Source organism: Streptomyces sp. NPDC029674 (assembly GCF_044903205.1).
Classification (GTDB): Bacteria; Actinomycetota; Actinomycetes; order Streptomycetales; family Streptomycetaceae; genus Streptomyces.
Genome location: NZ_JBJDPY010000010.1, coordinates 55,835 through 112,806 on the forward strand (window position 1 = coordinate 55,835; position 56,972 = coordinate 112,806).

Below are 56,972 nucleotides of genomic sequence, written 5' to 3' on the forward strand. Positions count from 1 at the left end.
GCGATGCGGTCGGCCGCGTCGGGGTCGCCGCCGTAGCGCGCGATGCGCAGGCCGTCGGCGGAGAGCACCACGATCTGGCGGGTCTGCGGTACGCCGTCGGCGAGTTCCTTCAGCATCCAGTCGAAGTTGGCGCGTTGCTGGATCACTGCCAGTCCCTCTCGTCGGCGCTGCCGTGGTTGTTCTGCGGGGGCACCGGACCGGATCCGTCCGATGGGTCGTCTCCCTTGACGCCCTTCATGAACGCCTCGATCCACAGGCCCGGTTCGGGCTCGTCCCGCTTGGGCGCGGGCGGCGGCGGCGCGGTGGCGGCGGCGTGGGCCTCGGCGATCCGCTGGGCCTCGGCCTCCTGGGCGTACCGCTCCTTGAGGGAGATCTTGACGCGGCTGCGGCGCTGCGGCAGGCCGCCCGACGTCCACTCGGTGACCTCGGGGACGTCGTCCTCCACGGTCGCGGTCGCGGTGAGCGGGGAGCGCAGCGGCGGGCCCGCGGTGACGACGCGCGGCTTCTTGCGGCGGATGTTGCGGGCGGGCTCCTCGATGGTGCGTCCCGCGTTGTCGACGCGCGGCACGGCGGAGGCGCCGATGCCGTGGGCGAGGCCGGGGGCGGGCCCGGTGGTCATCATCTCGCGGGGCACGATGAGCACCGCGCGGACGCCTCCGTAGGCGGACTGCCGGAGCGAGACCTGGAGGTTGTACATCTGGGAGAGGCGGCCGACGACGGCCATGCCGAGGCGCGGGGTCTCGCCGAGGTCGTTGAGGTCGATGCCGGCCTGTGCCTGGGCCAGCATGCGCTCGGCGCGGGCCCGGGCCTCCTCGCTGAGGCTGACGCCGCCGTCCTCGATCTCGACGGCGATGCCGGTCTGCACCTCGACGGCGGTGACGTGCACCTTGGTCTGCGGCGGCGAGTAGCGGGTGGCGTTGTCGAGGAGCTCGGCGCAGGCGTGGATGAGCGGCTCGACGGAGGTGCCGTGGATGGCGACGTCGGCGATGGAGTGCAGTTCGACGCGCGGGTAGTCGAGGATCCGGGACATCGCGCCGCGCAGCACGCTGAAGAGCGGGACGGGCTTGGGCCACTGGCGGCCGGGGCGGGCGCCGCCGAGCACCGCGATGGAGTCGGCGAGCCGGCCGATCAGGGCGGTGCCGTGGTCGATGCGCAGCAGGTCGTCGAAGACCTCGGGGTTGCGGCCGTGGAACTCCTCCATCTCGCGGAGTTCGGCGGCTTGCTGGTGGACGATCGACTGGACGCGCCGGGCGATGTTGACGAAGGCGCGCTGCGCGGACTCGCGCATCGCTTCCTCGTGGTCCAGGGTGTCGAGGACGGAGCGGAGCAAGTCGCGCTGCGAGTCGGGGAGTTCGCAGAAGTTCTCGTCCTTGTCGACGACGTTGCGGATCACATCCGCGGGCGCTTCGCCCTGCCGCAGCCGCCAGAGCGCCTCGGGCAGGATCTCCCGCCCCAGGCGAATGGTCTCGTCGTCGTGGGATGCGACGCGCCGTTCGAGGAAGGCGAGCCGCTCTGCGTACTGCGTGCGCTGCCCCCGGATGGTGCGGCCGCGGCGGACCGCCTCGGCGCCGACCGCGACGACCATGAGGGTCGCGACGGCGCCGCACCAGCCGACGGCGGTCCTGGCCGGCGCCGCCACCGAGGCGACGGCGGCTCCGGTCGCGGCCGCCATGAGCATGGCGGGCAGCAACAGCACGCGCGCGTAAGGGACTTCTCGGCCACCGGGAGGCGATTGAACACTCACCATGTATGCCCTCTGAACACTCGTCTTGGGGGATATGACGTCTTTGGGGGGATGACGGAACATGTTTTCGGGAACGACGAAACGAACGATCGGGAGTTTTGGGAACAAGCGCGCGAATCCGTCGCAACTCGTTCCAACTCGCCGCGCTCCGGGCGAGCTTAGTCCGCCGAAATCACCGCCGAGTCATATTCGGCAAGCCTCTGCAAAGGGCTCGCCGAGGGGCATAGACTCTCCCCTTTTTGCACGCCGGGCGATCAATCGAACACATGGAGTGATGCCGTACGGGCATACGGAACGGGCGCGTCCGACGACCGTTCGGTCGAGGAACGCGCCCGTGTGAGGCAATGATGCGGTGTCAGCCCACCGAGCTGTACGCCACGACGCCCCGCAGCAGCTGGTCGACGGCCTTGCGGGCGTTCTTCGCGACCGTGCTGCCCTCGCGCGGCGCCGCCGCGGAGATCTGCCCGAGGACGTCGATGACCTGCTTGCACCAGCGCACGAAGTCACCGGCCGGCATCTCCGCCTCGCGCAGCACCTCGTCCAGGCCCTTGTCATTGGCCCACATGTACGCCGCCCAGGCGAAGCCCAGGTCCGGCTCGCGCTGGCCGACGCCCTCCGTCTGACTGATCCTGAACTCTTCCTCCAGACCGTCAAGACGTCCCCAGATGCGCACCATCTCGCCCAGCGCCGCCTTCGCCGCACCGGACGGCAGCTTGGGCGCCAGCGCGTCGTCACCGACCCGCGACTCGTACACCAACGCCGATACGCACGCGGCCAGTTCGGCCGGGCTCAGCCCCTCCCACACACCGGCACGCAGGCACTCGCTGGCCAGCAGGTCCAGCTCCCCGTACAACCGGGCGAGCCGCCTGCCGTGCTCGGTGGCCTCGTCGCCGCGCAGATAGTCGAGCTCGGTGAGGAGCGCGACGATGCGGTCGAAGGTGCGGGCGATCGTGTTCGTACGCCCCTCGATGCGGCGCTCCAGCTGGGCGGTGTCGCGCTTGAGGCGGTAGTACCGCTCGGCCCAGCGGGCGTGGTCCTCGCGCTCGTCGCAGCCGTGGCACGGGTGCGCGCGCAGCTCCGTGCGCAGCCGTGCGATCTCCTGGTCGTCGGCGGCCGCCGCACGCCCCTTGCGGTGCCGGTCGGGGACGATGTGCCCGGCCTTGGTGCGCAGCGCGGACGCCAGATCGCGGCGGGACTGCGGCGAGCGGGCGTTGAACGACTTCGGGATGCGCATCCGCTCCAGGGCCTCGACGGGCACCGGGAAGTCCATCGACGCGAGCCGCTTGACCTGCCGCTCGGCGGTGAGCACCAGCGGCCGCGGCCCGTCCACGTGGTCGAAGCCGCGGTGGCCGTTGGCCCGCCCGGCCGGCAGCCCGGGATCGAGCACGAGGGCCAGACCCGCGTACTTCCCCGTCGGGACGTGGATGACGTCACCCGGCTTGAGCTTCTCCAGGGCGGCAGCGGCGGCGGCCCTGCGCTGGGAGGCACCCTGCTTGGCCAGCTCGGTCTCGCGGTCCTTGAGCTCGCGGCGCAGCCGCGCGTACTCCTCGAAATCGCCCAGGTGACAGGTCATGGAGGCCTTGTAGCCCTCCAGGCCCTCCTCGTTCTTCTGCACCTGCCGGGAGATCCCGACGACCGACTTGTCGGCCTGGAACTGCGCGAACGACGTCTCCAGAAGCTCACGCGAGCGGTGCCGCCCGAACTGCTCGACCAGATTGACCGCCATGTTGTACGACGGCTTGAAGCTGGAGCGCAGCGGATACGTACGCGTGCCCGCGAGGCCCGCCAGGTGCTCGGGGCTCATGGCGCGCTGCCACAGCACCACCGCATGGCCCTCGACGTCGATGCCGCGGCGCCCGGCCCGGCCGGTCAGCTGCGTGTACTCACCCGGGGTGATGTCGGCGTGCTGCTCGCCGTTCCACTTGACGAGCTTCTCCAACACCACACTCCGCGCGGGCATGTTGATGCCGAGCGCGAGGGTCTCGGTGGCGAAGACGGCCTTGACGAGGCCGCGCACGAACAGCTCCTCGACGACCTCCTTGAAGGTGGGCAGCATGCCCGCGTGGTGCGCCGCGATGCCGCGCTCAAGACCCTCCAGCCATTCGTAGTAGCCGAGGACATGCAGGTCCTCGTTCGGGATGGAGCCCGTGCGCTCCTCGACGATCTCGCGGACCGTCATCCGCGCCTCGTCGTCGTTCAGCCGAAGGCCCGCGTACAGACACTGCTGCACCGCGGACTCGCAGCCCGCGCGGCTGAAGATGAACGTGATGGCGGGCAGCAGGCCCTCGGCGTCGAGCCGCTCGATGACCTCGGGGCGCCCCGGCGTCCAGATCCGCGACCGCTGGCGGCGCTCCCGCTCGCGGTCCGCCTCCCGGATCATCTTGCCCTTGCGGCGGTCGCGCGGGTTGTACGAACGGCTGGCCTCCATGCGCGCCATGCGCGTGAGGTCCGGGTTGACCGCCTTCTTGCGGCCCTCACCCTCCTCGAAGAGGTCGTACATCCGGCGCCCGGCGAGCACGTGCTGGAAGAGCGGCACGGGCCGGTGCTCGGAGACGATCACCTCGGTGTCACCGCGGACGGTGTCGAGCCAGGCACCGAACTCCTCGGCGTTCGACACCGTGGCCGACAGGGAGACCAGCGTGACCGACTCCTGGAGGTGGATGATCACTTCCTCCCAGACGGCGCCGCGGAAGCGGTCGGAGAGGTAGTGCACCTCGTCCATGACCACATAGCCGAGGTTCAGCAACGACTGCGAGCCGGAATACAGCATGTTCCGCAGGACTTCGGTGGTCATCACGACCACCGGGGCGTCGCTGTTGACGCTGTTGTCGCCGGTGAGGAGACCGACCTTGTCCGCGCCGTACCTTCTGGAGAGGTCGGCGTACTTCTGGTTGGAGAGCGCCTTGATGGGCGTGGTGTAGAAGCACTTCTTGCCCTGGAGAAGCGCGAGGTGCACGGCGAACTCGCCGACGATCGTCTTGCCCGAGCCCGTGGGGGCGGCCACGAGCACGCCCTTGCCCGCTTCCAGGGCCCGGCAGGCCTCGATCTGGAAGGGGTCGAGGCCGAATTCGTACATCTCGCGGAAGGACGCGAGTGCGGTGGCCTGCTCGACAGCGCGCTTGCGCGCCGCCGCGTACCGCTCGGCCGGTGAGAGGTCCTCTGTCATCGTGCTTTCGAGACTACCGGCCACCACTGACAACGGACGATCATTATCTCGCGATGATCATGACCGCGGCCCGGTGCCGGCGGGACACGACGGGTCACGGCAGGTCACGGGCCACGGCGGATCACGCCGTCAGCACCCGCACCGCCCCCGGCACGCACTCCGCGGTCAGCGGCAGCGCGCCCAGCGGCTCCCCGTCCGCGTACCCGGTGACACCGGGCGCGGCGAGCTCGACCCTGGCCGTCCGGTGCACGGTGACCTTCGGATGGTCGAGGTGCGTGCCCTTGTAGACCCGCGGGAAGACCTTGAGCAGCGTCGTCCGGCTGCACTCCCCCACCACGGTGACGTCGAAAAGACCGTCGCTCATGTCGGCCCCCGCGCAGATCCGCATGCCTCCGCCGTACGAGGTGCCGTTGCCGACCGCGACCAGCGTGGCCTCGACCTCGTGGACGTCACCGCCGTCCAGCGTGAGCCGGTACGGGATCGGCTTGAACGCGGCCAGCTCCGCGACCATCGCCAGGTCGTACTTGAAGCGTCCCGTGGGCCACCGCATCCGGTTGCCCCGGTCGTTCACGCGCGAGTCGAAGCCGGAGGCGAGCACGGTCCCGAACCAGGTGCCGCCGGCCTTCCCGAGGTCGACGTCACGGGTGCGTGCCCCCTTGAGCGCCTCGGCCACGATCTCCCCCGCGGCGGCCGGCTCGCGCACCGGGAGGCCGAGCGCCCGCGCGAAGTCGTTGCCGGTGCCCACCGCGATCACCCCGAGCGGGGTGCGCGTCCCGGCGGCGGCCTGCAACGCGAGGCTCGCCATGCCGTCACCGCCGACGGCTATCAGCGCCCCCGTGCCGCCGTCGACGGCCTCGCGGGCCCGCCGCAGCGCGTCGGGGGCGTCCTCCCCGATGACGGTGCGGACGGAGAAGCCACGGGCCCGCAACGCCGAAGCGGCCGGCTGCGCCGCGTGGGCGCCCCGGCCGCGGCCCGCGGTGGGATTGACGAAGAGGGTGATCTCGCTGGTCACGGCCGGACCCTACAAGGTCAGGTCACATCGTCGAAACCGTTCACACGATGATCGGCCCGCCCGGTGCCCGCCTGCTCCGGCAGCGCCTGCGGCGACCGCACCGACTCGACCTCGCCGACGGCCTCGGGCGTCAGATCCAGGTCGGACGCCTCGTCGTCGTCGAGCTCGGCGTCGGGATCGTTGCGACGGCGGCGCGCGTCGTTCAGGAAGGAGATGCCGACGGCCATGAAGTACAGGACGACGATCGGTCCCGCGAGGGCGATCATGCCGACCGGGTCGGTGGTCGGGGTCGCCACGGCGCCGAAGATGAAGACTCCCATGACCACGCCGCGCCACCACGTGAGCATGCGGCGTCCGGTCACCATCCCCGTCATGTTGAGCATGACCAGGAGCAGCGGCAACTCGAAGGAGATGCCGAAGACGAGGACCATCCTGACGGTGAAGTCGAGGATCTTGTCCATCGGCAGCAGGTTCTCGGCACCGTCGGGCGTGATGCCGAGCAGGACGCGCATGCTGACCGGGAGGATCGTGTAGGCCAGCCAGGCGCCTCCGAAGAAGAGGGGCACCGCGGCGGAGACGAACCAGTAGGTGTACTTCCGCTCGTGCTTGTGCAGGCCGGGCGCGACGAACGCCCACAGCTGGTACAGCCAGACCGGGCTGGACACGATGATGCCGACCATGAGGCTGACCTTCACCGTGGTGGTGAACGGCGACAGCAGGTCGTTGAACGTGACCTTCGCGCAGTGACCGCCGGTCTCCTTCATGCCGGGCTCGCAGCGCGGCACCGGATCAGCCAGGAACTCCATCAGCTCCTGGCTGTAGAAAGCCGCCACGATCGATACGACCGTGATGGCGAGGAGACCCTTCGCGAGCCGGTTGCGGAGCTCGCGCAGGTGCTCCGCGAGGGACATCCGCCCCTCGGGGTCCTTCTCCTTCTTGCGGGCAGACTTGAGCAACCCACGTCCTCATCTCGTGCGGCAGGCCGGCCGTCGCCGGCCTTGGATCAGCGCTGCGTCGTACGGTCGGTCGGCTCGGTGACCGGGCGCGAGCTGGTCACGTCGCCGGGAGCAGCCTGGATCGTGCGCTTCTGGAGGGCCGGGTCGCTCGGCGGGTCGGCCGGGGCGGCGGCGTCGTCCTTGCCCTCGGACTTCATGGCCTTGGCCTCGCTCTTGAGGATGCGGGCCGACTTGCCCAGGGAGCGGGCCATGTCGGGGAGCTTCTTGGCACCGAACAGCAGGACGATGATGACGAGGATGAGAATGATCTCGGTGGGGCCGAGCCTACCCATAGCTGTATACCTTCTTCACCGAGGCGACAGGAGTCTGGTTGCCCGGCAGACCGGACATACATCCGATCTCCCGCGCTGACAGCGATCGTAACCCCCCGGGGTAAACGCTCGGCAATCCCCGCGCATACTCCGAGTGCGGCCCCCGCCTCGATCCCGGGCCGTGTCCGCAGCGTACCCGCCCCCCTCGGGGAGTTGACAGGTCGCGGACGCCACCGACGCTAAAGAGCCCCGCGTCCCGCACGGGCCACACCGGCCGCCGCCTTTTCCAGATCCTCCGCCGCCCGATTGATCTGCCGTGTGGTCTCGGTCACTTGACGCGCGAGACGCTGCGCCTCCACGAAGACCTTGACCGCCAGTACGCCGAGGACGGCGAGGCCCAAGAAGCCCGCCGCGATCGCGAGCATCGCCCAGAACATGCGCCGAGCCTAGACGGTCGAGTGCAGACGCAGCGTCCGCACCCCGCCGCCGGTGAGGAGTTCGACGATGCGCTCCCCCGCGGGCTTGCGCACCGCGGCCCCGCACTCGGGACAGGTGAAGGAGTAGAAGGTGGTGCGGGGCCCGGCGCCGATCGCGAGCCGCAGGGCCCCGGCGGACAGCTCGAAGCGGGCGCGGCAGTCGGGGCAGGCGGCCGTGAAGAAGACGGGGGCCGCCCGCCGCTGCGCCGGCACCCCGGGCAGTCCGGACATCGTCGGTGTGCTCAACGTCCTTGCTCCTGACTGTCGTGATCCCTCTCGTACGTCTCGACGTCCTTCTCGTACGTCTCGACGCCCCTGTCGTACGCCTCGAGAGCCTCCCGCGCCGCCTGCCGCGCACTGTCCGCGAGCTGCGCCGGGGAGACGATCCGGCCGTCCCTGCCGAGCCGCAGCGCGAGCCGGCGCAGCGAGGCGGGCTCGGGGGTGCGCAGCGTGATCCGCAGGCCGCCGTCGGGCAGCTCCTCGGCGCTGTCGTGCGGGTAGTACTCGGCGACCCAGCGGCCGCCCGGCCCGACCTCGACGACGACCTCGGGGTCCTCGGCGGCGGGCTGCACGAGACCTTCGGAGAGGTCGCGCAGCTCCACCTCGGGCGGCGCGGACGGCTCGTCGAGGATCTTGATCTCGGCGACCCGGTCGAGGCGGAAGGTGCGGCGCGCCTCGGAGCGGCGGCACCACGCCTCCACATAGGTGTGGCCGACGCTCACCAGGCGGATCGGGTCGATCTCGCGCTCGGTGACCTCGTCGCGGGCGGGTGAGTAGTAGCGGATCCAGAGCCTGCGGCGCTCGGAGATGGCCCGGTCGACGTCGGCGAAGACGCCGCCCTCGGACTCGAAGGTCACCGAGAGGCGTGAGCTGGCGCCCGCCGCCTCGCCCGCCGCGGTCTCCAGCTTCGCGGTGGCGCGCAGCAGCGCCAGGCGGTCGCTCTCGCGCAGGCCGGGCAGGGTGGCCACGGCGCGGGCGGCGACGAGCAGGGCGGTCGCCTCGTCGGCGGCGAGCCGCAGCGGGGCCGCGACGTCGTCGGGGTTGTGCCACCAGATGCGGTCGCCGTCGGTGTCGATGTCGAGGAGGTCGCCGCCGCGGAAGCTGGTCCCGCACATCGGCAGCACGTCGAGGTCGGAGATCAGCTCGTCCGTGGTGATGCCGAAGGCGCGGGCGACATCGCCGACGTGGGCGCCGGGGCGCTCCCGCAGATAGGTGACCAGCGACAGCATCCGCCGCGTCTGATCGATGGCGTTCGAGGCCATTGGTCTTCCGTTCCCCCTCAGCCCTTGGCCACGGCGCGCAGCCGGTCCACGACGTCTGCCCGCAGCTCGGCGGGCTCAAGGACCACCACGTCGGGCCCGAACTCCACCAGCCAGGCATCGAGCCCGTGACCGTACGGAATCTCCAACTCCGTCCATCCGTCGTTCAGTTCCCGCACCGCGACGGCCTTGGCCCGCAGCGGGTAGCCGGCGTCCGTGCGCAGCCGGATCAGGGCGGTGCGGTCGGCGGTCTCCCCCGCCCAGCCCGCGACGGTCTCACGGACCGTGACGACGTCCGGGACGTCGGCCGTGTACTTCCCCGCGCGGGCGCGCACCTTGCCGGTGATCCGGGAGAGCCGGAAGACACGCTCGGCGCCCCGGTCGCGGTCCCAGCCCGCGAGGTACCAGTGGCCGCGCCAGCACTCCAGCGCCCACGGCTCCACGTGGCGCTGCTCGGGGCGGGCCGCGGTGGCCTTGCGGTAGTCGAAGACGACGGGGCGGCGGTCGCGGCAGGCCAGCATCAGCGGCTCGAAGGACGCCTCGTGCGCCGGGATGCGGGGCTCCAGAGCGCTGTGCGCCCCGTACGGATCCACGCCCTCGGGCAGGCCGGCGGCGCGCAGCTTCTGCAGGGCGCCGCTGGCGGCCCCGGCGAGGCGGGCCTGCTGCCAGACCTTGGCGGCCAGGCCTAGGGCCGCGGCCTCCTCGGCGTCGAGGGTGATGGGCGGCAGCCGGTTGCTGTCGCGGCGGGCGAGGTAGCCCACCTCACCGTCGAGGTTCTCCACGGTCTCGATGACCAGGCCGAGCTCGCGCAGATCGTCCTTGTCGCGCTCGAACATCCGGTTGAAGGAGTCGTCGGACCCGGCCGACCGGCCCCCCGCGCCGAAGGCCTCGACGTAAGCCTCGATGGAGTCCCGAAGCTCGCGCTTGCTCAGCGGCCGCCGGGTCCCGAGCAGGCACAGCGCAAGATTCATCAGCCGCTCGGCCTTGGCAATGGCCATCGACGCCCTTTCTCGGCTGTTCAGATTGTGCTTCCGACCGATGACCGTACCGCCCCGGGGTGTCCGGGGAAAAGCCGAGGGCTAGGGGTGCATCCCGAAGGGAATTCCGTTGAGGGTGGTGGTGGGAGACGGGAGGGCCCATGCCGGACAGGCATGGACCCTCGGCGAAAGGATCAGGTCACAGGCGTCCTCAGACGGAGACCAGGTCGCAGACGAAGATCAGGGTCTCGCCCGGGGCGATGCGGCCGGCACCGGCGCCGCGGTCGCCGTACGCCAGGTGGGCCGGGATGGTCAGCTCGCGCCGGCCACCGACCTTCATGCCCTGCACGCCCTGGTCCCAGCCGGAGATGACCTGACCGGCGCCCAGCTGGAACTCCAGCGGGGTGCCGCGGTTCCAGCTCGCGTCGAACTCCTCGCCCGTGCTGAAGGCCACACCCACGTAGTGGACCTTGACGCGGTCGCCCGCCTTGGCGACCGCCCCGTCACCTTCCCAGATGTCCTTGATCTGCAGCTCGGTCGGCGCCTCGCCGACGGGGAAGTCGACCTCGGGCTTGTCAATGCTCACGAAAATGCTCCTGCTTGATACGAAAGGTCAGCCCGGACAGTCTTGCATCCCGAGCGGTCACATCTTCGCGAGGATGTCCACACAGAAGACCAGCGTGGAGTCCTTCTTGATCGAGCTGCCCTGCGGCGGCTGGTCGCCGTACCCCAGCTCCGGCGGGATGACGATGAGGACGCGGCTGCCGACCTTCTTGCCGGTCAGACCCTGCGCCCAGCCCTTGACGACCTGCGCCAGCTGGAACGAGGCCAGCTGCTTGCTCTTGTACGACGAGTCGAACTCCTTGCCGTCCGCCCAGAGCACACCCTTGTACTGGCACAGGAGACCGTCGGTCTCCTTGACCTCGTCGCCGTCGCCCTCCAGGACGTACGACGCGACGAGCTTCTTGGGCGCGTCGGTCTTCGGGACGTCGATCGAGGGGGCCTTGCCGTCGGTGTTCGTGCCGACCTTGGGCAGGTCCTTGTTCGACTGCGCGACCTCCTTGCCCTTCGCCGAGCTCTTGCTGTTGAAGGTGTTCACGAGGTCGACGACGAACACGAGCGTGTCCGAGCCCTTGATGCCCGCCTGCTTGTTGCCCTCCTCGCCGTACCCCATCTTCGGCGGGATGGCGAGCTCCACGCGGCTGTCGAGCTTCTTGCCGACCAGGGCCTGGTCCCAGCCCGGGATGACCTGGCCGACACCGATCGGGAAGACCGTGGGGTTCCCCCGGTCGTACGAGTTGTCGAAGACCTTGGCCGTCGCCCAGATCTGGCCCAGATAACTGGCCTGCAGATAGTCGCCCTTGACGACCTCCTTGCCCTTGCCCTCGATCAGGGTCTTGACCGCGAGGTCGGAGGACGGCTTGCCCTTGCCCTTGGCGACGGTCGGCTTCTCACCGAACTTGTCGCCCTTCGTGATCTCGGGCAGCGGCCCGTCCACGATCTTCGCGGTCGGCGGGGCCGACGTGGCGTTCGTCGGACTGTCGCTGGGCTTCGTCTTGGCCTTGTCGGCCTTGTCGTCACCACAGCCTGCCAGCGTGAGCAGGCCGGCCGGGACAGCAAGGAGAAGTGAGCGTCGGCGCACGGTGGGGGCCTCGTATCGGTCGATCTTGTGGGTTGGCGTGCGCGCAACTCTACGGCGTGAGAAGGGCGCCGTACGAGGAACGTACGGCGCCCGTGTTGCGTTCCCGCAACCTCACTCGATTCCCCCGGGCCCCTCGGGACCCACGGTTCACATCCCGGCGATGAGCTTCTCCACCCGGTCGTCCACGGACCGGAACGGGTCCTTGCACAACACCGTGCGCTGTGCCTGGTCGTTGAGCTTGAGGTGCACCCAGTCGACCGTGAAGTCACGCCGCTGCTCCTGGGCCCGCCGGATGAAGTCGCCCCGCAGCCGCGCGCGGGTGGTCTGCGGCGGCACCGACTTGCCTTCGAAAATCTTCAAGTCGTTGCAGATACGGGCGGCTTGCCCCTTCTTCTCCAGGAGGTAGTAGAGCCCTCGGCGACGGTGGATGTCGTGGTACGCGAGGTCTATCTGCGCGACCCGCGGGTGCGACATGGTCATGTTGTTCTTCGCGCGGTACCGCTCGATGAGCTTGTACTTCATCACCCAGTCGATCTCGGTGCCGATGCGGTCGAGGTCCTCGCTCTCGATCGCGTCCAGGGCGCGGCCCCACAGCTCCAGAACCTGCTCGACGGTGCCGGTGCGGATGCCGCGGCGGTCGACGAAGTCCACCGCCTTCTCGTAGTACTCGCGCTGCACCTCGAGGGCCGAGGCCTCCCGGCCACTGGCCAGACGCACCTTGCGGCGGCCCGTGATGTCATGGCTGACCTCACGGATGGCCCGGATCGGGTTCTCCAGGGTGAGGTCACGCATCACGGTGCCCGCCTCGATCATGCGCAGCACGAGATCGGTGGCACCGACCTTGAGGAGCATGGTCGTCTCGGACATGTTCGAGTCACCGACGATGACGTGGAGCCTGCGGTAGCGCTCGGCGTCCGCGTGCGGTTCGTCGCGGGTGTTGATGATCGGCCGGGACCGGGTGGTCGCGGAGGACACCCCTTCCCAGATGTGCTCGGCACGCTGGCTGACGCAGTACACGGCGCCGCGCGGAGTCTGCAGCACCTTGCCCGCACCGCACAGCAGCTGCCGCGTGACGAGGAACGGAATGAGGATGTCCGCGAGCCGGGAGAACTCCCCGTGACGGGCCACCAGATAGTTCTCGTGGCAGCCGTAGGAGTTTCCCGCCGAATCGGTGTTGTTCTTGAAAAGGTAGACGTCGCCCGCGATTCCCTCCTCGTGCAGGCGGCGCTCGGCGTCGACGAGCAGGCCTTCCAGAATGCGCTCGCCCGCTTTGTCGTGGGTGACCAGCTCGGTCACGTTGTCACATTCGGGTGTCGCGTATTCCGGATGTGAGCCCACGTCGAGATACAGGCGGGCGCCGTTCCGCAGAAAGACGTTGCTGCTGCGGCCCCATGACACAACACGGCGGAAGAGGTAGCGCGCCACCTCGTCAGGTGACAGACGGCGCTGTCCCCTGAACGTGCATGTGACGCCGTACTCGTTCTCCAGCCCGAAAATGCGGCGGTCCATGACTGAACATTACGCCTGATGCCCGGCACTGAAACCGGGTTCGGCAGCACCGTTTCGATCATTTTCCGATGAACCCGCAACGACCCCCGATTCCACGACCGGTACGAGCACCCGCGCCGTGGCCAGCAGAACCGCAAACGCGGCCACACCCGCCAGCCCCGGCACCGCGAAGCCCCACGCCGTACCACCCCACTCCACGACCGGCCCCGCCACCGCGGTCCCCAGCGACGCCCCCACCGTGAACGTCGTCACGAGCCACGAGAACGCCTCGGTCACCGTGCCCCGCGGAGCATGCCGGTCCACGATGATGAACGCACACGCGAGCGCCGGCGCGAGAAACACACCCGCGAGCGCCGCCAGCGCCGTCATGGCCACCGCCCCCGGCGTGAGCACCAACGGCCAATAGCAGACCGCCAGCAACGCCACCAGGACACTCAGCCTCCGCTCCGGCGCACCGCTCCACGGCCGCGCCCCGTACACGGACCCGCCCACGAGCGCGCCCAGCCCGACCGCCGCCATCATCCAGCCGTACACCGCGTCACCGCCGTGCGTGTCCGCGTACGAGACACCCGCGACCGTGATCGAGCCCAGCGCCATACCGATGAAGAGGAACGCACCGAGGAGCACGAGCAGCCCCGGCGAGCGCAGGGCGCCGAGCCAGTGCGCCTCCCGCGGCGCCGAACGCCACGCGCGCGAAGGCCGGGACACCACTACGGAGAGGGCACCGAGCACACCCACCACGTTGACGACGAGCAGCGCCGCCTGCTCCGACCACAGGGCCACGCAGCCCGTGATGAGCAACGGCCCTACGGTGAACATGACTTCCTGAGCGATGGCATCCATGGCATACGCCGTGTGGACCTGCTCCTCCTTGCCGAGGACGCTCGGCCACAGAGCACGCAGACCGCCCTCCAGGGGCGGCGTGAACAGACCCGCGGCCCCGACCGCCACATAGGCGAGCGCCAGCTGGTCCGGCCCCGTGAACGCGAACACCGCCATGCCGAGGCCCGAGAGCAGCGCGGCGGGCAGCTGGACCCGCGGCTGGCCGTACAGGTCGACGAGACGCCCGAGCAGCGGCTGCCCCACCGCGTTCGCCACGCCGTACACCGCGGCGAGTGCCCCGGCCAGGCTGTAGGTGCCGCCCTCGGCCCGGATGAACAGCACGATCGCGATCGCCGCCGTGGCGTTCGGCAGCCTGCCCACCAGCGTCCCGGCGAGCAGCCGTGTCGCGTAGCGCGTCCTGAGGATCTCCGCGTATCCCGCAGCCATGCTCTCCCGCCCTCCCCCCGCGCCGCACAGCCGGGGTTTTACGTATAACGTCCGGCGTCATACGTACCATGAGCGCTGTCCGCGGGTCCACCGCGAACCCGCGACACGGCACACCCCGCGCGCGGGCACGAACCGGGAGGTGCCAATTGGCCGGGCCACTGCAGGAAGCCGGGGGCCCCCGCCCCACGAGCCGCGACGTCGCACGCGCGGCCGGAGTCTCCCAAGCCACCGTCTCCCTCGTCCTCGGCGACAAATGGCGCGGCCGCGTCGCCGAACCCACCGCCGAACGCGTACGGACCGCCGCCCGCGAACTCGGCTACCGCCCCAACCTCGCCGCCCGCAACCTCCGCCTCGGCAGAACCAGAACAGCACTCCTCGTCGTCCCCGAACTCACCAACGAATTCTTCGCACACGTCTACACCGGCGTCGCCCGCATCGCCGCCCGCCACGGCTTCGGCGTGGTCCTCTACCCCTCCCCCGACGGCATCGGCCCCGCCCGCGACCCCTTCGCCTCCGCCCGCGCCTCCCTCGACGGCGTACTCGCCTCCTCCATGGCCTCCGACGTCCTCGCCACCATCCGCGGCGACGACCTCCCCCTCGTCATGCTCGACAGCGACCCAGCGGGCAGCCTCGGCGCCGCCACCGTCAACCTCGACCTCGCCGACGGCATGCGCCAAGTGACGGAACACCTCCTCACCCTCGGCCACCGCGACTTCCTGCACCTCGCCGCCGACGTCGACTCCTGGACCTTCGACGTACGCGCCGAAGCCCTCGCACGGACCTTGCGCGGCACGGACACCGCCGTACGCCGCGTCGCCGCCCCCCTCAACGTCGCGGCCGCCCGCCTCGTCGCCGAAGCCGCCCTCTCCACCCCAGGACCCCGCCCCACCGCCGTCATCTGCGACGACGACTTCCTCGCCGCCGGCGTCTGCAAAGCCGCCCGACGGCTCGGCCTGCGCGTCCCCGAGGACGTCTCCGTCACCGGCTTCGACGACCTCACCCTGGCCACCGCCGTCGAACCGGAGCTCACGACGGTCCGGCTGCCCGCCGAGCGGTTCGGCGAACGCGGCATGGAATCCCTCGTCGCCGTCCTGGAGGGCCGCACCCCCGACGCCACCCCACTCCCCGTCGAACTGACCGTCCGCGGCTCCACCGGCCCCGCCACCCACTGACGCACGCACACACAGAAGCGCCCCGCCTCCCGACCACAGGGCCGGAACACGGGGCGCACCCGGAAAAACAGAAAACGGAAACGGACTACTCGACGTCGCCGCCGGACCGCGGCGCGGGCCCGGCATCCTCATCCGTATCGGTCGCCGCGTCCGTCGCACCACCCTCATCGAGCAACCGCGACAACTGACGCCCCACGATCCGCTTGAACTTCCGCTGCTGCGGCCGCGTCCGGTCGAGGATCGCCACCTCCAGCCGCTCCGCGGGAATCTCCCGCTCACTGCCGTTGGTGTCGCGGGACAGCGCCTGCACCGCGAGCTTGAGCGCCTCGGCCAGCGTCATCCCGTCCTGGTGACGCTGGTCGAGATACGTACTGATCTGCTCGGCATTGCCACCGACCGCGACCGAACCGTGCTCATCCACGATCGAACCGTCGTGCGGCAGACGGTAGATCTGATCACCGTCCGGCGTCACGCCGACCTCGGCGACGACCAGCTCCACCTCGTACGGCTTCTCCGCGTTGCTGGAGAAGATCGTGCCGAGCGTCTGCGCATAGACGTTGGCGAGCCCACGGGCCGTCACGTCATCACGGTCGTACGTATATCCACGAAGGTCGGCGTACCGAACACCGCCGATCCGCAGATTCTCGTACTCGTTGTACTTGCCGGCGGCCGCGAAGCCGATCCGGTCATAGATCTCGCTGAACTTGTGCAGCGCACGGGACGGGTTCTCGCCGACGAAGACGATGCCGTCGGCATACTGCATCACGACAAGGCTGCGGCCACGGGCGATGCCCTTCCGGGCGTATTCCGCCCGGTCGGCCATGGCCTGCTGGGGTGAGACATAGAACGGCGTCGACACCGGATCCGTCCCTTTCTGTCAAAAAACTTCAGTCAGTGGCGAATTCGGAGCGATCAGAGCAGTGCGGCGCGCGGGCCGTCCGGCTGCTCGAGCCGCTTCTCCAGGATCGCGCGCGCGATCGCGGACGACTCGTCGTCCGTCAGCCTCCGGAACCCCTCGTCGGAGATCACGGTGACGATCGGATAGATCCGGCGGGCCACATCCGGACCACCGGTCGCCGAATCGTCGTCAGCCGCGTCGTACAGCGCCTGGACGACCAGCGTCGTCGCCTGCTCCTCGGTCAGACCGTCGTGATAGAGCTTCTTCATCGCACCGCGCGCGAAGACCGAACCCGAACCGGTCGCCGCGAAGCCGTGCTCCTCCGAACGCCCACCCGTCACGTCGTACGAGAAGATGCGGCCCTTCTCGCGGTCCACGTCGTACCCCGCGAACAGCGGCACCACGGCGAGACCCTGCATGGCCATGCCCAGGTTGCTGCGGATCATCGTGGAGAGCCGGTTCGCCTTGCCCTCGAGCGAGAGCGTGGCGCCCTCCACCTTCTCGAAGTGCTCCAGCTCCAGTTGGAAGAGCTTCACCATCTCCACGGCGAGACCCGCCGTACCGGCGATGCCCACCGCCGAGTACTCGTCGGCCGGGAACACCTTCTCGATGTCCCGCTGCGCGATCACATTGCCCATGGTCGCCCGCCGGTCACCGGCGAGAACCACACCGCCCGGGAACGTCACGGCCACGATGGTCGTGCCGTGCGGCGCCTCGATGACGCCCTGGGTGGGCGGCAGTTGACGGTTGCCGGGGAGGATTTCCGGCTGGTGCTCGGACAGGAAATCCATGAACGACGACGAACCAGGCGTCAGGAAGGCAGCTGGTAGACGCCCGGTGCTACGAGGATTGGCTTCCACGAGTTTCCTTCCAGGTAAGCGGTGGCTCGGCGGGTCTTGTCGGGGTCGTCCCCCAACTTGCCGATGCCTGAGTTGCAGTTGAAGCACAGTACGCCACGGACTTTACCCGTCTCGTGACAGTGATCCACATGCACGGCAGGTGCCTCGAGACAGATCACGCAGAGGCCCTTCTGGGACCCGATGAGTTCGTCACGCTCGGCCTCGGTCATGCCGTACTGACGCTTGAGATGGGAGGCGCGGCCTTCGATGGCCCGACACGCCTTGCACCGAGTGGACAGGCCGTCGGATGCCGCCTTGTTGCGATCCCATTCCGCATGAGGCTTGGTCTCCCCACACCTGCGGCAGTACTTGTGCCCGGCCGGAGCTGCGACCTTGGGCCGAACGTTCTTCCCCTTGGCCTTCTGCCGCTCCTGGTGATACTCCGCGGCGCACGGCCTGCAGTAGCACTGCAGGCCGTCACGCAGAGCCCGATTCGATGCAAACGCCTCGCGCGGCTTGAACTCTCGACATCGCGCGCACCGCTTGAGCGGCTCCGACAAGACCCCTCCCTACATCCCCAACCTTCGATTCAAAGGCAAAGTCACTCTCCGCCCTTCTGAACGAAGGACCGCACGAAGTCCTCGGCGTTCTCCTCGAGCACATCATCGATTTCGTCCAGAACCGAGTCGACGTCGTCGCTCAGCTTCTCCTGGCGTTCCTTGAGGTCCTCCGAAGCCTGCGCGTCCTGCGTCTGCTCCTCGGTCTCCTCGGTGGGACGCGTCGCCTTCTGCTGTCCGCCGCCGGTGTCCTTGGTCGCCATCTACCTCACCCCGCTCGCTCGGTTAGACGTTCTTGATCAGACCCTACGCTTCGGGCCCGACATCGGCCCCGCAGTTGCTGGAACGTGCGGGACCCACCTCTGTGATTCCCCCGCCGATGACCTTTCAGCCGCCCGAGAGGACCCGAACCAGCTCCTCTGCCGTGCGGCAGCGGTCCAGGAGTTCCTTGACGTGGTTCCTCGTGCCGCGCAGGGGCTCCAGCGTGGGCACCCGTTGCAGAGAGTCACGGCCGGGGAGGTCGAAGATGACCGAGTCCCAGGACGCCGCGGCCACGTCGTCCGCGTACTGCTCGAGGCAGCGGCCGCGGAAGTACGCGCGGGTGTCCTCGGGCGGCTTGGTGGTGGCGCGCTCGACGTCCGCCTCGTCGAGGAGCCGCTTCATCTTGCCGCGGGCGACCAGCCGGTTGTAGAGGCCCTTCTCGGGGCGTACGTCGGCGTACTGGAGGTCGACGAGGTGGAGCCGGGCGGCGTCCCAGTCGAGGTTGTCGCGGCGGCGGTAGCCCTCCATGAGCTCGCGCTTGGCGACCCAGTCGAGTTCTCCGGAGAGGCTCATGGGGTCGCTCTCCAGGCGGCCGAGGACGTCTTCCCAGCGGGTCAGTACGTCCTTGGTCTGCTCGTCGGCGTCGGCGCCGTACCGCTCCTCGACGTACTTGCGGGCGAGCTCGAAGTACTCCATCTGGAGTTGTACGGCGGTGAGTGAGCGGCCGCTGCGGAGGGTGACGAGGTGCTTGAGTGACGCGTCGTGGGAGACCTGGTGCAGTGTGCGCACGGGCTGGTCGACCGCGAGGTCGACGTTGATGAAGCCGTCCTCGATCATCGCGAGGACGAGGGAGGTCGTGCCGAGCTTGAGGTAGGTCGAGATCTCGGAGAGGTTGGCGTCGCCGATGATGACGTGGAGCCTGCGGTACTTCTCGGCGTCGGAGTGCGGCTCGTCGCGGGTGTTGATGATGGGCCGCTTCAGTGTGGTCTCCAGGCCGACCTCGACCTCGAAGTAGTCGGCGCGCTGGCTGAGCTGGAAGCCGTGTTCGTGGCCGTCCTGGCCGATGCCGACGCGTCCTGCGCCGGTGACGACCTGGCGGGAGACGAAGAAGGGGGTTAGGTGGCGCACGATGTCGGAGAAGGGGGTGTCCCGCTTCATCAGGTAGTTCTCGTGCGTGCCGTAGGAGGCGCCCTTGTTGTCGGTGTTGTTCTTGTAGAGGTGGATCGGCTGGGCGCCGGGGAGCTGGGCCGCGCGTTCGGCGGCTTCGGCCATGATGCGTTCGCCGGCCTTGTCCCAGAGGACCGCGTCCAGGGGGTTGGTGATCTCCGGTGAGCTGTATTCGGGGTGCGCGTGGTCCACGTAGAGGCGCGCTCCGTTGGTCAGGATGACGTTGGCGAGGCCGATGTCCTCGTCGGTCAGCTGGCTGGAGTCGGCGGCCTCGCGGGCGAGGTCGAAACCCCGCGCGTCCCGCAGCGGGTTCTCCTCCTCGAAGTCCCAGCGGGCGCGCCGCGCCCGGTGCATCGCCGCGGCATAGGCGTTGACGATCTGGGACGAGGTGAGCATTGCGTTGGCGTTGGGGTGGCCGGGGACGGAGATGCCGTACTCCGTCTCGATGCCCATTACTCGCCGTACGGTCATGCGGCCCTCCTTGCCCGGCGGCGCTCCCGTTCGGGAACGGCGCTCAAGTACCGCTGTTGCTCCGGTGCGTGTGCGGTGCCCGTCCCCGCACTGCGCGACTCGGCGGTACCGAAGAGCCTAGAACGCCTTTGCGCTGGTGGGGAGATCATTGCCTTCATTGAAAAGCAGACGGCTGCGGGTACCCGTGAAGGACACCCGCAGCCGTCCTGTGTTCTACAGGTATTGACCGGTGTTGGCCACCGTGTCGATGGAGCGTCCGGTGTCTGCGCCCTGCTTTCCGGTGACGAGGGTTCGGATGTACACGATCCGCTCGCCCTTCTTTCCGGAGATCCTGGCCCAGTCGTCGGGGTTGGTGGTGTTGGGCAGGTCCTCGTTCTCCTTGAACTCGTCGATGCAAGCCTGGAGGAGGTGGGCGACCCTGATGCCCTTCTGGTTCGCTTCGAGGAAGGCCTTGATGGCCATCTTCTTGGCGCGGCCCACGATGTTTTCGATCATGGCGCCGGAGTTGAAGTCCTTGAAGTAGAGGACTTCCTTGTCGCCGTTGGCGTACGTCACCTCGAGGAAGCGGTTCTCCTCGGATTCGGCGTACATCTGCTCGACGACGGATTGGATCATGCCCTGGACGGTGGTGCGCCGGTCGGCGCTGTGTTCGGCCAGGTCGTCGGCGTGCAGGGGGAGCCGTTCGGTGAGGTACTTGGCGAAGATGTCCTTCGCCGCTTCGGCGTCCGGGCGCTCGATCTTGATTTTGACGTCGAGTCGTCCGGGCCGCAGGATCGCGGGGTCGATCATGTCCTCGCGGTTGGAGGCGCCGATGACGATGACGTTCTCCAGGCCTTCGACGCCGTCGATCTCGGCGAGCAGCTGGGGGACGATGGTGTTCTCCACGTCCGAGCTGACGCCGGATCCGCGGGTGCGGAAGAGGGATTCCATCTCGTCGAAGAAGACGATGACGGGGGTGCCCTCGCTCGCCTTCTCGCGGGCTCGCTGGAAGACCAGGCGGATGTGGCGCTCGGTCTCGCCGACGTACTTGTTGAGGAGTTCGGGGCCCTTGATGTTGAGGAAGTAGCTCTTCCCCGCGGGCTGTCCGGTGACCTCGGCGACCTTCTTGGCAAGGGAGTTGGCGACGGCTTTCGCGATCAGCGTCTTGCCGCAGCCGGGGGGCCCGTAGAGCAGCACGCCCTTGGGCGGCCGCAGTTCGTGCTCCTTGAAGAGGTCGGGGTAGAGGTAGGGGAGCTCGACGGCGTCCCGGATCATCTCGATCTGGCCGCCGAGGCCGCCGATCTTCTCGTAGCTGATGTCGGGGACTTCTTCGAGGACGAGCTCTTCGACCTCGCTCTTGGGGATGACTTCGTAGACGTAGCCGGAGCGGGGTTCGAGCAGGAGGGCGTCGCCCGGGCGGATGGTGACGTCGAGGAGGGGTTCGGCGAGCCGTACCACTCGTTCTTCGTCGGTGTGTCCGACCACCAGGGCTCGATCGCCGTCCTCGAGGATTTCCTTGAGGGTGACGATGTCGCCGACGCTCTCGAACTCCATGGCCTCGACCACGTTGAGCGCTTCGTTGAGCATTACTTCCTGGCCGCGCCTGAGCTCTTCGAGCTCCACGCTCGGGCTGACGTTCACCCGGAGCTTGCGGCCCCCGGTGAAGATGTCCGCCGTGCCGTCCTCGTTCGCCACGAGGAAGACTCCGAAGCCGGCCGGTGGCTGTGCGAGCCGGTCGACTTCCTCCTTGAGGGCCACGATCTGGTCGCGGGCCTCACGGAGCGTGTTGGCGAGCCGCTCGTTCTGTGCGGATACGCCGGCCAGGTTGGTCTGCAGCTCGACGATCCGCTCTTCGAGAATCCTCGTATGACGCGGAGAGTCGGCGAGCTTGCGTCGCAGGACGGCGATTTCCTGCTCGAGATAGGCAACCTGACCGGCGGGGTCTTCAGACCCTCGCCCCGGCCGGATGCCGCGGTTGATGTCGTCGTCGTGGGCTGCCACGGTCCTCACCTCCTCCAAGGGGAGCTGGACGCTTCCAGACCCTACCTGGGTGGGTGTCGATTGAAACCCCTAGATCACAAAGACGATGGGGGTGTGTCCGATCTTCACCCTTGCGCTCTCCCTCACACCAGGGGAATACCCACCCAACAACATCGGAAAGCGGGCGGTTGTATCGTCGAACTGTTCAACACCCGTCAGGGCTGGCCCGACTTGCTGTATTTTCGGGTCGCCCGGCGCAGCGACCGGCAGGAGAGATGACCGTGCGGCACGAGGCCGAGACCGGCAGTGAGGGCGATTCGCTGGAGGTCTGGATCGATCAGGACCTCTGTACCGGGGACGGTATCTGTGCGCAGTACGCGCCCGAGGTGTTCGAGCTGGACATTGATGGTCTGGCTTATGTGAAGAGCGGCGACGACGAGCTGTTGCAGGCTCCTGGGGCGACAACGCCCGTGCCGTTGCCGCTTCTCAACGATGTGGTGGATTCGGCCAAGGAGTGTCCGGGCGACTGCATCCATGTGCGTCGTGTCGCGGACGGTGTCGAGGTGTACGGGCCGGAGGCGGCTTGATCCGGTGCCTGCCGGGGCGTCAGACGCTGCGCGCCTCGGCGGGTGCGGTCCGTTGGAACGTGCCGTCCTTCCATTGCCACTTGGCCTTGTCCTGTTCGTCGGGGCAGCAGCGGGGCACGTCGGGCGAGGAGTAGCCGAGCAGGGTGGCGGTGACGGTGCCGTCACGCAGGGCGAGGTCGCTGACGGTGAGCCGGTCCTTGGGGTCGACGAGTGTCGCGACGACGCGGGGTTTGCCCGTGGCCGGCCTGGTGATCACATAGATGCCGTCGGGTGGGGTGCCTGATCCGGCGCGGCAGTGCACGACGGCCACGGTTTCGGGTCGGCCGTCGCCGTCGAGGTCGCCGGTGGTCTTCTTTTTGACGGCGGGTTGCACGGGGCCGCAGGTGATCGGGAAGTCGACGGAGGCCGGGTCGGGCGCGGGGGCGGGTGCCGGGGCGGCCGCGGCGGCTCTGGGGTGCGGCTTGTGGCCTGTCTGTGCGGCGGTGGCGTCGTCGGGCTGGAGGACGGCCGAGGCGGTGACGACGGCGGCGAGTGCGGCCGCGGTGGCGAGCCAGTGGATGGGGCGGGTGGTGGTGTGTGCCAGTTCCGGGACGGCGGGGTGCTGCACTAGGAAGTGTCTCCTGTGAGGGCTGTGCCGGCGGGGGGTGGCCAGCATCGTGCCATACGTCACAGTGGGGTGGAACACCGGGGGTCAACGAAACGGCGCCGCCGCCGAGTTCCCTGGTCGGTCAGGGAACTCGGCGGCGGCGCCTGTTCTTTGGGCGGGTCCTGGCGCGCGGGTCAGCGCGGGGCGCCGCCGTCGGCGTTCGGGCCGGAGTAGTCCTCGCCGTATGCGCCCTTGGCGGGGCGGCGGCGGCGCATGGGGGGTTCCACGCCGTCCGCGAGGCGGCGGGCGGTGAGGAGGAAGCCGGTGTGCCCGATCATGCGGTGGTCGGGGCGGACGGCGAGGCCTTCGATGTGCCAGTTGCGGATCATCGATTCCCAGGCGGTCGGCTCGTTGAAGCCGCCGATCTCGCGGATGGACTCGACGGTCCTGGCGAGCTGGGTGGTGGTCGCGACGTAGCAGCAGAGGATGCCGCCGGGGACGAGTGCCTTGGAGACGGCTTCCAGGCATTCCCAGGGGGCGAGCATGTCGAGGATGACGCGGTCGACCTCGGTGTCGCTGAGGTTGTCCTGGAGGTCGCCGACGGTGAGCTGCCAGGCGGGGTGGGGGCCGCCGAAGTAGCGTTCCACGTTCTGCTGGGCGATCTCGGCGAAGTCCTCGCGGCGCTCGTAGGAGTGCAGCATTCCCTGGTCACCGATGGCGCGCAGCAGGAAGCTGCTGAGCGAGCCCGAGCCCACGCCCGCTTCGACGACGCGGGCGCCGGGGAAGATGTCGGCGAAGGCCAGGATCTGCCCCGCGTCCTTGGGGTAGACCACGGCGGCGCCGCGGGGCATGGACAGGACGTAGTCGGGGAGCAGGGGTCGCAGCGCCAGGTAGGCGACGTTTCCCGTGGTTCGGACAACACTGCCCTCGGGAGCGCCGATCAGTTCGTCGTGGGGGAAGGAACCCTTGTGGGTGTGGAAGTTCTTCCCGGCCTCGAGCGTGAACGTGTAGTGGCGTCCCTTGGGGTCGGTGAGCTGGACCTGGTCCCCGACCTTGAAGGGCCCGCGACGGCGGGCGGCACCGGTCGGTTCGGACATGTGACCAGCCTACCGGCCGTGGCGGGAAGCTCGGACCACCGCTTGGGGAGGGCGGTGGTCAGGACGGTCTGGCCATGGCTTTGACGAAGGCGCGCTCGACGTCGCCGGCGGAGAGTACTCCGTAGATTTCGCCGGATTCCTCGACGACGAGGTATTCGGTGGCGGGGGTGGCCCGGAGGGTGTCGAGGAGTTCTTCGCCGGCGAGCTCGGCGGAGATGCGCATGCCTTCGGTGATGTCCTGGGCGAGGCCGCCGACGCCGACCCAGGGGCGGCGGTGCTGGGGTACGGAGACGATGGCGGCTTCGCGGACGACGGCCATGGGGTCGCCGTCGGCGTCGACGACGACGAGGGCTCGGGCGCCGGCGTCGTTGGCTCTGCGGAGTGCTTCGGAGAGGGGGGTGTCGCTTTCGACGGGGACGGCGCGGCGGGTGAGGGTGCGGGCGCGGAGTTCGGGCAGGTGTTCGCGCAGTCGGGCCATGCGGAGGCTGTTTCCGGCGCCGGTCCAGATGATGGCGGCGAGGATCGCGGCGAGCAGGGCGTCGGTGACGGTGTTCATGCCGCCGATGTCCTCGGGTTCGCCGCCGAGGGCGCCGGACTGGTTGAGGAGGGGGAGGCCGATGAGGACGGAGATGGCGAGGGCGCGGCCGACCCAGGCGGCGGCGACGGTGCCGCTCATGGGTTTGCCGGTGATCTTCCAGACGACGGCGCGCAGCATGCGGCCGCCGTCGAGGGGCAGGCCGGGGAGGAGGTTGAAGGCGGCGACGATGAGGTTGGAGATCATCAGTCCGGCGAGCAGGACGCCGGGGACGGTGCCGGGTTCAACGAGGCGCATGGCTCCGTAGAAGACGCCGGAGAGGATGAGGGAGAGGAGTGGGCCGACGAAGGCGAGGACGAATTCGCGGCCGGGGGTCTCGGACTCCTTCTCGATCTCGGAGACGCCGCCGAAGAACTGCAGCTGGATGCGGCGGACGGGGAGTTTGAAGCGGAGGGCGGCGACGGTGTGGGCGAGTTCGTGGACGAGTACGGAGGCGTAGAAGGCGACCGCGAAGAAGAGGGAGACGAGGTAGCGGGCGCCGCCGAGTTCGGGCAGGACGCGGTCGAGCTGGCCGCCGAAGACCCAGGTGATGAGGGCGGCGACGAGGAACCAGCTGGGTGCGACGTAGACGGGGACGCCGAAGGGCTTGCCCATGAGCAGTCCGCCGCCGGGTCCCTTCTGTGCCTTGGGGGGCACCGGGGTCCCCTTGCTGGAGGGTGGCGTGGGTGGGGTGCTGGGGCGCTGTGGCTCGGTGGGCCGCTCTTCGCGTGGTGTCTTGGTGAGGGACGTGCCGGTCCCGTCGTGCCGGGGTTGTTCCGGCTCGTGGGCCGTGCCCGGGTCCGTGTCCGTGCCGACCGGGCGCGTCGGCTCCGGGGGGCCGGCCGCGCCGTGCGCGTCTTTCGGGTGCTGCGGGTCTTTGTGCCGCAGCCCTTCGGTGCCGTCGGACTGCGGCCCGCCGCTCTCGCCGCTCTCGTCCACGATGTCCCCTCGTTCGAAGCGTCCCTCGCCCCGGTATGGCGCGGTTACCCGCACGATCATGCAGGGTGAGAGGGTTCGTCGTCGATGGTATGCGGCTGTTGTCAGTGGTGGGTCGTAGGGTCTGTCCTCATGGAAACCAGCACCGACGGTGCCGCGGCGGCCGTGCGCCCGGCGTCTTTGTCGCCCTCGCGCGCGGGCGATTTCATGCAGTGTCCGCTGCTGTACCGGTTCCGGGTGATCGACAAGCTGCCCGAGAAGCCGAGTGAGGCGGCGACCCGGGGCACTCTGGTGCACGCGGTCCTGGAGCGGCTCTTCGACGCTCCGGCGGGTGAGCGCACGGCGCCGCGCGCCAAGTCGCTCATTCCGGGGCAGTGGGACCGGCTGCGGGAGGCGAAGCCGGAGCTGACGGAGTTGTTCGCGGACGATCCCGAGGGCGAGCGGATGGCGCGCTGGCTGTCCGACGCCGAGAAGCTCGTGGAGCGCTGGTTCACGCTGGAGGACCCGACACGTCTGGAGCCCGCGGAGCGGGAGCTGTTCGTGCAGGCCGAGCTGGAGTCGGGTCTGAAGCTGCGCGGGATCATCGACCGCGTGGACGTGGCCCCCTCGGGCGATGTCCGCATCGTGGACTACAAGACGGGCAAGGCCCCGCGTCCCGAGTACGCGGAGGGCGCGCTGTTCCAGATGAAGTTCTACGCCTTGGTGGTGTGGCGTCTGAAGGGTGTGGTGCCGCGCCGCCTCCAGCTCGTCTATCTGGGCAGCGGTGACGTGATCACGTATGACCCGGTGGTGGCGGATCTGGAGCGGGTGGAGCGGAAGCTGCTCGCGCTGTGGGAGGCGATCGAGCTGGCGACGGAGACCGGGGAGTGGCGGCCGCGGCCGACCAAATTGTGCGGTTGGTGCGATCACCAGGCGGTATGTCCTGAGTTCGGTGGGACTCCCCCGCCGTATCCGCTTCCTGTGAGGGCGCCCGAGTCCGCGGTGGGCGAGCAGGGCAGAATGGGCGCGGGCTAGCTGAAGGAGAGACACGTGGCCATCCGCGTCCTACTGGTCGATGACCAGCCGCTGTTGCGCACCGGGTTCCGGATGATTCTGGAGGCCGAGCAGGACATCGCGGTCGTCGGCGAGGCCGGAGACGGCCTGCAGGCTCTCGACCAGGTGCGGGCGCTGCAGCCCGATGTGGTTCTGATGGACATCCGCATGCCGCGGATGGACGGTGTCGAGGCGACCCGGCAGATCACCGGGCCCGGCCGGGACGGTCCGGCGAAGGTGCTGGTCCTGACGACGTTCGATCTCGATGAGTACGTGGTGGAGGCGCTGCGCGCGGGTGCCAGCGGGTTCCTGCTCAAGGATGCCCCGGCGAACGAGCTGGTGCAGGCGATCCGGGTGGTGGCGGCGGGCGAGGCGATGCTCGCGCCGAGCATCACGCGCCGGCTGCTCGACAAGTACTCCGCGCATCTGCCGTCCGGTGACGAGCCGGTGCCGGACACGCTGCACACGCTCACCGAGCGTGAGGTGGAGGTCCTGAAGCTGGTCGCGCGCGGCTTGTCGAACGCGGAGATCGCGGCGGACCTGTTCGTCAGCGAGACGACGGTGAAGACGCATGTCGGCCATGTGCTGACGAAGCTGGGCCTGCGTGACCGGGTGCAGGCCGCGGTGTACGCGTACGAGAGCGGTCTGGTGCGCCCCGGCGCGCAGTGACGGGACGCTGAGAACAACGGCGAAGGTGGCCGTCCCCGTGTGGGGGCGGCCACCTTCGTCGTGGCGTCTGGGGTGACTCGGGTCAGCCCTTGCTGATCTCCCAGAAGCGGAAGACCGTCGACGCGTCGAGGCAGGACTCCAGGCCGTAGACGCTGTCGCGGACGACGGCGTACTGCTTGGCCTGCCATACCGGCAGGACGGGCAGCTGGTCGGCGACGATGTCCTGGAGCTGGCCGTACTGCTTGTCGGTCTTGGTCCGGTCGCTCTCCGTCGCGGTGCCCGGGATGATCTTCCCGGTGATGGTGCTGTTCTCGAAGTGGTTGCCGAGGACGTTGCCCTTGCCGAAGAACGGCTGGGTGAAGTTGTCCGGGTCCGGGTAGTCGGGCACCCAGCCCTTGACGTAGACGCCGTACTTGCCGGCCTCGATGTCCTTCTCGTACTGGTCGAACTCGACGGACTTCACATCGGCGTCGAAGAGGCCGGACGCGTTGAGCTGCTTGGCGATGGCCCGCAGCTCCTGGTCGGTGGCCGGGCCGTAGCGCGAAGGCGTCGACCAGAGGGTGAGCTTGACCTTGCCGTTGATGCCGTCGGAGCGCAGGGCGGCGGCGGCCTTGGCGCGCTGGGGGCGGGCGCCGTAGGTGTCGAAGAAGGCGGTGTTGTGGCCGCCGATGCCCGCGGGGACGATCGAGTACAGCGGGGTGGCGGTGCCCTGGTAGACCTCTTCGACCAGGGCGTCCCGGTCCAGGAGGTATGCCATGGCCTTGCGCACGCCGAGCTTGCCGGCGACCGGGTCCTTCATGTTGAAGACCAGGTGCTGCACCTCGGCGCTGGTGCCTTCGACGATGTCGACGTCCTGGCCGTCCTTGGAGGTGTCGCGCTCGATGTCCGCGATGTCCGCGGCGGCGAGGCCTCGGTAGGCGAGGTCGATCTCGTCGTCCAGGAGCGCCTTCTTCAGGCCCTTCTGGTCGCCGTGGAAGAACTTGATGGCCACGCCCTCGTTCTTCACCTTGGCGGTGCCCTCGTAGCTGGAGTTGACGGAGAAGACCGCCTGCTCCTTGTCGAACGAGTCGAGCTTGTACGGTCCGGAGCCGACGGCCTTGCCGTCCTCGCGCAGCGCGTTCATGTCGTACTCGCGGTGGTCCACGATCGAGCCCGCGCCGGAAGCGATCTTGCTGGGGAACGTCGCGTCGGAGTACTTCAGCTTGAAGACGACGGTCTTGGCGTCCGGTGCCTGTACCCGGTCGAGCATCGGGAACATGATCGCCGGGCCGTCGCCGTCGTTGATCTTCCGCATGCGGTCGAAGGAGAACTTGACGTCCTTCGAGGTGAGCGCGTTGCCGTTGCTGAACTTCAGGCCGTCACGCAGCTCGCACTTGAAGACCTTCGCCTCCGTGTCCGTGAAGCCGCAGCTCTCGGCGGCCTCCGGTTCGGGCTCGGTGGCGCCCTTGGGGAAGCTCAGGAGTGACTGGAAGACGTTGTTGAACAGGAGCCAGGACCCGGGGTCGTAGCCGGACGCGGGGTCGGTGGCGAGGACGTCGTCGGACATCCCCATGACGACCGCGTCGCCCGTGTCCCCCGCGCCGCCCGATTCCGTGCCACAGCCGGTCAGCAGGGCGGCGGCGAGCCCTCCCGAGAGGGGAAGGGCCAGCCACTGGTTACGACATTTCACTTACGTGCCTTTGGTGTTGTGGTCGTTCGCTGGAACTGGAGGTGCCCGCCAGGAGCGGATGGTCAGCCGCTGACGCCGCGGCTGAGCTCCCACAGCTGGAGGTTGGACGAGGAGTTGAGGGCCCACTCGACACCCGTGATGTCGTCGCGTGCCGCGATGTACTGCTTGCCCTGCCAGAGCGGGAGCACCGGGACGTCCTCGGCGACGATGTCCTGGATCTTGCGGATGCTCTTGGAGGCGGCGAGCCGGTCGGCCTCTCGGCGGGACGTCGGGATCAGCTGGTCGTTGATCGTGTCGTTCACGTACGGCGAGCCGAGGAAGTTGTCCTTGTCGAGGAACGGCGCGAGGAAGTTGTCGGCGTCCGGGAAGTCGGGGAACCAGCCCATGCCGTAAGCGGCGTACTTGCCGTCACGCTCGGCCGCGCGGAAGGTGTTCCACGGCACGCCCTTGATCGACACGTCGAACAGTCCGGAGTCGTTCAGCTGCTTGCGCAGCAGCTCGAACTCCTTCTTGGTGCCGGGACCGTAGTGGTCGGTGGTGTAGTGCAGCGTCATCTTCACCGGGGTGGAGATGTTCGCCTTGTTCAGCAGGGCGCGGGCCTTGGCCGGGCTGGGGTTGTTGTACTTGTTGAAGAACGAGTTGGCGTGTCCGGTGATGGTGGACGGCACCAGCGAGTACAGCGGTTCGGCCGTGGAGCCGTACACCGAGGAGGCCAGCGCGCCGCGGTCGACGAGCTGCGCCACGGCCTGGCGGACGGCCTTGGTCTTGGCCGTGGGGGCGTCGGTGTTGAAGGCGAGGTAGCGGATCTCCAGACCCTGCATCTCGACCAGGTCGATCTTCTTGTCGGAGGCTCCGTCGAGCTTCTTGACCTGTTCCGGGGACATGGTGCGCGTCATCAGGTCGATGTCGCCGTCCTCCAGGGCCTTGCCCATGGTTTCGGTGTCGGCGAAGTTGCGGAGCTCCACCTTGTCGCTCTGGACCTTGAACGCGCCCTTGTAGTGGGGGTTCTTGGTGAACACCGTCTTGACCAGGCGGTCGTTCTCGACTTCCTGCTTGGCGGTGTACGGGCCCGAGCCGTCCACCTCGAAGCCGTTGCGCAGCTTGTTCTTGCTGTAGTGGTCCTTGCTGATGATGCCCGCGGTCGGCGTGGCCAGCTTGAACGGGAACGTGGCGTCCGGGGTCTTGAGGTGGAAGACGATGTCGCGGTCGCCCTGGACCTCGATCTCGTCGACGTTCGCCACCAGGCCGTCCGAGCCGCTGGGGTCCTTGATCTTGATGTCGCGGACCCGCTCGATGGAGAACTTCACATCGGCGGCCGTCAGGGGCTCGCCGTCGGAGAACGTCAGCCCCTTGCGGAGGGTGCAGGCGTAGCGCTCGTTGCCCGTGTCGGTGAAGCCGCACTGCTCGGCTGCTTCGGGCTGCGGGTCGCCGCCGCCGCGCGGCATGGCCATCAGCGTCTGGACGGTCTGGCGCAGGATGTTCCAGGAACCGGCGTCGTAGGCGTACGCCGGGTCGAAGGGCGCCGGCACCTCCTTGGAGATGGCGAACGTGTCCGTGGTGCCGGCGGTGACCGGCTTGTCGCCGTCTCCGCCGTCCGAACCACCGCACGCGGCGAGCGCGGGGGCGAGCAGACCAATGACAGCCGGCAGCACCAAAGTCTTGCGGTTCATGCTCGACGTTCTCCAGAGCTCTTGAATCCCGTGAATCCCGCAACGCGGGGTGTGGGTTGGTGGGGCACGGGGGGTGGGGCGATGTTCTCGCGACGAGATTAGTCCGCACCAGACGGGCGTCGGAGGGCGCATGAACCCCGTATCAATCACGCTGCGAAACCGGGCGTGGACACACTGATAACCCGACACCGGAAGGTTTCGTGCACGCTCCCACCAATCGGGACACAACGTCACGTCACACGGCACCCCGGAGGGGCCCAGTGCATACGTCGGCTCCGCTGTCGAGCCCCGCTGGAGTGGGAAACGTCACAGGCCCTGCGGGGCTTCGGCGGGGGCTGTCAGAGGGTCATCAGGCCTTGCAGGAAAGGCAGGTTGACGTGTTCGAGGGACGGAACGACGGTGCGGCCCGCGGCGGCGAGGATGGGCGCGACCGAGGGGACGGCCACCACCCGGCAGCCGGCGGCCTCGGCGGCGGCGACGCCGGTCGCGGTGTCCTCGATGACGGCGCATCTCGCGGGGTCCGCGCCGAGCCCGCGGGCCGCGAGGAGGTAGGGGTCGGGGTGCGGCTTGGTGCGGGCCACCTCGTCGCCTGCCACGGTGAGTTCGAAGTGGTGGGCGCCGACCGAGTCGAGGACGCGGTCGATGATGCGCCGGTGCGAGGCGGAGACCAGGGCCATCGGCACGCCGTGCGCGCCGAGTTCGGCGAGCAGGCGGGCGGCGCCCGGCATCAGCGGCAGGGAGCGGCTGATGCGCGCCTCGAAGCGGTCGTTGAGCAGCACGGTGAGCTCGGCGATGGTGATGTCGGCGCCGGTGGCCTCGATGAGGAAGCCGGCGCTGCGCGTCATGGGGCCGCCGACGACGACGTCGCGCCAGGCCTCGTCGAGGGTGTGCCCGAGGGAGGCGAAGACCTCGGCCTCGGCGTCCCACCAGAAGCCCTCGGTGTCCACGAGGGTTCCGTCCATGTCGAGCAGCACGCCCTGGAGCGCGGAGCCTTCGGCCGTTCGGGTGCCGAGCGCGGGAACCGTACTGGTCATGCGACCACACCTTCCTCGAGGGACGAGAAGGCCGGTCGCCTCCTTCTTGCGGGAAGGCAACCGGCCTGCACTGGACCGACCAGTGTACGACTGCGCCGGATCAGCGCGCGTTGAAATATTTCGCCTCGGGGTGGTGGATGACGATCGCGTCGGTGGACTGCTCGGGGTGGAGCTGGAACTCCTCGGACAGCTGGACGCCGATCCGCTCCGGCTCGAGGAGCTCGGCGATCTTCGCGCGGTCCTCCAGGTCGGGGCAGGCGCCGTAGCCGAGCGAGAAGCGCGCGCCGCGGTACTTCAGGGAGAACATGTCCTCCACGTCGGCGGGGTCCTCGCCCGCGAAGCCGAGCTCGGCGCGCACCCGGGCGTGCCAGTACTCGGCGAGGGCCTCGGCCAACTGGACGGAGAGGCCGTGGAGTTCGAGGTAGTCGCGGTAGGAGTCGGCGGCGAACAGCTTGGCGGTCTCCTCGCCGATCTTCGAGCCGACGGTGACCACCTGCAGCCCGACGACGTCGGTCTCGCCGGACTCCTCCGGGCGGAAGAAGTCCGCCAGGCACAGGCGGCGGCCGCGGCGCTGGCGCGGGAAGGTGAAGCGGGTGCGCTCCGACCCGTCCTCGTTGAGGAGGATCAGGTCGTCGCCCTTGGAGACGCACGGGAAGTAGCCGTACACGACGGCCGCCTCCAGCATGTTCTTGGTGTGCAGCTCGTCCAGCCAGCCGCGCAGGCGGGGGCGGCCCTCGCTCTCGACCAGTTCCTCGTACGAGGGTCCGTCGCCGGTGCGGGCCTGCTTGAGGCCCCACTGGCCCTTGAAGAGGGCGCCTTCGTCCAGCCAGGAGGCGTACTCCTTGAGCTGGATGCCCTTGACCACCCGGGTGCCCCAGAACGGCGGGGTGGGCACCGGGTTGTCGGTGGCCACGTCGGAGCGGGCGGGCTGCTCCTCCTCGGTGACCTCCAGGACGGCGGCGGTGGCCTTGGTGGGCACGCGGCGCTGCTTGAGTTCCGGGAGGGTGGCGCCGGGCACGCCGCGCTTGACCGCGATGAGGGCGTCCATGAGGCGCAGGCCCTCGAAGGCGTCGCGGGCGTAGCGCACTTCGCCCTCGTAGATCTCGTGCAGGTCCTGCTCGACGTAGGCGCGGGTGAGGGCGGCGCCGCCGAGGATGACGGGGAAGTCGGCGGCCATCTTGCGCTGGTTGAGCTCCTCCAGGTTCTCCTTCATGATCACCGTGGATTTGACCAGCAGGCCGGACATGCCGATCACGTCGGCCTTGTGCTCGGCGGCCGCGTCGAGGATGGCGGCGACGGGCTGCTTGATGCCGAGGTTGACGACGTTGTAGCCGTTGTTGGAGAGGATGATGTCGACGAGGTTCTTGCCGATGTCGTGCACGTCGCCGCGGACGGTGGCCAGGACGATGGTGCCCTTGCCCTCGGCGCCCTCGACCTTCTCCATGTGCGGCTCGAGGTGGGCGACGGCGGTCTTCATCACCTCGGCGGACTGGAGCACGAAGGGCAGCTGCATCTGGCCGGAGCCGAAGAGCTCGCCGACGACCTTCATGCCCTCAAGGAGGGTGTTGTTGACGATGTCCAGGGCGGGTGTGTCCTGGAGGGCTTCGTCGAGGTCGGCTTCCAGGCCGTTCTTCTCGCCGTCGATGATGCGGCGCTGGAGGCGCTCGTTCAGCGGCAGCGCCAGGAGTTCCTCGGCCTTGCCGGCCTTCATGGACTTCGTCGAGACGCCTTCGAAGAGCTCCATGAGCTTCTGCAGCGGGTCGTAGCCCTCGGCGCGGCGGTCGTGGATGAGGTCGAGGGCGGTGGTGACCTGCTCGTCGTCGAAGCGGGCGATCGGCAGGATCTTCGAGGCGTGCACGATCGCCGAGTCCAGGCCGGCCTTGACGCACTCGTCGAGGAAGACGGAGTTGAGCAGGACGCGGGCGGCCGGGTTGAGGCCGAAGGAGATGTTGGACAGGCCCAGCGTGGTCTGCACGTCCGGGTGTCGCTTCTTCAGCTCGCGGATCGCCTCGATGGTGGCGATGCCGTCCTTGCGGGACTCTTCCTGGCCGGTGCAGATGGTGAAGGTGAGGGTGTCGATGAGGATGTCGGCCTCGTGGATGCCCCAGTTGCCGGTCAGGTCCTCGATCAGGCGCTCGGCGATGGCGACCTTGTGCTCGACGGTGCGGGCCTGGCCCTCTTCGTCGATGGTCAGCGCGATCAGCGCCGCTCCGTGCTCCTTGGCGAGCGCGGTGACCTTCGCGAAGCGCGACTCGGGGCCGTCGCCGTCCTCGTAGTTGACGGAGTTGATGACGGCCCGGCCGCCCAGCTTCTCCAGCCCGGCCTGCAGGACGGGGAGTTCGGTGGAGTCGAGGACGATGGGCAGGGTGGAGGCGGTCGCGAAGCGGCCGGCCAGCTCGGCCATGTCGGCGACGCCGTCGCGGCCCACGTAGTCGACGCACAGGTCGAGCATGTGGGCGCCCTCACGGATCTGGTCGCGGGCCATCTCCACGCAGTCGTCCCAGCGTCCCTCCAGCATGGCCTCGCGGAACTTCTTCGACCCGTTCGCGTTCGTCCGCTCCCCGATCGCCATGTAGGCGGTGTCCTGCCGGAACGGCACGGTCTGGTAGAGGGAGGCGGCGCCCGGCTCCGGGCGCGGGTCGCGCGGCGGTGTCTCGAGGCCTCGTACGCGCTCCACGACCTGGCGCAGGTGCTCCGGCGTCGTACCGCAGCAGCCGCCGACCAGGGAGAGGCCGTAGTCGCGGACGAAGGCCTCCTGCGCGTCGGCCAGCTCGGGCGCGGTCAGGGGGTAGTGGGCGCCGTCCTTGCCCAGGACCGGCAGGCCCGCGTTGGGCATGCAGGAGATCGGGACGCGGGAGTGGCGGGCGAGGTAGCGCAGGTGCTCGCTCATCTCGGCAGGGCCTGTGGCGCAGTTCAGGCCGATCATGTCGATGCCCAGCGGCTCCAGGGCGGTCAGCGCGGCGCCGATCTCCGAGCCGAGGAGCATGGTGCCGGTCGTCTCGACGGTGACCGAGCAGATCAGCGGGAGGTTCGCGCCGGTGGCGTCCATGGCGCGGCGGGCGCCGAGGATGGCGGCCTTGGTCTGCAGGAGGTCCTGGGTGGTCTCCACCAGGAGCGCGTCGGCGCCGCCGGCGATCATGCCTTCGGCGTTCGTCTGGTAGGCGTCGCGCAGGACGGTGTACGGGGCGTGGCCGAGGGTGGGCAGCTTGGTGCCGGGGCCCATGGAGCCGAGCACCCAGCGCTGCTGTCCGGTGGAGGCGGTGAACTCGTCGGCGACCTCGCGGGCGATGCGGACGCCCGCCTCGGACAGCTCGAAGTTGCGGTCGGCGATGTCGTACTCGCTGAGCGCGGCGAAGTTCGCGCCGAAGGTGTTGGTCTCCACGCAGTCCACGCCGACCGCGAAGTACTCCTCGTGCACCGCGCGCACGATGTCGGGGCGGGTGACGTTCAGGATCTCGTTGCAGCCTTCGAGCTGCTGGAAGTCGTCCAGCGTGGGGTCCTGCGCCTGGAGCATGGTGCCCATCGCGCCGTCGGCCACGACCACGCGGGTGGCGAGGGCCTCGCGGAGGGCGTCGGCTCGGGTCCTGCTCTCGGACGAAACAGGCTTGGGCTGCGACGACGGGGTAGGCAACGAGGCCATGAAAGAGCTCCCTGGAGTGCGACGGCTGTCGGCTTTGCGCCTTCTGGCTGGAGGGCGCACTCGGTCAGGGTAGCCGGGACCAAGGTCTCTTTGTGAAGGAGTCCACAACACGGACGGGTGGGACGGGCTTGGCCGGTTCAGGTGCTTGACACGGTGAGTGGCGGCAACACGTGCTGTCCGCGCATTAGCGAGAGGTCGACAACGACCGATAGTGTTCAGCATTGTCGAACGTCGAGTTGGTGCAAGGGGACGGAGGTCGGGGCTGCGATGGCACGCAACATCCAGTCGCTCGAAAGGGCCGCGGCGATGCTGCGACTGCTCGCGGGCGGCGAGCGACGGCTCGGCCTCTCGGAGATCGCCTCCTCCCTCGACCTGGCCAAGGGTACGGCGCACGGCATCCTGCGCACGCTGCAGGCGGAGGGCTTCGTCGAGCAGGACTCCGCGTCGGGCCGCTACCAGCTGGGCGCCGAGCTGCTGCGCCTGGGCAACAGCTACCTGGACGTGCACGAGCTGCGGGCCCGCGCCCTGGTGTGGACCGACGACCTGGCCCGCTCCAGCGGCGAGAGCGTCCACCTGGGGGTCCTGCACCAGCAGGGCGTGCTCATCGTCCACCACGTCTTCCGGCCCGACGACAGCCGCCAGGTCCTGGAGGTGGGGGCCATGCAGCCGCTGCACTCCACGGCGCTGGGCAAGGTCCTCTCCGCGTACGACCCGGTCGCGCACAACGAAGCCGTCGAGGCGGAGCGCCAGACCTTCACCGCGCGCACGGTGGCCGACGCCGAGGGCTTCGAGGGCGTCCTCGATCTCACGCGCGCGCGTGGGTACGCGGCGGACGTCGAGGAGACCTGGGAGGGCATCGCCTCCGTCGCCGCTCCCATCCACGACCGGCGGCGCATGCCGGTCGGCGCGGTCGGCGTCACCGGCGCCGTGGAGCGTGTCTGCAAGGACGGGGAGCTGCGGCCCGAGCTGATCGCCGCCGTGCGGGACTGCGCGCGTGCCGTGTCGCGGGATCTGGGCGCCGGGCGCTTCTGAGCCCCGCCCCCGCCGGCCCGCCGGCCCGCGCGGGCTGCTCACAGGCCACTCCTGGGCCGGTCCCGGCTGCGCGATCACCGATAACCGGGAACGATCAATAACGATCGTGTTTTCAATAACAGAACCCTTGACGGGTGAGTAACCCCGGGGTGAGACTCGCGTCCATCGGTCGGCATTGTCGAACACCTACCGGCATTACGCGCTAGAGTGTGACAAGGCCAAGGGCCGGCAACGACCTCACCTGAGGTCGCGGACCACCGGAGGGACCCGGGGTTCGCCTTCCCCTGGACGAAGGACAAAGGAGTCGCGGGTGTCCAGCTCCGACATCTTCATCGGCGAGACCATCGGTACCGCCGTGCTCATCCTGCTCGGCGGTGGCGTGTGCGCCGCCGTCACGCTCAAGCGCTCAAAGGCCAAGGACGCCGGCTGGCTCGCCATCACCTTCGGGTGGGGCTTCGCCGTACTGACCGGTGCCTACCTCGCGGGCGGCGTCTCCGGCGCGCACCTCAACCCGGCGGTCACGCTCGGCCTCGCCGTCGAGGGCGGCACCAAGTGGAGCGACGTACCGCTCTACCTCGGCTCGCAGCTGCTCGGCGCGATGATCGGCGCCTTCCTGGTGTGGGTCACCTACATGGGCCAGTTCAAGGCCCACCTGACCGACCCGGAGATCCTCGCGGCGCAGCCGGTGGAAGAGGGCATGGTCGACCAGAAGGCCGCCCCGGCCGCGGGCCCGGTGCTCGGCGTCTTCTCGACCGGACCCGAGATCCGTAACTACGTCCAGAACGTGCTCACGGAGATCATCGCCACGGTCGTCCTGGTCCTCGCCATCCTGACGCAGGGCCTCAACGACGGCGGCAACGGCCTCGGCACCCTCGGCGCCCTGATCACCGCGCTCGTCGTGGTCGGCATCGGCCTCTCCCTCGGCGGTCCCACGGGATACGCGATCAACCCGGTCCGTGACCTCGGTCCCCGCATCGTCCACTCCCTGCTCCCGCTGCCGAACAAGGGCAGCTCGGACTGGTCGTACGCCTGGGTGCCGATCGTCGGTCCGCTGATCGGCGGCGCCATCGCCGGCGGTCTCTACAACGTCGCTTTCAAGTAGGCGTTCAAGTAGACCCGCGCCGACGACCGATGACCGCCTAAGACGCTCGAGCCGTCAGAGAAAGAATTCTGGAGCACACCGTGACCGACGCACACACCGCAGGCCCCTTCATCGCGGCCATCGACCAGGGCACCACGTCCAGCCGCTGCATCGTCTTCGACAAGGACGGCCGGATCGTCTCCGTCGACCAGAAGGAGCACGAGCAGATCTTCCCGAAGCCGGGCTGGGTCGAGCACGACGCGACCGAGATCTGGACCAACGTCCAGGAAGTCGTCGCCGGAGCCGTCGCCAAGGCCGGGATCACCCGCGACGACATCAAGGCGATCGGCATCACCAACCAGCGTGAGACCACGCTGCTGTGGGACAAGAACACCGGCGAGCCGGTCCACAACGCCATCGTCTGGCAGGACACCCGCACCGACGCGCTCTGCAGAGAGCTCGGGCGCAACGTCGGCAAGGACCGCTTCCGCCGCGAGACCGGCCTCCCGCTGGCCTCCTACTTCGCCGGGCCCAAGGCCCGCTGGCTGCTCGACAACGTCGAGGGCCTGCGCGAGCGCGCCGAGGCGGGCGACATCCTCTTCGGCACCATGGACTCCTGGGTCATCTGGAACCTGACCGGCGGAGTCGACGGCGGCAAGCACGTCACCGACGTCACCAACGCCTCCCGCACCATGCTGATGAACCTGCACAAGATGCAGTGGGACGAGCGCATCTGCGACTCCATCGGCGTCCCCGCGCAGATGCTCCCCGAGATCCGCTCCTCCGCCGAGGTCTACGGCGAGGTCACCGGCGGACAGCTCGGCGACCTGCTCGGCGGCATCCCCGTCGCCTCCGCGCTCGGCGACCAGCAGGCGGCCCTGTTCGGCCAGACCTGCTTCGACGAGGGCGAGGCCAAGTCCACCTACGGCACCGGCACCTTCATGCTGATGAACACCGGTGACAAGGCCATCAACTCCTACTCCGGGCTGCTGACCACGGTCGGCTACCAGATCGGCGACCAGAAGCCGGTCTACGCCCTGGAGGGCTCCATCGCCGTCACCGGTTCGCTGGTGCAGTGGATGCGGGACCAGATGGGCCTGATCAACTCCGCCGCCGAGATCGAGACGCTCGCGTCGTCGGTCGAGGACAACGGCGGCGCCTACTTCGTACCGGCCTTCTCCGGCCTCTTCGCCCCGTACTGGCGCTCCGACGCCCGCGGTGTGATCGCCGGTCTGACCCGGTACGTCACCAAGGCGCACATCGCGCGCGCCGTCCTGGAGGCCACGGCCTGGCAGACCCGTGAGATCACCGACGCCATGACGAAGGACTCCGGCGTCGAGCTCGCGGCCCTCAAGGTCGACGGCGGCATGACCTCCAACAACCTGCTGATGCAGACCCTCTCGGACTTCCTCGACGCGCCGGTGGTGCGCCCGATGGTGGCCGAGACGACCTGCCTCGGTGCCGCCTACGCCGCCGGTCTCGCCGTCGGCTTCTGGTCCTCGACCGACGAGCTGCGCGCCAACTGGCGGCGGGCCGCGGAGTGGACCCCCCACATGGACGCGGGCACCCGCGACCGTGAGTACAAGAGCTGGCTCAAGGCCGTCGAGCGGTCCATGGGTTGGCTCGATGAGAGTGGCGAGGAGTAAGACATGACCACCCTGCAGAGCGTCCCTGCCCTCGGGACGCATCCGGCTACCGGTTCACGTGCTGCTTTTGGAGTGGCGAGCCGCGCCGAGACCCGGGAGCAGCTTTCCAAGGCGACGTACGACCTCCTGGTGATCGGCGGCGGAATTCTGGGCATCTCCACCGCCTGGCATGCCGCGCAGTCGGGACTGCGGGTGGCCCTGGTGGACGCCGGTGACTTCGCCGGCGCCACCTCCTCCGCCTCCTCCAAGCTGCTCCACGGCGGTCTGCGCTACCTGCAGACCGGCGCGGTGAAGCTGGTCGCGGAGAACCACTTCGAGCGTCGCGCGGTGTCCCGTCAGGTGGCCCCCCACCTGGCGAACCCGCTCACCTTCTACCTGCCCGTCTACAAGGGCGGCCCGCACGGCGCGGCCAAGCTCGGCGCGGGCGTCTTCGCCTACTCGGCGCTGTCCGCGTTCGGCGACGGCGTCGGCCACCTGCTTTCGCCGTCGAAGGCCGCGCAGGACGTGCCGGAGCTGCGCACGGACAACCTGAAGGCCGTCGCGGTCTACGGCGACGACCAGATGAACGACTCCCGCATGGCCCTGATGACGGTCCGCGCGGCCGTCGAGGCCGGTGCCGCCGTCCTCAACCACGCCGAGGTCACCGGCCTGCGCTTCACCGGGGGCCGGGTCACCGGCGCCGAGCTCAAGGACCGCATGAGGGGCGACGAGTTCGGGGTCAACGCCCGCCTGGTCCTGAACGCGACCGGCCCCTGGGTCGACCACCTGCGCAAGATGGAGAACCCGGACGCGTCGCCCTCCATCCGCCTCTCCAAGGGCGCGCACCTGGTCCTCAAGCGCACCGCCCCCTGGAAGGCCGCGCTGGCGACCCCGATCGACAAGTACCGCATCACGTTCGCTCTTCCCTGGGAGGACATGCTGCTGCTCGGCACCACGGACGAGGAGTTCGAGGGCGACCCGGCGGACGTCAGGGTCACCGAGGCGGACACCGCCCAGATCCTGGACGAGGCCGCGTTCTCCATCCGCGACCAGCAGCTGTCGCGCGACCTGATCACGTACTCCTTCGCGGGTCTGCGCGTCCTGCCCGGCGGCCCCGGCGACACCTCCAAGGCCAAGCGCGAGACGGTCGTCACCGAGGGCACCGGCGGCATGCTGTCGGTGGCCGGCGGCAAGTGGACGACGTTCCGCCACATCGGCCGTACGGTGATGAAGAAGCTGGAGTCGCTGCCGGGGCACCCGCTCGGCGACGACTACGAGCCGATCTCCGAGCTGCCGAAGAAGCTGCCGCTGCCCGGCATCGCCAACCCGCGTGCCGTCGCCCACCGCCTCCTCGTGGACGGTCCGGCGCCCGGCCCGCGCATGGCCGCCGACACGGCCAAGCACCTGGCGACGCACTACGGCTCGCTCTCCTTCGACATCGCCCGCCTCGCGAACGAGAACCCGGAGCTCGCCGAGCGCGTCCACCCGGACGCCCCGGAGATCTGGGCCCAGGTCGTCTACGCCCGCGACAACGAGTGGGCCGAGACGGCGGACGACGTGCTGCGCCGCCGTACGACGCTGACGATCCGCGGCCTGGCCACGGACGAGGTGCGCGGCAAGGTCGAGGACCTGTTGAAGAAGAAGGACTGACGGTTCATCGGCAGTAGGTACTGACGGTTCATCGGGCCAGTAGGTACCGGTGTGTAAGGGGCGGCCTCCCTGGAGGCCGCCCCTTACGCGTCCACGCACTGGGACACCCTGTGGCAGGCCGGGGACGGGAGTTACGATCCCGAGAACCACCCGCTGACCTGCCCTGGAGTGACCATGACTCTCCTGACGACCTGGCCGGAGGCCGGACCCGAGACCGTCGTCCGCCGCACTTCGGAGCCTGCGGAGATCGCCGCCGCGCTCGCTCCGATAGGCGTGCGCTACGAACAGTGGCCGGTGCGCGAGGACGTGCCGGCCGACGCCGACAGCGACACCGTCTTCGCCGCGTACCGCGCGGAGATCGACAAGCTCAACGCCGAGGAAGGCTTCCGGACCGTCGACGTGGTGGCGCTGCACCCGCCGGCCGGTGACGACCCGGAGTGGCCCGCGAAGGCGAGGGCCGCCCGGCAGAAGTTCCTGGCCGAGCACACGCACGACGACGATGACGAGGTGCGTTTCTTCGTCGCGGGCGCCGGGATCTTCTACCTCCACGTGGGCGGCGAGGTGCACGCCGTGTACTGCGAGAAGGGCGACCTGCTCGGGGTGCCGCGCGGCACCACGCACTGGTTCGACATGGGCACCTCCCCCGCGTTCACGGCGATCCGCTTCTTCCACGAGGAGGACGGCTGGATCGGCAACTTCACCGGCAGCCCGATCGCGGACCGCTTCCCCGACTTCGACGAGATCCACGCGGGGTACGCCGCGTGACGGATCAGAACCTGTACGGCGTGGACGCCGTCGTCCTCGACATCGAGGGCACCACGAGCGCCACGGGGTTCGTGGTGGACGTGCTGTACCCGTACGCGCGCGAGCGGTTCGGCGAGCTGCTCGCCTCGCGGGGCGGCGAGCCCGAGGTGGCGCGGGCCGTCGCGCAAGTGCGGGCCGAGATCGGCGAGCCGGACGCCGACGCCGGGCGCGTGGAGAAGGTGCTCGGCGAGTGGGTCGACGCCGACCGCAAGGCGACTCCTCTGAAGACGCTCCAGGGTGTCCTGTGGGCGGAGGGCTTCGCGCGCGGGGAGCTCGTGTCGCACTTCTACCCGGACGTCATCCCGGTGCTGCGGCGCTGGCACGCGGACGGGGTGCGGCTGTACGTGTACTCGTCGGGTTCGGTGGCGGCGCAGCGGGCGTGGTTCGCGCACTCCGCGGAGGGCGATCTGCTGGGGCTCGTCAGCGGCCTGTACGACACCGAGAACGCGGGGCCCAAGCAGGAGGCGGACTCCTACCGGACCATCGCCTCGGACACCGGGGTCGCCCCGGGGCGGCTGCTCTTCCTCTCCGACCGGCCCGGCGAGCTGGACGCGGCACGGGCCGCGGGCTGGCGGACGGTCGGCGTGCGCCGGGCCGGGGAGCCGTACGCCGACGCCGACTTCGGCGACCACACCCGGGTCTCGGCCTTCTCCGAGATCCCCCCTCTTGCCGCCACCCCTCCTGACGCCGGGAGCAGTTCATGACCGCCGAGACGACCGACGAGACCACCGCGTCCGCCGTGGAGCTGGAGGAGGCCGGGGCCGTGCTGGCCGCGGAGGCGGCGCGGTTCGCTTCGTTCGGCTGGATGCGGGGGACGTCCGGGAACCTGTCCCTGGTCCTGGCGCGGGACCCGCTCCGGCTCGCCGTCACGGCGAGCGGGCGGGACAAGGGTGAACTCACGCCGTCCGACGTGGTGTTGACGGACGGCGAGGGCGCGGCGGTCGGGCCCGGGCGGCCCTCCGCCGAGGCCGCCCTGCACGCGCGCGTGGTGCGGCTCACCGGCGCGGGCGCGGTGGTGCACGTCCACACGGTGGCGTCGGTGGTCATGGGGCAGCGCTCCCCCGCCGGGATCGCCTTCGAGAACCTGGAGATGCTGAAGGGGCTCGGGCATCCGACGCACGAGGTGTCGGTGACACTCCCGGTGATCGAGAACAGCCAGGACATGGCCGTGCTCGGCGACCGCCTTGAGGCCGCGCTCCGGCCGGGGATGCCGGCGGTGGTCGTCGCCGGGCACGGGATCTACGTATGGGGGGCGGACCCGCGCGAGGCACGGCATCGGGCAGAGGTCGTGGAGTGGCTCCTCGAGCTGGCGGCGGCGCGGGGCTGACCCCTCACGCCTCCGGCAGCTCCCCCGCCGACACCTCCCGCACGCCGCGCTCCGTGACCAGCGCCGACACCAGCGAACCCGGTGTCACGTCGAAGGCCGGATTGTGGCCGCGGGAGGCCTTGGGCGCCGTACGGACGCCTGCCCACTCCAACACCTCGTCCTCCCCCCGGAGTTCGATGTGGATCGCGTCTCCGGAGGGGGTGGAGAGGTCCACCGTCGTCGTGGGCGCCGCCACCACGAAGGGGATGCCCGCGTGAGCGCAGGCGAGGGCGATGCCGACCGTGCCGACCTTGTTGGCCGTGTCGCCGTTGGCCGCGACGCGGTCCGCCCCGACGATCGCCGCGTCGACCTCGCCGCGCAGGATCGTGCCCGCCGCCGCGCCGTCCGCCTGGACGTAGTGCGGGATGCCCTCCTGGGCGAGCTCCCAGGCCGTCAGGCGGGCGCCCTGGAGGAGGGGGCGCGTCTCGTCGGCGTACACCGTTTCCAGCCGTTCCCTGGCGTGGAGTTCGCGGATGACGCCGAGCGCCGTGCCCCAGCCGGCCGTGGCGAGGGCGCCGGTGTTGCAGTGGGTGAGGATCCGCAGCGGGCGGTCCGCGGCGGCGGGCACGCGGTCCAGGAGCCAGTCGGCGCCGTGCGCGCCCATCGCGTGGTTGGCGGCGAGGTCCTCCTCGACGATCGCGTCCGCCTCGGCGAGGACGGCGGGCGCCCCCTTGTCGATGAAGGGCCGCACGCGGTCCACGCACACCATCAGGTTCACCGCGGTGGGCCTGGCCTCCCGGATGCGGGCCACCTCGGCGTCCAGACGCGGGCGGTCCCAGCCCTCACGTCCGGCCTGCGCCATCGCGAGGGCGACCCCGTACGCGCCCGCGGCGCCGATCGCGGGCGCGCCGCGGACGACGAGCCGGACGATCGCGTCGACCAGGCCGTCGACCGTCGTGACGGCGAGGCGTTCCAGCGCGTGCGGCAGCGCGGTCTGGTCGATGAGGGAGACGGCCGGGCTGCCGTCCCCCGCGGCAGCCGTCCACGTCACGGCGCGCAGTTCCTGGCTGTTCATGGGCTCAACTCCGAGTGAAAAGGGGCGTTTCCGGCCATGGGAGGAGGGGTGTCGTCACCGTACCTGACGTGCTCGAACCACATTCCGAGACGTTCGTGCGGCTGTCCGAAAGCCGGTGTTACCCTCACCGCCACCCAGGACGGATCGATCCGATCCACGGTGTATCCACGTGTGAGGAGGACAGCCATGGCCGCGAATGCCGGCGTGATGTGCGGCTGCTCCGCCGTGTCCTGCGGCCGCCGAACGCGCTGTCGCCGCATGTGCTGTCGCCGCGTGTGCTGTCGCCGCTGTTGTCGCTGAGCGACACCGCTCCGGCACGTACGACTCTCCTGCCACCGCCCGGGCCGCTGCCGGGCACCTCCACGAAGGCGATCCCATGTCCCTGCGTACGCGTACCTCCCTGAGGATCACCGCGGCCACCGTCGGTGCCGTCCTCCTCGCCACCGGCTGCAACGCCGCCGCCAAGGGCGGAGACCCGGGCAAGGGCGGCGGCAGGACCTTCACGCTCGTCACGCCCGACCCCGTCGCCCAGAACGAGTTCCTCAAGCTGGCCGTCTCCGGGGTGAAGGCGGCGGCAAAGGCGCACGGCGGCTCGCAGAAGGTCTTCCAGAGCAGCGACAGCGACTCGCGGCAGCAGAACGTCGCCTCCGCCGTGGACTCGGCGCCCGACGTCGTCGCGCTGGTCGGCTTCGAGTTCGCGGACATCGTGGCGCAGCAGGCCGAGGCCCACCCGAAGCAGCAGTTCCTGCTCGTCGACGCGTGCACGAAGAAGACGTACGAGAACGTCACCTGTGCCGTCTTCCGTGAGCACGAGGCCGTCTTCCTCGCCGGTGCCGAGGCCGGGCTGCTGACGGAGAGCAAGAAGGTCGGCGCCGTCGACGTGCTCGACACCCCGCAGTTCCGGCGGTACAGCGAGCCGTTCGCGGCGGGTGCGAAGAAGGTGCGGGCGGGCGTCGGTTCCCGGACGCTGTTCGTCGGCGGGCAGTCGCCGTTCAACGACGCGGCGCGCGCCAAGGACCAGGCGTCGACGCTCGCCTCGGGCGGTGTCGACCAGGTGATGGCGGCCGCCGCCGCGGGCAACACGGGCGTCTTCCAGGCCGCGAAGGCCGCGAAGGCGGCGAAGGGCAAGGGGTTCCTGGCGTACGGCGTGGACGCCAACCAGTGCCTGACCAGCCCCGGTGTCGTCGTCGACAACGTGCTCAAGAAGACCGACGTCGCCGTGGAGAAGGGCATCGGACAGATCCTCGACGGCAAGGGCGGCACCACCGTGTCGTACGGCCTCAAGGAGGGCGGCATGTCGCTGACCGGCCTGGAGCCGGGGCTCGCCGGCTCGAAGTGCCTGATCGCGGAGCCCGCCAACGACGACGTGCTGAAGCGCGTCAAGAAGCTGCGCGACGACATCGCCGGCGGAAAGCTGACCGTCGATGACCCCGCCGCCTGAGGACACCGGTACCCCGTTCGCCGTCGAACTGCGGGGCATCACCAAGGAGTTCCCCGGCACGCTCGCCAACGACCGGGTGGACCTGACCGTGCGGCGCGGTGAGATCCACGCCCTGATGGGTGAGAACGGCGCGGGCAAGTCCACGCTGATGTCCGTCCTGTACGGGCTGCTGCGCCCGGACGCCGGGCAGATCCTGCTCGACGGGCGCGAGGTGTCGTTCGCGAGCCCGAGCGAGGCGATCGACGCGGGCCTGGGGATGGTGCACCAGAGCTTCAAGCTGTTCCCCTCCTTCACGGTCGCCGAGAACGTCGTGTTCGCCGCCGAACCGCGGCGTTTCGGCCTCGTCGACCGGGCGGAGGCGGTCCGGCGGGTGGGAGCGCTCGCCGAGGAGCACGGGCTCGCCGTCGACCCGGCGGCGAAGGTCGGCGACCTGCCGGTGGGCGTGCGCCAGCGCGTGGAGATCCTCAAGCTCCTCCACCGCGGCGCCCGCACCCTCATCCTCGACGAGCCGACCGCCGTCCTGACCCCCGCGGAGGCGGACGCGCTCTTCGGAGTGCTCCGCTCCCTCGCGGCCGAGGGCCGCACCGTCCTCCTGGTCACGCACAAACTGCGCGAGGTCATGGAGGGCAGCGACACGGTGACGGTGCTGCGCGACGGGCGGGTCGCGGCGCGCCTGCGGACCGGCCGGACGAGCGCGGACGGCATCGCGGCGGCCATGACGGGGCGCGCGGTGGAGCTGGACCGGGTGCATCCGGCGGGCTCGCCGGGCCGCGCGGTCCTGACGGTCGACGGCCTGACGGCGGACGGGGTGCGCGAGGTGTCGCTCACCGTCCGCGTCGGTGAGATCGTCGGCATCGCGGGCGTCGCGGGCAACGGCCAGTCCCAACTGGTCGAGGCCGTCGCGGGGTTGCGGCCGACCCTGGCGGGCCGTGTCGCGCTCGCCGGGCACGACGTCACGCACGCGTCGGCGGCGGAGCGCCGGGCGGCGGGGCTCGCGTACGTTCCCGAGGACCGCGCGGCGGTCGGCACGGCGCCTGCCGCGACGGTCGCGGAGAACCTCGCCATGGGCCACCACCGGGGCCACGGCCTGCTGCGCCCCGGCCGGCTCCGCGAGCACGCGCGCGTGCTCGTCGAGCGGTTCGGCATCAAGGCCGCGTCGTCGGGTCACACGGCGGGTTCGCTCTCCGGCGGCAATCTGCAGAAGCTCGTCATCGGGCGCGAACTGGCCCACGAATCACCGCTGTTGATCGTGGAACAGCCCACTCGCGGCGTGGACATCGGCGCCGTCCAGACGATCCACGACCACCTGATCGCGCACCGTGACGCGGGCCACGCGATCCTCCTGGTCTCCGCCGAACTGAGCGAGATCCGCGGCCTCGCGGACCGGGTCCTCGTGATGTACGAGGGCGGGATCGCCGCCGAGTTCACCCGCGAGGAGGCGGACGAGCGGCGGCTGGGGCTGGCGATGGCGGGCGGCGCGCCGACGGGTTCCCTCGACTCCCCCGCCGAGGCGCCCGCCCCATCCGCCTCACCCGCCGAGGCCTCCACCTCACCCGCGCCCCTCAAGGAAGGCCCCTGACATGGCCGTCGAGAGCCTCTCCAAGGGGCACTCCGCCGTGGGGCGTGCCCTGCGCGCCCCCGCCCTGCACTCCGTCGTCGCCGCCGTCCTCGTCGGGGCGCTCTTCCTCGTCGGGACGGGGGCCGACCCCCTGGTGGCGTACGAGTCCGTGGTCAGCGGCTCGCTCGGGCCCGACGGGATCGGGTCCACGCTGACCACCGGGACCAGCATCCTCGGGCTCGCCGTCGCGCTGGCCGTGCCGATGCGGGCCGGTCTCCTGAACCTGGGCGGCGACGGCCAGTTGGTGCTGGGCGGCATCGCCGCCGCGGCCACCGGTCTGTACGTTCCGCTGCCCGCGCCGCTCGCCGTGGTCGCCGCGCTGCTCGCCGGGATGGCGGCGGGTGCCGGCTACGCGTCGCTCGCCGCGGTCTGCCAGAACCGGTTCGGCGTGCCGCTGCTGGTGAGCAGTCTGCTGCTGAGCTATCCGGCGATGTCCTTCGCCTCGTACCTCGCGCGTTTCCCGCTCAAGGAGGAGGGGTCGAGCCTGCCGCAGACCCGGCGGCTGCCGGAGGGTGTGGAGCTGCCCGCGTTCGGTCAGTCGACGGTCACCGTGGGGCTGCTGCTCGTCGTGGCCGCCGCGGGTGTCTTCCTCTTCGCGGACGCCCGCACCGCCACCGGCTACGAGATCCGCATGACGGGGCTCAACCCGCGCTTCGCCGCGTACGCGGGCGTCGACGGGCCGCGCCTCACGCTGCGGCTGATGGCGGTGTCCGGGGCCGTCGCCGGGCTCGTCGGCGCCATCGGCGTGCTCAGCTTCCCGTACCGCTTCATCGACGGTTCACTGACCGCCGCAGGGCACACGTGGACCGGTCTCACGGCCGCGCTCCTCGCCTCCGCCGCGCCTCTGGGGACCGCCGTCGCCGCGCTGTTCTTCGCCGCGCTCGATGTCGGCGGGCTCGCCATGGAGCGGGCCACGGAGGTGCCGCGCGAGCTGACGCAGGTGCTCCAGGCCGTCGTCATCGTCTTCCTGGCCGCGCGCCTCCGGTTCACCTGGCGGCGTGCGCGGCGCACCCAGAACACCAAGGAAGAAGTCTGATGGCCGTCGACTCCGCGCTGTTCCACTCGGCGCTCCTCGCGCTCACGCCGATCCTGCTCGCCGGGCTCGGCGGCGCGATCTGTGAACGGGCGGGCGTGTTCAACATCGGGCTCGAAGGCATGATGCTGATCGGCTGCTTCAGCGCGGTCGCGGGCAGCTGGTTCACGGGCAGCGCCTGGCTCGGTGTCCTGTTCGCGGCCCTCTCCTCCGCCGCGTACGCGATGATCCTCGCCGTGGGGACCATCACTCTGCGGGGCGACGCCGTCGTGCTCGGCGTCGCGCTCAACCTCCTCGCGGTCGGCCTGACCGGCTTTCTGCTGCGGACCGTCTTCGGCGTGCAGGGCACGTTCTCCGACCCGGACCTCGCGGGCCTCGGCGGCGTCGACCTCGCCTTCCTGGGTCCCGTCCTGTCGGGGCACTCGCCGCTCGTGTACGTGTCGTGGGCGGCCGTCGCCGTCGCCGCCGTGTTCCTCGCCCGCCATCCGTGGGGGCTGCGGCTGCGCGGGGTCGGCGAGGCGCCGGACGCGGCGGCGACGCTCGGTGTGAGCCCGGCGAAGTACCAGTACGCCGCCGTGCTCACGGGCGGTGTGCTGTGCGGGCTGGCGGGCGCCCAACTGGCGCTCGGGAACGTCACGTTGTTCTCGGAGAACATGACGGCGGGGCGCGGCTGGATCGCCGTGGTCGCCGTGATGCTGGGCCGGGCCCTGCCGCTGGGGGTGCTGCTCGCCGGGCTGCTCTTCGGGGTCGCGGAGGCGGTCGGGTTCCGGCTGCAGGGCAACGGCCTGCCGCAGCAGGCGACCGATGCCGCCCCCTACGTGGTCACCCTGATCGCCCTCTTCCTCTCGACGGCACGCCGTAAGCGCCGAAAACGCCCGGAGCGTCCAAGGCGCCCGGAGCGCCCGCAGCCTCCCGAGTCCCTGCTAGGAGCATCCTCATGACGTCGCTCATCGACGCGCTGCCCATCACCCGTGTCCCCCGCGCCGGCCTGCCCGCGCAGGCGGTCGTCGTCGGTGACCCGGGCCGCGCGGCCGCCGTCGCCGACCTGCTGTCCGACGCGAAGGAGGTGTCGTACCACCGCGAGTACCGCACCTTCACCGGCACCTGGCAGGGCACGCCCGTCGTCGTCTCCTCGCACGGCGTCGGCGCGCCCGGCGCGATCCTCCTCTTCCAGGAGCTCGCCGAGGCGGGCGTCACCACGATCCTGCGGCTCGGCACGGCGGGCGCGATCCGCCCCGGCATCCGCGACGGCGACCTGGTCATCGCGGACGCGGCGGTGCGCGACGACGGCGTGACCCAGCAGCTGATCCCGGCCGAGTACCCGGCGTTCTCCGCGCCGGAGGCGGTCCTCGCCCTCCAGCGCGCGGCGCGGGCGGCCGGCGCTCCGTACCACCGGGGCGTGGTGTGGACGCGGGCCGCGTTCCAGCCGGGCTTCCTGCCGCTGCCCGGCGAGGCGTACGCGGCCGCCGGGATCGCCGCCATCGAGATGGAGCTCTCGGCGCTCCTCGTCTTCGCCTCGACGCACGGCCTGACGGCGGGCGGCGCGCTGGTCGTGGACGGCGCGAACGCCGACGAACTCGTCGACAAGGAGGCCACCGGCGGCTACGACCCGCACCGCGACGTGGTCGCCGAAGGGGTCGACCGGGGCGCCCGGATAACCTTGGACGCGCTGCGCCTGCTGGCCTCGGCCGAGCGCTGAACGACCCTTCGGGACTACAGCGCCCACAGCGGCCGCGGCGACCGCCGCCCACCACGGAGAAACGGAACCATGCACCCCACTGACCTGCCGGCCCAGGACCGCGGCGGCTCCATAGACCTGCTGGTGCACGGCGGCGACGTGCTGACCGTCGACGACGCGGGCACCGTCGTGACGGACGGCGCGGTCGCCGTGCGCGCCGGCCGCATCGTGGAGGTGGGCCCCGCCGGCCGGCTGCGCGCCGCGTACGAGGCGGCCGAGGAGATCGACGCGCGCGGCTGCCTCGTCCTGCCGGGCCTCATCAACACGCACACCCATCTCGCGATGACGCTGCTGCGCGGCATCGCCGACGACGTCACGCTGCAGGGTTTCCTGTCCCGGGTGATCCCCCGCGAGGCCGAGCTGCTGTCGCCGGCCACGGTGACGGCCGGGATCCGCGGCGCCATCGCCGAGTCCGTGCGCGGCGGCGTCACCACCGCGCTCGACATGTACTGGTTCCACGAGGCCGCCGCGGAGGCGGCCCGCGACGCCGGATGGCGGCTGCTCACCGGGCCCACGTTCATGGACGTGCCGGAGCCGCCGGACGGCCGCCCCTACGACGAGCGGCTCGGCTGGGCGGCCGCGCACCTCGAGGCGTACGTCCCGGCGCCGGGCACCCGCCCGGTCCTCTTCGCGCACTCCGCGTACACCCTGAACCCCGGGCAGCTGACGGCGATCGCCGCGCTCGCGCGGGAGCACGGCGCGCTGCTGCACCTGCACGCGGCGGAGAACGCGGGCGAGGTGGCGACCGTCACCGAGCAGCACGGCATGCGCCCGGTGGAGCTGCTCGACTCGCTGGGCGTGCTCGGCCCCGACACGCTCCTCGCGCACGCCGTCGAGCTGACCGACACGGAGATCGCGACGCTGGCCCGCACCGGCACGGGCGTCGCGCACTGCCCGGTGTCGAACCTGAAGCTGGGCTGCGGCATCGCGCGCGTGCCCGAGCTGCTCGACGCGGGCGTCACGGTGGGCCTCGGCACGGACGGCGCCGTGAGCTCCAACACGCTGGACCTGCTCGGCGCGGTGAACATGGCCGCGCTCGTGCACAAGGCGGGCGGCGACCCCACGGCGGTCGGCGCCGAGCAGTCGGTCCGGCTGGCGACGAGCGGGGCGGCGCGGGCGCTCGGCCTCGGCGACCAGCTGGGTTCGCTGGAGGCCGGCAAGCGCGCGGACCTGATCGTCCTCGACCTGGACCGGCCGCACCTCACGCCCCGGCACGACCCGTGGTCGATGCTCGCGTACGCGGCGTCGGCCGCCGACGTCCGGGACACTGTGGTGGAGGGCCGCGTCCTGATGCGCGGCCGCGACCTGCTCACCCTCGACGAGCCGACCGTCCTGCGGGCCCTGCGGGACGCGGCGACAACCTCCGAAGTGGCACCTTCCGTATGACGTTCGAACCCACCCGCGGCTTCACCGGCCGCGCCCGCGCCGCCGACCGCGACCCAAGACTGCCTCCGGGGCAGTACGACGCGGGTGACGGCTGGCCCGTCCTGTCCGCCGAGGTCACCCCGCGCCTCGCCGCCGCCGACTGGACGTTCCGCGTGGACGGCCTGGTCGCGGCGGCGCGCACCTGGACCTGGGACGAGGCGCACGCGCTGCCCGCCTCCGAGTACCGGGGCGACATCCACTGCGTGACGAGCTGGTCGAAGTTCGGGGTGCGGTTCGGCGGGGTGAGCCTGGACACGTTTCTGGCCGCGGCCCGCCCGCTCCCGGAGGCGACGCACGTGATCGCGTACTCGCACACCGGCTACACCACGAACCTGCCGCTGGCCGACGTGACCGGCGGCAAGGCGTGGATCGTCTGGGAGTACGGCGACGAGCCGCTGCCCGCCGAGCACGGCGGCCCGGCCCGCCTGATCGTCCCCCACCTGTACTTCTGGAAGAGCGCCAAGTGGGTCGCCGGGCTGCGGCTCTCCGACCGCGACGAGCCCGGCTTCTGGGAGCAGAACGGCTACCACCACCGGGGCGACCCGTGGGCCGAGGAGCGTTACGCCGGTGACTGACCTTCCCTTCTCCGAGGAGCGCTTCGTGCCGCCGACGGCGTTCGCCGTGCCCGGCCGCATCGCGGTGAGCAACCGCTCCGCCGCCCTGTGGCAGCGGGCGACCGTCGTGGAGATCCACCGCGAGACCCGGGCCGTCTCCACGTTCCGCCTGAAGGTGCCCGAATGGCAGGGGCACCTGCCGGGCCAGCACCTGATGCTGCGGCTCACCGCCGAGGACGGCTATGTCGCCCAGCGGCACTACTCGATCGCGTCCGCGCCCGACGGCAGCGGCGAGCTCGAGCTGACCCTCGACCACGTGCTGGACGGCGAGGTGTCGGGGCACCTGCACACCGTGGCGCGGGTCGGCGACACGGTCGAGGTGCGCGGGCCGCTGTCCGGCTTCTTCGCCTGGCCGGGCGACCGTCCCGCGCTGCTGCTCGGGGCCGGTTCGGGCGTGGTGCCGCTGATGTCGATGGTCCGCCACCACCGCCTCGCGGGTCTCGACGTGCCGCTGCGCCTGATCGTCTCGGCGCGCACGCCCGAGGACCTGATCTACGCCGACGAGTACGGTGACGAGACCACCGTCGTCCTGACCCGCTCCGAAGGCCGCCTGAACGCCGCCCACTTGGCGCCGTTCCTCGCCGATGAGGGGCAGCCCGAGGGCGGCTGGGAGGCGTACATCTGCGGCTCCAACGGCTTCGCCGAGCACGCCTCGCGGCTGCTGGTGGAGGGCGGCCAGCCGGTGGACCGGATCCGTATCGAACGCTTCGGCTGACCTGATCAATTCTCTGATCGATTCCCCGACTCTTGAGGCGAGGTCCCATGGCGGTCACCGACGAGGCCATCGAGAAGATCAAGGACATGATCGTCTCGGGCGCTCTGCGGCCCGGTGACCGGCTGCCCAAGGAGAGCGAACTCGCCGCCGAGCTGGGCCTCTCCCGCAACTCGCTGCGCGAGGCCGTGCGCGCCCTCGCCCTGATCCGCATCCTCGACGTGCGCCAGGGCGACGGCACGTACGTCACCAGCCTGGACCCGCAACTCCTCCTGGAGGCGCTGAGTTTCGTCGTCGACTTCCACCGCGACGACACGGTCCTGGAGTTCCTCGCGGTGCGCCGCATCCTGGAGCCGGCGGCCACGGCGATGGCGTGCGCCCACCTCACCGACGGCGAACTGGACGAGCTGACGCGGCAGTTGGACGCGCTGGGCGCCGCGCCTTCCGTGGAGGAGCTGGTCGCCTGTGACCTGGAGTTCCACCGCGGCATCGTCCAGTCGTCCGGCAACTCCGTCCTCTGCTCCCTCCTGGACAGCCTCTCCGGACCCACCACCCGGGCCCGCATCTGGCGCGGCCTCACCCAGGAGGACGCGGTCAGCCGCACCCTGCACGAGCACCGGGCGATCCTCACCGCGCTGCGGGACCGCGACGCGGAGGCGGCCAGGTCGTGGGCGACGGTGCACATCGCGAGCGTGGAGCAGTGGCTTCGCTCAACGCTGTGAGACCGCCCCGCCCGGCGGGAAGCCGCCGTTTCCCCGCGCCGAGCGTGGGCAGTGATCACGCACTCCCCCACGCAAGGGGGCTGCGGACGCACCCCGCCGACGCCGTAAGGTTGGGGCGTACGCAAGGGAACGTCGGAAGGAGGCCTGGGTGATCGAGCTCGAGGGGGTTCCCGAGCTGGTCGACCCGGTCATGGTGGCCGCGTTCGAGGGCTGGAACGACGCCGGTGACGCCGCCTCCGCCGCGGTCGCGCACCTCGACAAGGAGTGGAAGGGCGAGGTGTTCGCGGCGCTGGACGCCGAGGACTACTACGACTTCCAGGTCAACCGTCCGACGGTCTGGCTGGACGGCGGGGTGCGCAAGATCACGTGGCCGACGACGCGGCTCTCCGTGGTCCGCGTCGGTGGCGACAAGCCGCGCGACCTGGTCCTGGTGCGGGGCATCGAGCCGTCCATGCGGTGGCGCTCGTTCTGCAACGAGATCCTGGGCTTCGCGCACGAGCTGGGCGTCGAGCTGGTCGTGATCATGGGTGCGCTGCTCGGTGACACACCGCACACCCGCCCGGTCCCGGTCAGCGGTGTGACGTCCGACCCGGACCTCGCGCGCACCATGGACCTGGAGGAGACCAAGTACGAGGGCCCGACAGGAATCGTCGGCATCCTTCAGGAGGCGTGCACGCACGCGGGTGTCCCCGCCGTCAGCCTCTGGGCGGCCGTCCCGCACTACGTGTCGCAGCCGCCCAACCCGAAGGCCACGCTCGCGCTCCTCAACCGCCTGGAGGACCTGATCGGTCTGCGCATCCCGCTGGGCGAGCTGGCCGAGGACGCGCGCGCCTGGCAGGTGGGTGTGGACCAGCTGGCCGCCGAGGACAGCGAGGTCGCGGAGTACGTCCAGTCGCTGGAGGAGGCGCGGGACACCGCGGAGCTGCCGGAGGCCTCGGGCGAGGCGATCGCCCGCGAGTTCGAGCGGTATCTGCGGCGGCGCGACGGCGGCGGCGACGGCGGGGCGTACCTGCGGGACGCGCCCAGCGACCGCACCCGGCCGCCGAAGCCGAAGCCGACGCAGCGGCCCGGGCAGGGCTCGGAGGGCGAGAGCGACAACGACGAGTCCGGTTCGGCGGATTCCTCGGACGACTGAGGGTTCATAACGCGTCGTTTTGTCACGCGTCAATGGGGTCGCACCCGCACGGTGCGGCCCCATTGCGCTGCTCATGGCCGATGTGCCGCGCATGGCCGAATTGCGTGGGGTTCCCTCTTCAACTTCTCTTCAAACACTGTTGCTCGAAAGAGGGGTGGACGGCGCGGCCCAGCCGTAGCAGGGTGAGCCCCGGAAACCTGGCGCAGCGCACAGCACGGCACCCGAAGAAGTGAAGGGAGCGGTGAAGCGATGACCGAGCAGGCAGACCCGGCGCGGGACCCAGGAGCGGGCGGGCCGGGCCCCGACGGAATGGGATTCACCTACCGAGAAGCCGACCAGGAGCTGATCGTCGTCGCCCGGCCCGAGGCCCGGCTGCGCGCCGGGGAGCGGGACGTCCGCTCGGCCTCCGGCTCCGACGTGTCGGCCCTGAACATGTTCCTCTCCGACGAACAGCTCTCCCTGGAGCCGCTGTTCGGCAACGAAGACCGGCTGCGGGCCGCCGCGCCCCCCGCCGGCGGCGACAGCGACCTGCCCGACCTGGCCCTCTTCTACCGCGTCCGCGGCGGCGAGGACCGGTCCGAGGAACTGCGCGCGCGGATGGCGGCGCTGCCCGGCATCGACACGGCGTACGTCAAGCCGGGCGCGGTCCCGGCCTCCATCGACCCCTCGCCGACGCAGCCGCACGACCTCGACGAGGCGACCCGGCGCCGCAAGGAGGGCATGCCCGTCACGCCCGACTTCACCAGCCGCCAGGGCTACTTGAAGCCGGCGCCCGAGGGCATCGACGCCCGCTGGGCGTGGCAGCGGATCGGCGGCTCCGGCGAGGGCGTCACCGTCATCGACATCGAGGGCGCCTGGCAGCTGCGCCACGAGGACCTCGCCGCGAAGCTCGCGGGCGTGGTCGTCGGCACGCCCATCCAGGACGTGGCCTGGCGCAACCACGGCACGGCGGTGATCGGCGTACTCGGCGGCGACCGCAACAGCCTGGGCGTCACCGGCATCGTGCCGGATGCCGTGACGGCGGCCGCCTCCTTCCAGCCCCTCGGCACGGCGGCCACCATCCACGCGGCGGCCGAGCGGCTGAACCGCGGCGACATCATCCTGCTCGAACTGCACCGGCCGGGCCCGAAGTTCGACTTCGAGCCGCGCGACGACCAGAAGGGCTACATCGCCATCGAGTGGTGGCCCGACGACTACGCGGCGGTGCGCCACGCCACCGCGAAGGGCGTGCTCGTCGTGGGCGCGGCGGGCAATGGGGCCGAGTCCCTGGACGACGCGGTCTACGAGCGCCGGCCCGACGGCTTCCCGTCCTGGTGGCGCAACCCCTTCAACCCCGCCAACCGCTCCTCCGGCGCGGTCCTGGTCGGCGCCGGCGCCCCGCCGCCCGGCACGCACGGCCGCGACCACGGCCCCGACCGCTCGCGCCTGGCGTTCTCCAACTACGGCGCCCGCGTGGACGCGCAGGGCTGGGGGCGCGAGACCACCACGACCGGCGGCTCCTGGAACGGTCCCGGCGATCTCCAGGGCGGCGCCGACGAGATCGCCTGGTACACCGACACGTTCTCCGGCACGTCCTCCGCGTCGCCGATCGTCGTCGGCGCGCTGGCCGCGCTGCAGGGCATGCTGAAGGCCGCGGGCCAGCAGCCGATGTCCCCCGACCGGGCCCGCGCGATGCTGCGCTCCACCGGCTCTCCGCAGCAGGACGCGCCGGGCAGGCCCGCGTCGCAGCGGATCGGCAACCGCCCCGACATCAAGGCGGCGGTCACGAACCTGCTGCCGTCGGCGGTCGGTTCCGGTCAGGCCGAGCGGTACTGGGACGAGCTGCTCCCGTATCCCCCGGAACTCCCGCCCAGGCTCCGGCTGTTCGTGGCCGGCGAGTGGCGCAACCTCGACAACCCGTCCCCCGAGACGCGGCAGGCGGTGCACACCGCCTTCGCCGGGGGCCGACCGGACGTCCGCGTCTGGTTCTCGGACGACGAGGTCGTCGGCCTCGTCGTCACCGGCTGAACCAATCAACCGAACAATCAGTGAGGGAAGGTGGCACCCGCATGAGCACCACCCCGCAGATGAGTCAACTGGGTCAGCACCAAGGACAGCAGTACGGCCAGCAGCACGGCCAGCAGCAGTACGGCCAGCAGCAGAGCCCGAGCACGGCCCCGCCGCGCCAGCAGGGCATGCAGGGCCAGTACGGCCAGCAGCAGCACCAGCAGCAGCCGTTCGGCCAGGGCCAGCAGCAGTACGGCCCCCAGCAGAGCCAGCAGGGCATGCAGGGTCAGCAGGGCATCCAGGGCCAGCCCGGCATGCAGGGGCAGCCCGGCATGCAGCAGGTCCCGCCGCAGTTGCGCCAGCAGCTGCAGCAGCTCGGCCAGCAGCAGCCCTTCCAGCACCTGCTCCAGCAGTTCGGTCAGGAGCAGGAGCAGCAGATCCCGCAGGCGCACGCGCCGGAGATCTCCACGCAGGCGCTCTCGTCGAACGTCGCGACCGCGTTCTGGGACGTCGTCCAGCCGCTTCCGGGCCAGGCGTCGATCCTCTACCTGCACGTCGACAACGCCTGGCGGGCGTTCATCAACCCGAACCCGCAGACGCACGACGAGGTCCAGGAGGCGTTCGCCTTCGGACAGCAGGTGATCGGCTACTACGACACGAACAACCCGGGCTACCTGCTGGCCATCGTGGTCACCAAGTGACCTCATGAGGCGGGGGGGGGGGGGGGGGGGGCCCCCCCCCCCCCCCCGGGGGGGGGGGGGGGCGGGGGGGGGGGGGCGGCCGCCCCCCCCGGGGGGGGGGGGGGCCCCGGGGGCCCCCCGCCGGGGGGGCGCGGG

51 protein-coding genes (1 of these 51 cut by a window edge) are annotated in these 56,972 nt (G+C 70.3%); 23 read left to right on the top strand and 28 right to left on the bottom strand.

The window, feature by feature from the left end; genetic code table 11:
* The 14 genes from ACI2L3_RS24025 to ACI2L3_RS24090 all read right to left on the bottom strand — a co-directional run.
* Positions 1-146: the start of a roadblock/LC7 domain-containing protein gene (locus ACI2L3_RS24025; RefSeq protein WP_055556816.1), read on the bottom strand. Its footprint begins 262 nt before the window's first position; only the first 146 of its 408 coding nucleotides appear in the window; its start codon is at positions 144-146; the stop codon falls past the left edge of the window.
* Complete coding sequence (locus ACI2L3_RS24030) at positions 143-1,747, bottom strand: ATP-binding protein (protein ID WP_404754443.1); 1,605 nt, start codon at positions 1,745-1,747, stop codon at positions 143-145. Before ACI2L3_RS24030 ends, ACI2L3_RS24025 begins: the two co-directional genes overlap by 4 nt.
* A 352-nt stretch (positions 1,748-2,099) precedes the next feature.
* Positions 2,100-4,910, bottom strand: coding sequence for a DEAD/DEAH box helicase (locus ACI2L3_RS24035; RefSeq protein WP_404754444.1), 2,811 nt, complete (start codon positions 4,908-4,910; stop codon positions 2,100-2,102).
* Positions 4,911-5,031: 121 nt separating this feature from the next.
* Positions 5,032-5,922, bottom strand: coding sequence for a diacylglycerol kinase (locus ACI2L3_RS24040; protein ID WP_404754445.1), 891 nt, complete (start codon positions 5,920-5,922; stop codon positions 5,032-5,034).
* 17 nt (positions 5,923-5,939) lie between these two features.
* Positions 5,940-6,833, bottom strand: a complete 894-nt coding sequence (gene tatC / locus ACI2L3_RS24045; RefSeq protein WP_404754657.1) for a twin-arginine translocase subunit TatC — start codon at positions 6,831-6,833, stop codon at positions 5,940-5,942.
* A gap of 92 nt (positions 6,834-6,925) precedes the next feature.
* Positions 6,926-7,210: a Sec-independent protein translocase subunit TatA gene (tatA, locus tag ACI2L3_RS24050; RefSeq protein WP_404754446.1), complete on the bottom strand. Its 285-nt coding sequence runs from the start codon at positions 7,208-7,210 to the stop codon at positions 6,926-6,928.
* A gap of 218 nt (positions 7,211-7,428) precedes the next feature.
* The gene (locus tag ACI2L3_RS24055; RefSeq protein WP_404754447.1) at positions 7,429-7,626 is read right to left on the bottom strand and encodes a hypothetical protein; all 198 of its coding nucleotides are present in this window, start codon (positions 7,624-7,626) and stop codon (positions 7,429-7,431) included.
* Between the two features lie 9 nt (positions 7,627-7,635).
* The gene (locus ACI2L3_RS24060; protein WP_404754658.1) at positions 7,636-7,896 is read right to left on the bottom strand and encodes a hypothetical protein; all 261 of its coding nucleotides are present in this window, start codon (positions 7,894-7,896) and stop codon (positions 7,636-7,638) included.
* Positions 7,897-7,907: 11 nt separating this feature from the next.
* Complete coding sequence (locus ACI2L3_RS24065; RefSeq protein ID WP_404754448.1) at positions 7,908-8,927, bottom strand: helix-turn-helix transcriptional regulator; 1,020 nt, start codon at positions 8,925-8,927, stop codon at positions 7,908-7,910.
* 17 nt (positions 8,928-8,944) lie between these two features.
* Positions 8,945-9,922, bottom strand: a complete 978-nt coding sequence (locus ACI2L3_RS24070) for a helix-turn-helix transcriptional regulator (protein WP_404754449.1) — start codon at positions 9,920-9,922, stop codon at positions 8,945-8,947.
* Positions 9,923-10,112: 190 nt separating this feature from the next.
* Positions 10,113-10,487 (bottom strand): FKBP-type peptidyl-prolyl cis-trans isomerase, encoded by a 375-nt coding sequence (locus tag ACI2L3_RS24075; protein WP_404754450.1) that lies wholly within the window; start codon positions 10,485-10,487, stop codon positions 10,113-10,115.
* Positions 10,488-10,544: 57 nt separating this feature from the next.
* Positions 10,545-11,543 carry an FKBP-type peptidyl-prolyl cis-trans isomerase gene (locus ACI2L3_RS24080; protein WP_404754451.1) on the bottom strand — a complete coding sequence of 333 codons (999 nt, stop codon included), beginning with the start codon at positions 11,541-11,543 and terminating at the stop codon, positions 10,545-10,547.
* A 147-nt stretch (positions 11,544-11,690) separates the two neighbouring features.
* The gene (pafA, locus tag ACI2L3_RS24085) at positions 11,691-13,052 is read right to left on the bottom strand and encodes a Pup--protein ligase (RefSeq protein ID WP_404754452.1); all 1,362 of its coding nucleotides are present in this window, start codon (positions 13,050-13,052) and stop codon (positions 11,691-11,693) included.
* A 9-nt stretch (positions 13,053-13,061) separates the two neighbouring features.
* Positions 13,062-14,321 carry an MFS transporter gene (locus ACI2L3_RS24090; RefSeq protein WP_404754453.1) on the bottom strand — a complete coding sequence of 420 codons (1,260 nt, stop codon included), beginning with the start codon at positions 14,319-14,321 and terminating at the stop codon, positions 13,062-13,064.
* Between the two features lie 146 nt (positions 14,322-14,467).
* Here ACI2L3_RS24090 and ACI2L3_RS24095 point away from each other — a divergent pair, with 146 nt between their 5' ends.
* Entirely contained in the window at positions 14,468-15,493 is a 1,026-nt protein-coding gene (locus ACI2L3_RS24095; protein ID WP_404754454.1) for a LacI family DNA-binding transcriptional regulator, read from the top strand.
* Positions 15,494-15,578: 85 nt separating this feature from the next.
* On the opposite strand, the gene prcA is transcribed toward ACI2L3_RS24095, so the two are convergent.
* From prcA to arc, 6 genes are all read right to left on the bottom strand, one after another.
* Positions 15,579-16,352: a proteasome subunit alpha gene (prcA, locus tag ACI2L3_RS24100; RefSeq protein ID WP_404754455.1), complete on the bottom strand. Its 774-nt coding sequence runs from the start codon at positions 16,350-16,352 to the stop codon at positions 15,579-15,581.
* 53 nt (positions 16,353-16,405) lie between these two features.
* The gene (gene prcB / locus ACI2L3_RS24105; protein WP_362993687.1) at positions 16,406-17,251 is read right to left on the bottom strand and encodes a proteasome subunit beta; all 846 of its coding nucleotides are present in this window, start codon (positions 17,249-17,251) and stop codon (positions 16,406-16,408) included.
* Positions 17,203-17,790, bottom strand: a complete 588-nt coding sequence (locus ACI2L3_RS24110) for an endonuclease VII domain-containing protein (protein WP_404754456.1) — start codon at positions 17,788-17,790, stop codon at positions 17,203-17,205. The genes prcB and ACI2L3_RS24110 overlap by 49 nt, the downstream gene beginning before the upstream one ends.
* A gap of 41 nt (positions 17,791-17,831) precedes the next feature.
* Complete coding sequence (locus ACI2L3_RS24115; RefSeq protein ID WP_150219625.1) at positions 17,832-18,050, bottom strand: ubiquitin-like protein Pup; 219 nt, start codon at positions 18,048-18,050, stop codon at positions 17,832-17,834.
* Positions 18,051-18,174: 124 nt separating this feature from the next.
* Positions 18,175-19,686 carry a depupylase/deamidase Dop gene (gene dop / locus ACI2L3_RS24120; RefSeq protein WP_404754457.1) on the bottom strand — a complete coding sequence of 504 codons (1,512 nt, stop codon included), beginning with the start codon at positions 19,684-19,686 and terminating at the stop codon, positions 18,175-18,177.
* Positions 19,687-19,899: 213 nt separating this feature from the next.
* A complete protein-coding gene (gene arc, locus ACI2L3_RS24125) occupies positions 19,900-21,666 on the bottom strand; it encodes a proteasome ATPase (protein WP_362993692.1) in 1,767 nt (588 codons plus the stop codon).
* Positions 21,667-21,920: 254 nt separating this feature from the next.
* Between arc and ACI2L3_RS24130 the strand changes: the two genes are divergently transcribed.
* Positions 21,921-22,232 (top strand): ferredoxin, encoded by a 312-nt coding sequence (locus ACI2L3_RS24130; RefSeq protein ID WP_404754458.1) that lies wholly within the window; start codon positions 21,921-21,923, stop codon positions 22,230-22,232.
* Between the two features lie 19 nt (positions 22,233-22,251).
* Here the strand turns inward: ACI2L3_RS24130 and ACI2L3_RS24135 are convergent, their stop codons facing one another.
* The 3 genes from ACI2L3_RS24135 to ACI2L3_RS24145 form a co-directional block, all read right to left on the bottom strand.
* On the bottom strand, positions 22,252-22,839 hold the full coding sequence (locus tag ACI2L3_RS24135; protein WP_404754459.1) for a hypothetical protein: 588 nt from the start codon (positions 22,837-22,839) through the stop codon (positions 22,252-22,254).
* A 173-nt stretch (positions 22,840-23,012) separates the two neighbouring features.
* Entirely contained in the window at positions 23,013-23,915 is a 903-nt protein-coding gene (locus tag ACI2L3_RS24140) for a tRNA (adenine-N1)-methyltransferase (RefSeq protein ID WP_404754460.1), read from the bottom strand.
* Between the two features lie 58 nt (positions 23,916-23,973).
* Positions 23,974-25,428: a site-2 protease family protein gene (locus ACI2L3_RS24145; protein WP_404754461.1), complete on the bottom strand. Its 1,455-nt coding sequence runs from the start codon at positions 25,426-25,428 to the stop codon at positions 23,974-23,976.
* Positions 25,429-25,557: 129 nt separating this feature from the next.
* Here ACI2L3_RS24145 and ACI2L3_RS24150 point away from each other — a divergent pair, with 129 nt between their 5' ends.
* Both ACI2L3_RS24150 and ACI2L3_RS24155 read left to right on the top strand, forming a co-directional pair.
* Entirely contained in the window at positions 25,558-26,439 is an 882-nt protein-coding gene (locus ACI2L3_RS24150) for a RecB family exonuclease (RefSeq protein WP_404754462.1), read from the top strand.
* Positions 26,440-26,454: 15 nt separating this feature from the next.
* The gene (locus tag ACI2L3_RS24155) at positions 26,455-27,126 is read left to right on the top strand and encodes a response regulator transcription factor (RefSeq protein ID WP_098241447.1); all 672 of its coding nucleotides are present in this window, start codon (positions 26,455-26,457) and stop codon (positions 27,124-27,126) included.
* Positions 27,127-27,208: 82 nt separating this feature from the next.
* Here the strand turns inward: ACI2L3_RS24155 and ACI2L3_RS24160 are convergent, their stop codons facing one another.
* The 4 genes from ACI2L3_RS24160 to metH form a co-directional block, all read right to left on the bottom strand.
* Complete coding sequence (locus ACI2L3_RS24160) at positions 27,209-28,795, bottom strand: ABC transporter substrate-binding protein (RefSeq protein ID WP_404754463.1); 1,587 nt, start codon at positions 28,793-28,795, stop codon at positions 27,209-27,211.
* Positions 28,796-28,857: 62 nt separating this feature from the next.
* Positions 28,858-30,465 (bottom strand): ABC transporter substrate-binding protein, encoded by a 1,608-nt coding sequence (locus ACI2L3_RS24165; RefSeq protein WP_404754464.1) that lies wholly within the window; start codon positions 30,463-30,465, stop codon positions 28,858-28,860.
* A 338-nt stretch (positions 30,466-30,803) separates the two neighbouring features.
* Entirely contained in the window at positions 30,804-31,499 is a 696-nt protein-coding gene (locus ACI2L3_RS24170) for an HAD family hydrolase (RefSeq protein ID WP_404754465.1), read from the bottom strand.
* A gap of 100 nt (positions 31,500-31,599) precedes the next feature.
* Positions 31,600-35,139 (bottom strand): methionine synthase, encoded by a 3,540-nt coding sequence (metH, locus tag ACI2L3_RS24175; protein ID WP_404754466.1) that lies wholly within the window; start codon positions 35,137-35,139, stop codon positions 31,600-31,602.
* Positions 35,140-35,406: 267 nt separating this feature from the next.
* On the opposite strand from metH, the gene ACI2L3_RS24180 reads away from it, so the two are divergent.
* The 7 genes from ACI2L3_RS24180 (at position 35,407) to mtnB (ending at position 42,658) form a co-directional block, all read left to right on the top strand.
* Positions 35,407-36,171, top strand: a complete 765-nt coding sequence (locus ACI2L3_RS24180; RefSeq protein WP_404754467.1) for an IclR family transcriptional regulator — start codon at positions 35,407-35,409, stop codon at positions 36,169-36,171.
* A 310-nt stretch (positions 36,172-36,481) separates the two neighbouring features.
* A complete protein-coding gene (locus tag ACI2L3_RS24185; RefSeq protein ID WP_404754468.1) occupies positions 36,482-37,273 on the top strand; it encodes an MIP/aquaporin family protein in 792 nt (263 codons plus the stop codon).
* 80 nt (positions 37,274-37,353) lie between these two features.
* The gene (gene glpK, locus ACI2L3_RS24190) at positions 37,354-38,898 is read left to right on the top strand and encodes a glycerol kinase GlpK (protein WP_404754469.1); all 1,545 of its coding nucleotides are present in this window, start codon (positions 37,354-37,356) and stop codon (positions 38,896-38,898) included.
* Between the two features lie 3 nt (positions 38,899-38,901).
* Positions 38,902-40,527, top strand: coding sequence for an FAD-dependent oxidoreductase (locus ACI2L3_RS24195; protein ID WP_404754470.1), 1,626 nt, complete (start codon positions 38,902-38,904; stop codon positions 40,525-40,527).
* Positions 40,528-40,701: 174 nt separating this feature from the next.
* Positions 40,702-41,292: a 1,2-dihydroxy-3-keto-5-methylthiopentene dioxygenase gene (locus tag ACI2L3_RS24200; RefSeq protein WP_404754471.1), complete on the top strand. Its 591-nt coding sequence runs from the start codon at positions 40,702-40,704 to the stop codon at positions 41,290-41,292.
* On the top strand, positions 41,289-42,035 hold the full coding sequence (mtnC, locus tag ACI2L3_RS24205) for an acireductone synthase (protein ID WP_404754472.1): 747 nt from the start codon (positions 41,289-41,291) through the stop codon (positions 42,033-42,035). The genes ACI2L3_RS24200 and mtnC overlap by 4 nt, the downstream gene beginning before the upstream one ends.
* Positions 42,032-42,658, top strand: coding sequence for a methylthioribulose 1-phosphate dehydratase (gene mtnB / locus ACI2L3_RS24210; RefSeq protein ID WP_404754473.1), 627 nt, complete (start codon positions 42,032-42,034; stop codon positions 42,656-42,658). Before mtnC ends, mtnB begins: the two co-directional genes overlap by 4 nt.
* A gap of 4 nt (positions 42,659-42,662) precedes the next feature.
* On the opposite strand, the gene mtnA is transcribed toward mtnB, so the two are convergent.
* On the bottom strand, positions 42,663-43,712 hold the full coding sequence (mtnA, locus tag ACI2L3_RS24215; protein ID WP_404754474.1) for an S-methyl-5-thioribose-1-phosphate isomerase: 1,050 nt from the start codon (positions 43,710-43,712) through the stop codon (positions 42,663-42,665).
* Positions 43,713-44,088: 376 nt separating this feature from the next.
* Between mtnA and ACI2L3_RS24220 the strand changes: the two genes are divergently transcribed.
* From ACI2L3_RS24220 to ACI2L3_RS24275, 12 genes are all read left to right on the top strand, one after another.
* Positions 44,089-45,153: a BMP family ABC transporter substrate-binding protein gene (locus ACI2L3_RS24220; RefSeq protein WP_404754475.1), complete on the top strand. Its 1,065-nt coding sequence runs from the start codon at positions 44,089-44,091 to the stop codon at positions 45,151-45,153.
* Positions 45,137-46,732: an ABC transporter ATP-binding protein gene (locus ACI2L3_RS24225; RefSeq protein ID WP_404754476.1), complete on the top strand. Its 1,596-nt coding sequence runs from the start codon at positions 45,137-45,139 to the stop codon at positions 46,730-46,732. The genes ACI2L3_RS24220 and ACI2L3_RS24225 overlap by 17 nt, the downstream gene beginning before the upstream one ends.
* A 1-nt stretch (position 46,733) precedes the next feature.
* The gene (locus ACI2L3_RS24230; RefSeq protein WP_404754477.1) at positions 46,734-47,807 is read left to right on the top strand and encodes an ABC transporter permease; all 1,074 of its coding nucleotides are present in this window, start codon (positions 46,734-46,736) and stop codon (positions 47,805-47,807) included.
* The gene (locus tag ACI2L3_RS24235) at positions 47,807-48,745 is read left to right on the top strand and encodes an ABC transporter permease (RefSeq protein WP_404754478.1); all 939 of its coding nucleotides are present in this window, start codon (positions 47,807-47,809) and stop codon (positions 48,743-48,745) included. The genes ACI2L3_RS24230 and ACI2L3_RS24235 overlap by 1 nt, the downstream gene beginning before the upstream one ends.
* Positions 48,742-49,503: a purine-nucleoside phosphorylase gene (locus ACI2L3_RS24240; RefSeq protein WP_404754479.1), complete on the top strand. Its 762-nt coding sequence runs from the start codon at positions 48,742-48,744 to the stop codon at positions 49,501-49,503. The genes ACI2L3_RS24235 and ACI2L3_RS24240 overlap by 4 nt, the downstream gene beginning before the upstream one ends.
* A 69-nt stretch (positions 49,504-49,572) precedes the next feature.
* Positions 49,573-50,928: an amidohydrolase gene (locus ACI2L3_RS24245; protein WP_404754480.1), complete on the top strand. Its 1,356-nt coding sequence runs from the start codon at positions 49,573-49,575 to the stop codon at positions 50,926-50,928.
* On the top strand, positions 50,925-51,542 hold the full coding sequence (locus tag ACI2L3_RS24250; protein ID WP_404754481.1) for a sulfite oxidase-like oxidoreductase: 618 nt from the start codon (positions 50,925-50,927) through the stop codon (positions 51,540-51,542). The genes ACI2L3_RS24245 and ACI2L3_RS24250 overlap by 4 nt, the downstream gene beginning before the upstream one ends.
* Positions 51,535-52,296 (top strand): ferredoxin reductase, encoded by a 762-nt coding sequence (locus tag ACI2L3_RS24255; RefSeq protein ID WP_404754482.1) that lies wholly within the window; start codon positions 51,535-51,537, stop codon positions 52,294-52,296. The genes ACI2L3_RS24250 and ACI2L3_RS24255 overlap by 8 nt, the downstream gene beginning before the upstream one ends.
* A 47-nt stretch (positions 52,297-52,343) precedes the next feature.
* On the top strand, positions 52,344-53,015 hold the full coding sequence (locus ACI2L3_RS24260) for a FadR/GntR family transcriptional regulator (RefSeq protein ID WP_404754483.1): 672 nt from the start codon (positions 52,344-52,346) through the stop codon (positions 53,013-53,015).
* 148 nt (positions 53,016-53,163) lie between these two features.
* Positions 53,164-54,150 carry a PAC2 family protein gene (locus tag ACI2L3_RS24265; protein WP_404754484.1) on the top strand — a complete coding sequence of 329 codons (987 nt, stop codon included), beginning with the start codon at positions 53,164-53,166 and terminating at the stop codon, positions 54,148-54,150.
* 249 nt (positions 54,151-54,399) lie between these two features.
* On the top strand, positions 54,400-56,157 hold the full coding sequence (locus tag ACI2L3_RS24270) for a S8 family peptidase (protein ID WP_404754485.1): 1,758 nt from the start codon (positions 54,400-54,402) through the stop codon (positions 56,155-56,157).
* 41 nt (positions 56,158-56,198) lie between these two features.
* Positions 56,199-56,837: a hypothetical protein gene (locus ACI2L3_RS24275; RefSeq protein WP_404754486.1), complete on the top strand. Its 639-nt coding sequence runs from the start codon at positions 56,199-56,201 to the stop codon at positions 56,835-56,837.
* The last annotated feature ends 135 nt before the right edge of the window (positions 56,838-56,972 follow it).

Excerpts from the sequence above, each read along its gene's own strand:
- tatA (WP_404754446.1), bottom strand. The coding sequence starts at position 7,210 with ATGGGTAGGCTCGGCCCCACCGAGATCATTCTCATCCTCGTCATCATC.
- mtnA (WP_404754474.1), bottom strand. The coding sequence starts at position 43,712 with ATGAACAGCCAGGAACTGCGCGCCGTGACGTGGACGGCTGCCGCGGGG.
- dop (WP_404754457.1), bottom strand. The coding sequence starts at position 19,686 with ATGACCGTACGGCGAGTAATGGGCATCGAGACGGAGTACGGCATCTCC.
- ACI2L3_RS24275 (WP_404754486.1), top strand. The coding sequence starts at position 56,199 with ATGAGCACCACCCCGCAGATGAGTCAACTGGGTCAGCACCAAGGACAG.
- ACI2L3_RS24130 (WP_404754458.1), top strand. The coding sequence starts at position 21,921 with ATGACCGTGCGGCACGAGGCCGAGACCGGCAGTGAGGGCGATTCGCTG.
- ACI2L3_RS24220 (WP_404754475.1), top strand. The coding sequence starts at position 44,089 with ATGTCCCTGCGTACGCGTACCTCCCTGAGGATCACCGCGGCCACCGTC.
- ACI2L3_RS24180 (WP_404754467.1), top strand. The coding sequence starts at position 35,407 with ATGGCACGCAACATCCAGTCGCTCGAAAGGGCCGCGGCGATGCTGCGA.
- ACI2L3_RS24140 (WP_404754460.1), bottom strand. The coding sequence starts at position 23,915 with ATGTCCGAACCGACCGGTGCCGCCCGCCGTCGCGGGCCCTTCAAGGTC.
- ACI2L3_RS24250 (WP_404754481.1), top strand. The coding sequence starts at position 50,925 with ATGACGTTCGAACCCACCCGCGGCTTCACCGGCCGCGCCCGCGCCGCC.
- ACI2L3_RS24240 (WP_404754479.1), top strand. The coding sequence starts at position 48,742 with ATGACGTCGCTCATCGACGCGCTGCCCATCACCCGTGTCCCCCGCGCC.
- metH (WP_404754466.1), bottom strand. The coding sequence starts at position 35,139 with ATGGCCTCGTTGCCTACCCCGTCGTCGCAGCCCAAGCCTGTTTCGTCC.
- ACI2L3_RS24170 (WP_404754465.1), bottom strand. The coding sequence starts at position 31,499 with ATGACCAGTACGGTTCCCGCGCTCGGCACCCGAACGGCCGAAGGCTCC.
- ACI2L3_RS24030 (WP_404754443.1), bottom strand. The coding sequence starts at position 1,747 with ATGGTGAGTGTTCAATCGCCTCCCGGTGGCCGAGAAGTCCCTTACGCG.
- mtnB (WP_404754473.1), top strand. The coding sequence starts at position 42,032 with ATGACCGCCGAGACGACCGACGAGACCACCGCGTCCGCCGTGGAGCTG.
- ACI2L3_RS24270 (WP_404754485.1), top strand. The coding sequence starts at position 54,400 with ATGACCGAGCAGGCAGACCCGGCGCGGGACCCAGGAGCGGGCGGGCCG.
- ACI2L3_RS24035 (WP_404754444.1), bottom strand. The coding sequence starts at position 4,910 with ATGACAGAGGACCTCTCACCGGCCGAGCGGTACGCGGCGGCGCGCAAG.
- ACI2L3_RS24060 (WP_404754658.1), bottom strand. The coding sequence starts at position 7,896 with ATGTCCGGACTGCCCGGGGTGCCGGCGCAGCGGCGGGCGGCCCCCGTC.
- ACI2L3_RS24065 (WP_404754448.1), bottom strand. The coding sequence starts at position 8,927 with ATGGCCTCGAACGCCATCGATCAGACGCGGCGGATGCTGTCGCTGGTC.
- pafA (WP_404754452.1), bottom strand. The coding sequence starts at position 13,052 with ATGGACCGCCGCATTTTCGGGCTGGAGAACGAGTACGGCGTCACATGC.
- ACI2L3_RS24150 (WP_404754462.1), top strand. The coding sequence starts at position 25,558 with ATGGAAACCAGCACCGACGGTGCCGCGGCGGCCGTGCGCCCGGCGTCT.
- ACI2L3_RS24115 (WP_150219625.1), bottom strand. The coding sequence starts at position 18,050 with ATGGCGACCAAGGACACCGGCGGCGGACAGCAGAAGGCGACGCGTCCC.
- ACI2L3_RS24225 (WP_404754476.1), top strand. The coding sequence starts at position 45,137 with ATGACCCCGCCGCCTGAGGACACCGGTACCCCGTTCGCCGTCGAACTG.
- ACI2L3_RS24200 (WP_404754471.1), top strand. The coding sequence starts at position 40,702 with ATGACTCTCCTGACGACCTGGCCGGAGGCCGGACCCGAGACCGTCGTC.
- tatC (WP_404754657.1), bottom strand. The coding sequence starts at position 6,833 with ATGTCCCTCGCGGAGCACCTGCGCGAGCTCCGCAACCGGCTCGCGAAG.
- ACI2L3_RS24165 (WP_404754464.1), bottom strand. The coding sequence starts at position 30,465 with ATGAACCGCAAGACTTTGGTGCTGCCGGCTGTCATTGGTCTGCTCGCC.
- ACI2L3_RS24070 (WP_404754449.1), bottom strand. The coding sequence starts at position 9,922 with ATGGCCATTGCCAAGGCCGAGCGGCTGATGAATCTTGCGCTGTGCCTG.
- ACI2L3_RS24260 (WP_404754483.1), top strand. The coding sequence starts at position 52,344 with ATGGCGGTCACCGACGAGGCCATCGAGAAGATCAAGGACATGATCGTC.
- ACI2L3_RS24245 (WP_404754480.1), top strand. The coding sequence starts at position 49,573 with ATGCACCCCACTGACCTGCCGGCCCAGGACCGCGGCGGCTCCATAGAC.
- ACI2L3_RS24235 (WP_404754478.1), top strand. The coding sequence starts at position 47,807 with ATGGCCGTCGACTCCGCGCTGTTCCACTCGGCGCTCCTCGCGCTCACG.
- ACI2L3_RS24090 (WP_404754453.1), bottom strand. The coding sequence starts at position 14,321 with ATGGCTGCGGGATACGCGGAGATCCTCAGGACGCGCTACGCGACACGG.
- ACI2L3_RS24055 (WP_404754447.1), bottom strand. The coding sequence starts at position 7,626 with ATGTTCTGGGCGATGCTCGCGATCGCGGCGGGCTTCTTGGGCCTCGCC.
- ACI2L3_RS24230 (WP_404754477.1), top strand. The coding sequence starts at position 46,734 with ATGGCCGTCGAGAGCCTCTCCAAGGGGCACTCCGCCGTGGGGCGTGCC.
- ACI2L3_RS24195 (WP_404754470.1), top strand. The coding sequence starts at position 38,902 with ATGACCACCCTGCAGAGCGTCCCTGCCCTCGGGACGCATCCGGCTACC.